At 35.2% G+C, this 57,671-nt stretch carries 40 protein-coding genes (1 of these 40 only partly in view); 17 read left to right on the plus strand and 23 right to left on the minus strand.

What is annotated here, in order from left to right; all coding sequences use genetic code 11:
• Window positions 1–289 precede the first annotated feature (289 nt).
• The 11 genes from glgB (at window position 290) to PSU83_RS07710 (ending at window position 16,752) form a co-directional block, all read left to right on the plus strand.
• Window positions 290–2,194 (plus strand): 1,4-alpha-glucan branching protein GlgB, encoded by a 1,905-nt coding sequence (glgB, locus tag PSU83_RS07660; protein WP_300588521.1) that lies wholly within the window; start codon window positions 290–292, stop codon window positions 2,192–2,194.
• A gap of 152 nt (window positions 2,195–2,346) precedes the next feature.
• Window positions 2,347–4,746, plus strand: coding sequence for a glycoside hydrolase family 31 protein (locus tag PSU83_RS07665; protein ID WP_300588523.1), 2,400 nt, complete (start codon window positions 2,347–2,349; stop codon window positions 4,744–4,746).
• Between the two features lie 37 nt (window positions 4,747–4,783).
• Window positions 4,784–5,596, plus strand: coding sequence for a M48 family metallopeptidase (locus tag PSU83_RS07670; RefSeq protein ID WP_300588525.1), 813 nt, complete (start codon window positions 4,784–4,786; stop codon window positions 5,594–5,596).
• A gap of 84 nt (window positions 5,597–5,680) precedes the next feature.
• The gene (locus tag PSU83_RS07675; RefSeq protein ID WP_300588527.1) at window positions 5,681–7,024 is read left to right on the plus strand and encodes an MFS transporter; all 1,344 of its coding nucleotides are present in this window, start codon (window positions 5,681–5,683) and stop codon (window positions 7,022–7,024) included.
• A gap of 43 nt (window positions 7,025–7,067) precedes the next feature.
• On the plus strand, window positions 7,068–7,991 hold the full coding sequence (locus PSU83_RS07680; RefSeq protein ID WP_300588529.1) for a DUF6252 family protein: 924 nt from the start codon (window positions 7,068–7,070) through the stop codon (window positions 7,989–7,991).
• A gap of 231 nt (window positions 7,992–8,222) precedes the next feature.
• The gene (gene lon, locus PSU83_RS07685; RefSeq protein ID WP_300588531.1) at window positions 8,223–10,673 is read left to right on the plus strand and encodes an endopeptidase La; all 2,451 of its coding nucleotides are present in this window, start codon (window positions 8,223–8,225) and stop codon (window positions 10,671–10,673) included.
• Window positions 10,674–10,803: 130 nt separating this feature from the next.
• Complete coding sequence (gene porQ, locus PSU83_RS07690; RefSeq protein WP_300588534.1) at window positions 10,804–11,835, plus strand: type IX secretion system protein PorQ; 1,032 nt, start codon at window positions 10,804–10,806, stop codon at window positions 11,833–11,835.
• A 10-nt stretch (window positions 11,836–11,845) separates the two neighbouring features.
• Window positions 11,846–12,538: a (d)CMP kinase gene (cmk, locus tag PSU83_RS07695; protein WP_300588536.1), complete on the plus strand. Its 693-nt coding sequence runs from the start codon at window positions 11,846–11,848 to the stop codon at window positions 12,536–12,538.
• A gap of 69 nt (window positions 12,539–12,607) precedes the next feature.
• Window positions 12,608–13,864, plus strand: coding sequence for a nucleoside permease (locus PSU83_RS07700; protein ID WP_300588538.1), 1,257 nt, complete (start codon window positions 12,608–12,610; stop codon window positions 13,862–13,864).
• A 372-nt stretch (window positions 13,865–14,236) separates the two neighbouring features.
• Window positions 14,237–16,012: a 30S ribosomal protein S1 gene (gene rpsA, locus PSU83_RS07705; protein ID WP_300588540.1), complete on the plus strand. Its 1,776-nt coding sequence runs from the start codon at window positions 14,237–14,239 to the stop codon at window positions 16,010–16,012.
• 173 nt (window positions 16,013–16,185) lie between these two features.
• Window positions 16,186–16,752, plus strand: a complete 567-nt coding sequence (locus PSU83_RS07710) for a fasciclin domain-containing protein (protein ID WP_300588542.1) — start codon at window positions 16,186–16,188, stop codon at window positions 16,750–16,752.
• Between the two features lie 109 nt (window positions 16,753–16,861).
• On the opposite strand, the gene PSU83_RS07715 is transcribed toward PSU83_RS07710, so the two are convergent.
• Window positions 16,862–20,176 carry a T9SS type B sorting domain-containing protein gene (locus PSU83_RS07715; protein WP_300588544.1) on the minus strand — a complete coding sequence of 1,105 codons (3,315 nt, stop codon included), beginning with the start codon at window positions 20,174–20,176 and terminating at the stop codon, window positions 16,862–16,864.
• A gap of 98 nt (window positions 20,177–20,274) precedes the next feature.
• Window positions 20,275–22,698: a phenylalanine--tRNA ligase subunit beta gene (pheT, locus tag PSU83_RS07720; protein WP_300588546.1), complete on the minus strand. Its 2,424-nt coding sequence runs from the start codon at window positions 22,696–22,698 to the stop codon at window positions 20,275–20,277.
• A gap of 429 nt (window positions 22,699–23,127) precedes the next feature.
• Here pheT and PSU83_RS07725 point away from each other — a divergent pair, with 429 nt between their 5' ends.
• Entirely contained in the window at window positions 23,128–24,633 is a 1,506-nt protein-coding gene (locus tag PSU83_RS07725; protein WP_300588548.1) for an aldehyde dehydrogenase family protein, read from the plus strand.
• A gap of 100 nt (window positions 24,634–24,733) precedes the next feature.
• Complete coding sequence (locus PSU83_RS07730; RefSeq protein WP_300588550.1) at window positions 24,734–25,108, plus strand: DUF779 domain-containing protein; 375 nt, start codon at window positions 24,734–24,736, stop codon at window positions 25,106–25,108.
• Here PSU83_RS07730 and PSU83_RS07735 read toward each other — a convergent pair whose 3' ends face one another.
• From PSU83_RS07735 to PSU83_RS07760, 6 genes are all read right to left on the minus strand, one after another.
• Window positions 25,109–26,032, minus strand: coding sequence for an AraC family transcriptional regulator (locus tag PSU83_RS07735; RefSeq protein WP_300588552.1), 924 nt, complete (start codon window positions 26,030–26,032; stop codon window positions 25,109–25,111).
• A 79-nt stretch (window positions 26,033–26,111) separates the two neighbouring features.
• A complete protein-coding gene (locus tag PSU83_RS07740) occupies window positions 26,112–26,975 on the minus strand; it encodes a bestrophin family ion channel (protein ID WP_300588554.1) in 864 nt (287 codons plus the stop codon).
• A gap of 563 nt (window positions 26,976–27,538) precedes the next feature.
• A complete protein-coding gene (locus PSU83_RS07745) occupies window positions 27,539–28,345 on the minus strand; it encodes a type 1 glutamine amidotransferase domain-containing protein (protein WP_300588556.1) in 807 nt (268 codons plus the stop codon).
• Window positions 28,346–28,353: 8 nt separating this feature from the next.
• Entirely contained in the window at window positions 28,354–29,514 is a 1,161-nt protein-coding gene (locus PSU83_RS07750; RefSeq protein ID WP_300588558.1) for an iron-containing alcohol dehydrogenase, read from the minus strand.
• A gap of 39 nt (window positions 29,515–29,553) precedes the next feature.
• Complete coding sequence (locus tag PSU83_RS07755) at window positions 29,554–30,186, minus strand: NAD(P)H-dependent oxidoreductase (protein WP_300588560.1); 633 nt, start codon at window positions 30,184–30,186, stop codon at window positions 29,554–29,556.
• Between the two features lie 64 nt (window positions 30,187–30,250).
• The gene (locus PSU83_RS07760; protein WP_300588562.1) at window positions 30,251–30,838 is read right to left on the minus strand and encodes a TetR/AcrR family transcriptional regulator; all 588 of its coding nucleotides are present in this window, start codon (window positions 30,836–30,838) and stop codon (window positions 30,251–30,253) included.
• A 606-nt stretch (window positions 30,839–31,444) separates the two neighbouring features.
• Here PSU83_RS07760 and PSU83_RS07765 point away from each other — a divergent pair.
• Window positions 31,445–31,969 carry a hypothetical protein gene (locus tag PSU83_RS07765; protein WP_300588564.1) on the plus strand — a complete coding sequence of 175 codons (525 nt, stop codon included), beginning with the start codon at window positions 31,445–31,447 and terminating at the stop codon, window positions 31,967–31,969.
• On the opposite strand, the gene PSU83_RS07770 is transcribed toward PSU83_RS07765, so the two are convergent.
• The 5 genes from PSU83_RS07770 to recG all read right to left on the minus strand — a co-directional run bounded on the left by PSU83_RS07770 (window position 31,964) and on the right by recG (window position 40,523).
• Window positions 31,964–33,271: a TolC family protein gene (locus PSU83_RS07770; protein ID WP_300588566.1), complete on the minus strand. Its 1,308-nt coding sequence runs from the start codon at window positions 33,269–33,271 to the stop codon at window positions 31,964–31,966. The two genes, PSU83_RS07765 and PSU83_RS07770, sit on opposite strands and share 6 nt — an antisense overlap.
• A gap of 51 nt (window positions 33,272–33,322) precedes the next feature.
• Entirely contained in the window at window positions 33,323–36,409 is a 3,087-nt protein-coding gene (locus PSU83_RS07775) for an efflux RND transporter permease subunit (RefSeq protein ID WP_300588568.1), read from the minus strand.
• Window positions 36,410–36,498: 89 nt separating this feature from the next.
• Window positions 36,499–37,557: an efflux RND transporter periplasmic adaptor subunit gene (locus tag PSU83_RS07780; RefSeq protein WP_300588570.1), complete on the minus strand. Its 1,059-nt coding sequence runs from the start codon at window positions 37,555–37,557 to the stop codon at window positions 36,499–36,501.
• Window positions 37,558–37,665: 108 nt separating this feature from the next.
• On the minus strand, window positions 37,666–38,349 hold the full coding sequence (locus PSU83_RS07785) for a T9SS type A sorting domain-containing protein (protein WP_300588572.1): 684 nt from the start codon (window positions 38,347–38,349) through the stop codon (window positions 37,666–37,668).
• A 65-nt stretch (window positions 38,350–38,414) separates the two neighbouring features.
• Window positions 38,415–40,523, minus strand: coding sequence for an ATP-dependent DNA helicase RecG (recG, locus tag PSU83_RS07790; protein WP_300588573.1), 2,109 nt, complete (start codon window positions 40,521–40,523; stop codon window positions 38,415–38,417).
• A 139-nt stretch (window positions 40,524–40,662) separates the two neighbouring features.
• Between recG and PSU83_RS07795 the strand changes: the two genes are divergently transcribed.
• Together PSU83_RS07795 and PSU83_RS07800 are read left to right on the plus strand one after the other, a co-directional pair.
• Window positions 40,663–42,729 (plus strand): M1 family metallopeptidase, encoded by a 2,067-nt coding sequence (locus PSU83_RS07795; protein WP_300588575.1) that lies wholly within the window; start codon window positions 40,663–40,665, stop codon window positions 42,727–42,729.
• Window positions 42,726–43,628, plus strand: coding sequence for a patatin-like phospholipase family protein (locus tag PSU83_RS07800; protein WP_300588577.1), 903 nt, complete (start codon window positions 42,726–42,728; stop codon window positions 43,626–43,628). Before PSU83_RS07795 ends, PSU83_RS07800 begins: the two co-directional genes overlap by 4 nt.
• Before the next feature lie 2 nt (window positions 43,629–43,630).
• Here the strand turns inward: PSU83_RS07800 and PSU83_RS07805 are convergent, their stop codons facing one another.
• Together PSU83_RS07805 and PSU83_RS07810 are read right to left on the minus strand one after the other, a co-directional pair.
• Complete coding sequence (locus PSU83_RS07805; protein ID WP_300588579.1) at window positions 43,631–44,704, minus strand: alanine/ornithine racemase family PLP-dependent enzyme; 1,074 nt, start codon at window positions 44,702–44,704, stop codon at window positions 43,631–43,633.
• Between the two features lie 27 nt (window positions 44,705–44,731).
• Window positions 44,732–45,166, minus strand: a complete 435-nt coding sequence (locus PSU83_RS07810) for a GNAT family N-acetyltransferase (protein WP_300588582.1) — start codon at window positions 45,164–45,166, stop codon at window positions 44,732–44,734.
• Window positions 45,167–45,533: 367 nt separating this feature from the next.
• On the opposite strand from PSU83_RS07810, the gene PSU83_RS07815 reads away from it, so the two are divergent.
• Entirely contained in the window at window positions 45,534–47,069 is a 1,536-nt protein-coding gene (locus tag PSU83_RS07815; RefSeq protein WP_300588584.1) for a YifB family Mg chelatase-like AAA ATPase, read from the plus strand.
• Here PSU83_RS07815 and PSU83_RS07820 read toward each other — a convergent pair whose 3' ends face one another.
• The 8 genes from PSU83_RS07820 to PSU83_RS07855 form a co-directional block, all read right to left on the minus strand.
• The gene (locus PSU83_RS07820) at window positions 47,070–47,405 is read right to left on the minus strand and encodes an SET domain-containing protein-lysine N-methyltransferase (RefSeq protein WP_300588586.1); all 336 of its coding nucleotides are present in this window, start codon (window positions 47,403–47,405) and stop codon (window positions 47,070–47,072) included.
• A gap of 140 nt (window positions 47,406–47,545) precedes the next feature.
• The gene (locus tag PSU83_RS07825) at window positions 47,546–48,901 is read right to left on the minus strand and encodes a hydroxymethylglutaryl-CoA synthase (protein ID WP_300588588.1); all 1,356 of its coding nucleotides are present in this window, start codon (window positions 48,899–48,901) and stop codon (window positions 47,546–47,548) included.
• Window positions 48,902–49,057: 156 nt separating this feature from the next.
• A complete protein-coding gene (locus PSU83_RS07830; protein ID WP_300588590.1) occupies window positions 49,058–49,915 on the minus strand; it encodes a neutral zinc metallopeptidase in 858 nt (285 codons plus the stop codon).
• A gap of 10 nt (window positions 49,916–49,925) precedes the next feature.
• Window positions 49,926–53,882: a PAS domain S-box protein gene (locus PSU83_RS07835; RefSeq protein WP_300588592.1), complete on the minus strand. Its 3,957-nt coding sequence runs from the start codon at window positions 53,880–53,882 to the stop codon at window positions 49,926–49,928.
• A gap of 109 nt (window positions 53,883–53,991) precedes the next feature.
• The gene (locus tag PSU83_RS07840) at window positions 53,992–55,320 is read right to left on the minus strand and encodes an aldehyde dehydrogenase (RefSeq protein ID WP_300588594.1); all 1,329 of its coding nucleotides are present in this window, start codon (window positions 55,318–55,320) and stop codon (window positions 53,992–53,994) included.
• A 61-nt stretch (window positions 55,321–55,381) separates the two neighbouring features.
• Window positions 55,382–56,722, minus strand: coding sequence for a hypothetical protein (locus PSU83_RS07845; RefSeq protein WP_300588596.1), 1,341 nt, complete (start codon window positions 56,720–56,722; stop codon window positions 55,382–55,384).
• 51 nt (window positions 56,723–56,773) lie between these two features.
• Window positions 56,774–57,466, minus strand: a complete 693-nt coding sequence (locus tag PSU83_RS07850) for an RNA pseudouridine synthase (RefSeq protein ID WP_300588598.1) — start codon at window positions 57,464–57,466, stop codon at window positions 56,774–56,776.
• Between the two features lie 9 nt (window positions 57,467–57,475).
• Window positions 57,476–57,671 carry the 3' portion of a four helix bundle protein gene (locus tag PSU83_RS07855; protein WP_300588600.1) on the minus strand. The gene runs 158 nt beyond the window's last position, so only the last 196 of its 354 coding nucleotides appear in the window; the start codon falls outside the window, past its right edge; the stop codon is at window positions 57,476–57,478.

Below are 57,671 nucleotides of genomic sequence, written 5' to 3' on the forward strand. Positions count from 1 at the left end.
TGCGCTCAGGGTGACAACAGAGATATTGGATAAAGTCCTTCGACTTTAGTTTATGCTGAGCGTAGCCGAAGTACTCAGGATGACAGAAAGTAGAAGTTAAAAATTTTAATTTTACAAAAGACAAAACCCAATTAGCCCCGATTGAAGTGGCACGCAGTAGAACGGAAAGCGGGAAAATGGATACCAAAGGAGCGGGAACGATTCGCTTCGAGAAAATAATAAAAATTAATTTGAGCCCTTCGACTGCGCTCAGGGTGACAAAAAAATAAAACTCAATAACAAAACAACAATGAACCAAGTACAAACATATTCGCTTTTTACTGATTTTGATATTGATTTATTCAAGGCAGGAAAGCATTTTAGATTATACGAAAAAATGGGTGCGCACCTAATGGAAGTCAACGGTATCAAAGGCGTTTACTTTGCGGTTTGGGCTCCGTCGGCACGTTCGGTTTCGGTGGTTGGTGATTTTAACTATTGGATTCAGGGCGAGCATCAGTTGAATGTGCGTTGGGATGCTTCAGGTATTTGGGAAGGATTTATTCCAGGTGTTGAAAAGGGCACGACGTATAAATACAAAATCCAATCGAATAATGGCGGCATCATTACGGAGAAAGCCGATCCGTTTGCTTTATACTGCGAACATCCGCCACAAACCGCTTCGGTGATTTGGGATTTGGATTATAAATGGAAAGACAAAAAATGGATGGATACCCGAAAAGAGAAGAATGGTTTAGACAAACCCTATTCGGTGTATGAAGTGCATTTGGGTTCGTGGAAACGAAATGCGGAAGGTAAGTTTTTGACGTATCTTGAACTTGCGGTAGATTTGGTAAACTATGTAAAAGAAACGGGTTTTACGCACGTCGAATTTATGCCAATAATGGAATATCCGTACGATCCTTCTTGGGGTTATCAGTTGGTGGGTTATTTTGCACCCACATCACGATTTGGAAAACCACAGGATTTTATGGTTCTGGTAGATGCCTTGCATCAAGCTGGAATTGGAGTAATTTTGGATTGGGTTCCGTCGCATTTTCCCGATGATGCGCATGGTTTAGGATTTTTTGACGGTTCGAATTTATACGAGCATCCCGACAGACGAAAAGGATATCATCCCGATTGGAAGAGTTTGGTGTTCAATTATGGAAGAAATGAAGTGCGCTCGTTCTTGATTAGTAATGCGATTTTTTGGTTGAAAAATTACCATGCTGATGGATTAAGAGTTGACGCGGTTGCATCGATGTTATACTTGGATTATTCAAGAAAAGACGGTGAATGGGAACCCAACATTTATGGTGGAAGAGAAAACTTAGATACGATTAGTTTCCTAAAAGATTTTAACGAAGCGGTTTATCTAGATTTTCCGGATACGCAGACCATAGCTGAAGAAAGTACGAGTTTTCCAATGGTTTCGCGACCTACATTTATTGGTGGTTTAGGCTTTGGGATGAAATGGATGATGGGTTGGATGCACGATACATTGCAGTATTTCAAAAAAGAAAGTGTGTATAGAAAGTTTCATCAAAATGATTTGACGTTCTCGATGACGTATGCGTTCACAGAGAATTTTATGTTGCCCTTATCGCACGACGAAGTGGTATATGGTAAACAATCCATTTTGGGCAGAATGACTGGTGACGAATGGCAGAAATTTGCGAATCTGAGGTTGTTGTACGGCTATATGTTTACGCATCCGGGAACGAATTTATTGTTTATGGGTTCTGAATTTGGACAAAGTGCCGAATGGAATTTTGAAGGAAGTTTGGATTGGCATTTGTTGCAATTTGGGTATCACGACGGCATCAAAAAATGCATCACCGATTTGAACGCCTTGTATAAAAATAATCCGGCTTTGTACGAAAAGCAATTCAGCGCTGAAGGGTTTGAATGGATTAATTATTCGGATAGTGAAAATGCGGTTCTGAGTTACATCCGTAAAGGAAATAATGAGAAAGAAAGTTTGATTATAGTATGCAACTTCACACCAGTCGTGCGAGATAATTACAGAATTGGTCTTCCGACAAAAGGCAAACTAACTCAAATATTCAATTCCGACAGTACAGAATATGGTGGAAGCGGCGTAGTAATGACCAAACCCATAAAAATTGACAAAGAACCTTGGAACGGCAGGGAGTTTTCGGCTTCGTTAGTTTTGCCGCCGTTGGGAGTTTCAGTTTATAAAATTTCTTAAAATCAATTCTAAACCTGTCAAATTTCTAAAATCTGACAGGTTTAGTTTTTTATCACCAATCGCAAACGTTATAGTTAAAAACTCCTCGAATAAGTTGTCAAGTTTTGATTTCATCTTTGTAAATTTGGCCCCATTGACACTAAAAAAGCACTATGATTACCAATCAAGAACTTGAATTTAAAGGCGATCAATTCCCTTCCCAAATAGTTAGTTATAATCAGGATGTGGACAGCATCTATTTCAATACTGATAATAATGTAATTCTGAAAATTACCATACTTCGCGATAGTTTAATTCGTTTTCGATACACTACCAAAGGGTATTTTAGTAACGATTTTTCATATGCTATTGATAAAACGCAATCGCACGGTTACAACCAACTAGAAGTTGTGGAAGAGTCGCATTATTATTTGATAAAAACCAGCAAAGTTTTTTGTAAAATACAGAAGAAAGATCTAAAAGTATCGATTCATGATATTGATGGTTTTACGATTTTAGAAGATGAAATCGGCTTTCATTGGGAAGAACATTATGAATTTGGTGGAAATATTGTAAAGATGAGTAAAGCGTCAAAAGACGGCGAAAGTTTTTACGGAATGGGAGACAAGCCCACACATTTGAACCTGAAAGGAAAGCGTATTGAAAATTGGGCAACCGATCAATATGCTTTTAATAAAGATCAGGAACCTTTGTACAAAGTCGTGCCTTTTTATATCGGATTGCACAATCACAAGTCTTACGGGATTTTCTTTGACAATACTTTTAGAACTTTTTTTGATTTCTGTCATGAAAAAAGAAATGTAACTAGTTTTTGGGCCGAAGGTGGCGAAATGAATTATTACTTCATTTACGGTCCCAAAATGGCAGATGTAGTTACCACATATACGCATTTAACTGGGAAACCTGAATTACCACCAATGTGGACTTTAGGGTATCACCAATGTAAATGGAGTTATTATCCTGAGAGTAAGGTAAAAGAAGTTACTAAGAAATTTCGGGAACTTAAAATCCCGTGTGATGCCATTTATTTGGACATTGATTATATGGAAGGTTTTCGCTGTTTTACTTGGAGTAAAGAATATTTTCCTGACCCAAAACGAATGGTTGCCGAATTAGCTAAAGACGGATTCAAAACCGTAGTTATCATCGATCCGGGAATCAAAATCGACAAGGATTATTGGGTGTATCAGGAAGCTTTGAAAAATGATTACTTCTGTAAACGTGCCGATGGTCCTTATATGAAGGGGAAAGTTTGGCCTGGCGAATGTAATTTCCCAGATTATACGAATCCTGAAGTTAGAGAATGGTGGGCGGGATTGTTTAAAGAATTGATTTCGGATATTGGAGTAAAAGGGGTGTGGAATGATATGAACGAACCCGCTGTCATGGATGTTCCGGGGAAAACTTTTCCATATGATGTTCGTCACGATTACGATGGAAATCCTTGCAGTCACCGAAAAGCGCATAATATATACGGAACACAAATGGCGAGAGCAACCTATGAAGGAGTGAAACGTTTTGTATATCCAAAAAGACCATTTATAATTACGCGTTCGGCATATTCTGGCGCGCAACGGTATACTTCGTCTTGGACTGGAGATAATGTGGCGAGTTGGGAACATTTATGGATTGCTAATATTCAAATGCAACGCATGTCAATGTCGGGAATGGGATTCACGGGTTCAGATATTGGTGGATTTGCGGAGCAGCCTTCTGGCGAATTGTATGCTAGATGGATACAGTTGGGCGTTTTTCATCCTTTTTGTAGAACGCATTCTTCTGGAGATCACGGCGAACAAGAACCTTGGTCTTTTGGAGAAGAGGTAATTGATATCACTCGAAAATTTGTTGAATTGCGCTACCAATTATTGCCGTATTTATATACGATGTTCTGGCAATATGTGAATGAAGGTACGCCAATGTTGAAACCTTTGGTATATTTCGATCAGGATGACATGCACACGCATTATAGAACGGACGAATTTATTTTTGGGAATCAGATTTTGGTTTGCCCAATATTAGAGCCGAATGCTTTAGGAAGAAGAATGTACATCCCGAAAGGAAATTGGTACAACTTCTGGACTAATGAATTGGTTATTGGCGAAAAGGAACTTTGGGTAAAAACTGATTTTGATCAAATTCCGATTTTCATTAAAGCAGGAGCGATTATTCCAAAATACCCAGTGCAGCAATACGTTGGGGAATTACAATTTGACGAACTGACTTTGGATGTTTATTACAAATTAGGAAAAGAAAAATCCGTTGTTTATGAAGATGCCGAAGATGGTTACGATTATAACAAAGGTAGATTTTCATTGCGAACATTTTCATTAAACGGAAAAGAAAAAGAGCTTATCATTCAACAACATAAAGAAGGAAGTTTTGAAACGGGGTATTCCAATTTTAACATCAACTTGAAAGCATTGCCTTTTAAAGTGCAGAGAATTGAGGTTGATAACGAAATAATCGCGTTAAATTCTGTTCAATTTAACATTGATAACACATTGAGATTATATAAAGATTTCACGGTATTACATATTTTTGGAGCGTAAAAAACGCATAAATTTGTGGTTATTAAAACTAAACATTATGAAAAAATATTTCACAGGCCTTTTTATTGTTGCGACAGTATTGTCTTGTTCTACTAATCCATTCACTGGAAAAAATACTTTGGCCTTAGTTCCAAACAGTGAAATCCTTCCCTCTGCGTTTGCGCAATATGGAACATTTTTAAAAGATAATAAAGTAATAACAGGAACTGCAGATGCCAATAAAGTGGTAAATGTTGGTACAAAAATTAAAGTTGCTGCCGAAAAGTGGTTGAATGCAAACGGGTACCAAGGGTATTTGAAAGATTATGCATGGGAATATAAATTAGTTGAAAGCAAAGAAGTGAATGCTTGGTGCATGCCAGGTGGGAAAATCGTTGTTTACTCCGGAATTCTTCCAATAACTAAAGACGATGCAGGTTTGGCTACTGTTTTAGGACATGAAGTTTCTCATGCATTAGCAAATCACGGTCAACAAAGAATGAGCGCAGGATTGTTACAACAAGCTGGAGCAGGAATAACCCAAGCAGCTGTTGGAAATTCAAGTGCTATGACTCAACAAATAGCCATGACAGCTTATGGAGCAACAACACAATTTGGTGGGATGTTACCTTTTAGCAGAAGTCACGAAAGTGAAGCGGATCAGATCGGACTAACATTAATGGCAATCGCAGGTTATAATCCGGATCAAGCCGTACTTTTTTGGTCAAGAATGTCGGCTGCTTCTGGAGGAAATGCACCACCAGAATTTATGAGCACGCACCCTTCTGATGCCACAAGAATTGCTAATCTTAAAAAATTAGTACCCATTGCAAAAGCGGAAGCTGCTAAATTTGGCGTAACGTTTAAATAATATGTAAATTCCAAAAAAAGATTATATTTGAATCCTGTCTTGTTAAATAAACGAGACAGGATTTTTTATTTTAAAATTATTTCTATGCCAGTACTTCCTAAGGGACATCCAAAATTACTTAACGCCTGGGCTTTTTATGATTGGGCAAATTCGGTTTATAGCTTAGTTATAGCTTCCGCAGTTTTTCCGATTTATTACGAAATGATTTTCAAGGAAAGCGGTCGTAATTATGTTACTATTTTTGGAATGCAATGCAAAGACACTGCTATGATTAGTTTCGTCACCGCATTTGCATTTTTGATAGTTGCGATTTTTTCACCGTTTCTTTCTGGAATAGCGGATTACATTGGGAACAAAAAAGCCTTTATGCGTTTCTTTTGTTATATGGGAGGAATTTCATGCATCACTTTGTATTGGTTTGATATCGATAATTTATTTTGGAGTTATACGTCTTATTTCTTTGGATTAATCGGATTTTGGTCGAGTTTGGTATTTTACAATTCCTATTTACCGGATATCGCTTTTCCGGAGCAACAAGATAGAGTAAGCGCCAAAGGGTTCTCGATGGGTTATATTGGAAGCACCATTCTGCTTATTTTCAATTTAGCAATGGTCATGTTTCCTGATTTTTTCGGAATCGAAACGGCTAAAGAAGCTATGAAAATATCGTTCTTAACAGTGGGAATTTGGTGGATAGCTTTTAGTCATGTTACTTATTATTTCTTGCCAAAGGGGAATAAAAACGATGTAAAATTGACTAGTGATTTTATCTTCAAAGGATTTAATGAGCTAAAAAAAGTTTGGGGACAATTACAACAGAATTTACCTTTGAAACGCTATTTGTACAGCTATTTTGTTTTTATTATGGCCGTTCAAACGGTAATGCTAATTGCTACTTATTTTGGCGCAACCGAAATAAATTGGAAAGATGCTGATGATCCCGCACTAATGGGTATTGATAAAATTTTTCAGGTGAAGCAAACGGGATTGATCATTTGCATCTTATTAATACAATTAGTGGCTGTAATTGGAGCCGTAGTAACCGCAAGAGCTTCAGCAAAATTCGGAAATATAAATACGTTGATTTTTCTAAATGCTTTTTGGGCCATTCTGTGTGGATTCGCTTTTTTTGTTGAAACGCCGAATGAATTTTATGCCACAGCAGGTTTTGTCGGTTTGGTGATGGGGGGAATTCAGTCGTTAGCGCGTTCCACATATTCTAAATTATTACCCGAAACAGAAGACACGGCTTCGTTCTTTAGTTTTTACGACGTAACCGAAAAAGTAGGAATTGTAATTGGAATGACAATTTATGGAACTATTGACCAAATTACCGGCAGTATGCGTAATGCGATACTCTTTTTAGGTGCTTTTTTCATAATCGGATTGCTTCTTTTATTAAGAGTTCCAAAAAAAGCATTGTCATAACTTTAAAAAAAATTATATTTGGCTTTATTTATTAAAAACGACTATGAAAAATATAAAATTTTTAGCTGGGCTATTTTTACTGATTACTGCTTTTATTTCTTGTGATGTTGAGCCAATTGATAGCGCTATCGATTTGGGAGATTTTGAAAACCCAACGAGTGGACCAGCTGTTTTTAAAGCAGATTTTAGCGGTACTACATGGACAGCAACTACTGCACAAGCTAATATCACAACAGCTGGTATTCAATTAACTGGATCTAAAGCAAATGGGGAAAAATTTGCTTTTGCGCTCGAGTCAAATACCGTCGGAACATATCCTGCTAACGCGAATTTCTTAACGTTTACTCCCGCAGGTTCTAGTTTTGGATATTGGTCAATAAATGTTACTAATGCTGCTGAAAATACAGGTTCAATAACTATTTCTAGCATTAATACGGTAGCCAAAACAATTTCTGGAACCTTTAACTTTAAAGGATATTGGTCAGACAGCGCTACTACTGCAATTATCCCTGTTCAATTTACAAATGGAGTTTTTACCAATATTCCTTATGTGTCAGATAGTACACCGCCAGTTGGTGACGATACGTTTTTTGCAAAAGTTGATGGAGTTGAGTTTGTTGAAAACCAAATAGATGTTGCGCTAATTCAAGATGCCACGCCTCAACCTATTCCAGATCAAATCAGCATTGTTGGATCAAAAACAAATGATGATACTGTGGGAATCAATGTAAATCGTACTTTAGGTGTAGGAACTTACGCTATTACAGGCGTATTATCAGATACAGACGTTGTTCGTGGTAGTATAGTTATAAATGACGTGTTGTATAATGCCGAATCGGGATCAATCACTATCGTTTCTAAAACCGCAACAAGAATATCGGGAACGTTTACTATGGGAGTCAAAAACTTCACTACTTCTGCAACAAAAGCAGTTACTGAAGGAACTTTTAATGTAGAGTTACCATAATTAAATTTAAATTTTTAATTACAAATCCGTCTCTCGAATTTCGTATGGCGGATTTTTTTTGTGGCATAGTACTTGACTATTTACGCTATATATCGATAGTATACATTTATTTATCGATTTTAACCAAAATCAAATGCTGGGTATCGATTTTAATGTAAATCCTAAAAAAGATGTCCTACATTTGTAAAGCATCAAACAATTTCTAATGTCATTTTGACCTAATAAAATACCATGTCAAACCGCAATATTATTTCCTTTGACAATTTGTCACTACAAGAATTCGATACTGAAACCGATTTAATTCCTCTTTTAACACCCGAAGATGAGGAAGAAATGAACAAAGAACAACTTCCAGATTCATTACCAATTTTACCATTGCGAAATACCGTTTTGTTTCCTGGCGTTGTGATCCCAATTTCAGCTGGAAGAGATAAATCAATCAAGCTTATTAACGATGCTAATGCTGGAAATAAAATCATTGGTGTTGTTGCTCAAAAAAATGAAGAAGATGAAGATCCAACCAAGAATGATATTTATTCTGTTGGAACGGTAGCCCAAATTCTTCGCGTTTTAAAAATGCCTGATGGAAATATTACTGTTATTCTTCAAGGAAAAAAACGATTTAAAATCGATGAAGTTACTTCTGAATTACCGTATTTAAGTGCAACAATAAAAGAAGTTGAAGAAAAAAGACCAAGAAAGAATGATAGCGAATTCAATGCCATCACCGATTCAGTTCGAGAATTAGCCATTGAAATTATAAAAGAAAGTCCAAACATTCCAACCGAAGCCACTTTTGCGATTAAGAATATTGAAAGTCAATCGTTCCTTATCAATTTTGTTTCTTCTAATATGAACCTTACAGTTAAGGAAAAACAAGATTTGTTGGCGATAAATATTTTGAAAGATAGAGCGCTGGAAACCTTGCGCTACATGAATGTGGAGCTTCAAAAACTGGAACTTAAAAATGACATTCAATCTAAAGTTCGTTTTGACCTTGATCAACAACAACGCGAATATTTTCTGCACCAGCAAATGAAAACGATCCAAGAGGAATTGGGTGGCGTGTCAAATGAGCAGGAAATTGAGGAAATGCGTCAAAAAGCAAAAACCAAAATTTGGGATGAAAAAACGGCCAAGCATTTTGATAAAGAACTAGCCAAAATGCAACGTATGAATCCGCAAGCACCAGACTTTGGCATACAAAGAAACTATTTAGAATTGTTTTTAGAATTGCCATGGAACCATTATTCAAAAGATAATTTCGATTTAAAAAGAGCGCAGAAAATCATTGACCGTGACCATTTTGGTCTAGAAGATGTAAAGAAAAGAATCATCGAACATTTAGCGGTTTTAAAATTGCGAAATGATATGAAATCACCAATAATTTGCTTGACGGGACCTCCTGGAGTAGGTAAAACATCTATTGGAAAATCTATCGCAGAAGCGTTAGGAAGAGAATATGTTCGTATTTCCTTGGGCGGATTACGAGATGAAGCAGAAATTCGGGGGCACAGAAAAACCTATATTGGTGCTATGCCCGGAAGAATTATCCAAAGCTTAAAAAAAGCAGGAACTTCCAATCCGGTTTTTGTTTTGGATGAAATAGATAAATTATCAACAAGTAACCAAGGCGATCCGTCTTCTGCTTTGCTTGAAGTTTTAGATCCCGAACAAAACAATGAATTTTATGATAATTTCCTTGAAATGGGATATGATTTATCAAAAGTGATGTTCATTGCAACTTCTAATAATATGGCAACCATTCAACCTGCGTTGAAAGACAGAATGGAAGTAATTAAAATGACAGGTTATACGATTGAAGAGAAAACGGAGATTGCCCGCAAGCATTTGTTTCCGAAACAATTGAAAGAACACGGACTGAAACCGAAAGATTTAACCATCGGTAGAAAACAATTAGAAAAAATTGTTGAAGGCTATACGCGCGAGTCTGGAGTTCGAAGTTTGGAGCAAAAATTAGCTCAAGTAATCCGAAATGCTGCAAAATCGGTAGCGATGGAAGAAGAATATAATTTGAAAGTTACCGATGAAGATATTGAGCGAATTCTTGGTGCGCCAAAATTAGCTCGCGATAAATCAGAAAGTAATGATGTTGCAGGTGTAGTTACTGGTTTGGCTTGGACTTCTGTTGGTGGCGATATATTATTCATCGAATCTCTGATTTCTGCAGGAAAAGGAAACTTAACACTGACTGGAAATTTAGGAACAGTAATGAAAGAATCGGCGACAATTGCTTTGGAATACATCAAATCAAACGCGGAGCTTTTTGGATTGGCTCCAGAGATGATGTCAAAATACAACATTCACTTGCACGTTCCAGAGGGCGCAACGCCTAAAGATGGACCAAGTGCAGGAATCGCGATGCTGACTTCACTAGTATCACTTCTTACCCAAAGAAAAATCAAGAAAAGTTTAGCCATGACAGGTGAAATCACACTTCGTGGAAAAGTGCTACCTGTTGGTGGAATCAAAGAAAAAATCCTTGCGGCGAAAAGAGCTAATATCAAAGAGATTATTCTGTGCCAAGAAAATAAAAGCGATATTGAAGAAATTAAGCCCGAATATATTCAGGGTTTGACCTTTCATTATGTAAAGGAAATGAGCGAAGTCATTGGTTTTGCGCTTACAAATGAAAAAGTAAAAAACGCTAAGATTCTTTAAGATCGATTTAAAAATAAAGGAAAGGCATGAGTAAAATAACGCTTATGCCTTTTTCTTTGCACTTTTTTCATCCGATATAAAATAATACCTTCGCATTTCCGTTATAGTATATTGCATAAGCCATTTTTTAATGTTTAAAAAAGTAATTTGTATTGGATTTTTTCTGTCTAGTTTGATCGGTTTTGGTCAAATTGGTGGAAAATCAATATACCAGTTTTTAAACTTAGTCACTTCGCCACGGCAGGCTGCTTTGGGTGGAAAAGTAATTACGTTTTATGATAACGATGTCAACCAAGCCCATTTTAATCCGGCGAATATTAATGCCGATATGGATAATAAACTTTCACTAAATTACGGAAGTTTATTTGGAGAAGTAACTTATGGTACAGCATCTTACGCCTATACATATGATCGACATGTTCAAACATTTTTTGGCGGAGTCAACTATGTAAATTACGGAAAATTTGATGGTTATGATGAAAATGGAGTGGCAACATCAGGTTTTACAGGAAGTGAAATTGCACTAACTTTTGGTTATGCGTATAATATTCCTTTTTCTGATTTTTATGTTGGTGCTAATGCAAAATTGATTTCATCTACCTTAGAAAGTTACAATTCCTTTGGAGCCGCTGTTGATATTGGCGGAATGTTTATCGACACACGCAACGATGTGAATTGGGCAATTTCAATAAGAAATGTAGGATTCCAAATCACACCTTATGCGGAAACAAGAGAAAAATTGCCTTTAGAAGTTTTAGTTGGGGTTTCTCAATTAATGGAAAATGTTCCGATTCGTTGGCATTTAACGTTGGAAAACATGCAGCAATGGCAATTGGCATTTTCCAATCCGAATAGGGCACAAGGCGGCTTGGACGGAAGTTCAACTCCTGAAAAACCTTCTGTTTTTGGAAATGCGCTCCGACATGTCATCGTTGGTATAGAATTGTTTCCTGAAAAATCATTCAATTTGAGACTAGGCTATAATTTTAGAAGAGCGGAAGAATTGCGTATTTTGGAACAACGAAATTTCTCTGGACTTTCAGTTGGTTTCGGACTAAAAATGAACAATTTAAAATTCAATTATTCGTATTCTCGATATACACTTGCGGCCAATACAAGTCTTTTTGGCTTAACAATTGACTTTGCTAATAACCGATATTAAACACTTTACTTTGAAAAAAATTACCATTGCCATCGACGGATTTTCCTCCACGGGAAAAAGTACTTTAGCCAAACAATTAGCCAAACACTTGGGTTGCGTTTATGTTGACACCGGTGCGATGTATCGAGCGATTACTTTTTTTGCAATGCAAAATGGGTACATCAGTAAAGATTTTTTCGATAAGCAAACCCTCATCAATGCTTTGCCTTTTATAAAATTGACTTTCGAATTTAATGCTGCTTTAGGTTTTGCCGAAATGTATTTGAATGATGTGAATGTGGAGAAGGAAATCCGGACTCTAGATGTTTCAAACTATGTAAGCTTTGTTGCCGAAGTTTCTGAAGTTCGAGCTAAATTGGTTGAACAACAACAAGAAATGGGCAAAGAGAAAGGAATTGTGATGGATGGACGCGATATTGGGACCGTAGTTTTTCCGAAAGCGGAATTGAAAGTATTCATGACGGCGAGCTCGGAAACACGTGCTCAAAGACGATTTGACGAATTGCAATCAAAAGGCGAAGATGTTTCTCTGGAAGCTGTTTTAAAGAATGTCGTAGATCGTGACTATATTGATACGCACCGTGAAGATTCTCCTTTGGTGCAAGCCGATGACGCAATTGAGATTGATAATTCTTACCTTACTCGTGACGAACAATTCAATGCTGTTTTAGAAATGGTGGCTGACGTTACGAAATCGTTATAAATTTTTGTTTATCTCAATTATAATAGTAGATTTACGGGCTATTTTTTTACAACCACAAACTACTATTATATGAGTATAAAGAACAGATTAATTACCATGAATTTTTTCCAGTTCTTTGTCTGGGGAGCATGGCTTATTACGATTGCAAACTTCTGGTTCGGAACAAAGCAATGGGATGGAACGCAATTTGGATTGGTTTTTGGAACGATGGGAATTGCTTCTTTATTCATGCCTACTTTAACCGGAATTATTGCTGATAGATGGATAAATGCTGAAAAGTTATATGGAGTTCTTCATATTTTATATGCTTTAGTTTTGTTCTATTTGCCACAAGTAGAAACTCCAACGTATTTTATTTACGTAATGCTTTTGGCAATGTGTTTCTATATGCCGACAATCGCTTTGTCAAATTCTATTTCTTACACTGCTTTAAAGAACAGTAAAGATGCCGATGTTGTTAAAGATTTTCCACCCATTCGTGTTTGGGGAACCATTGGTTTTATTGCGGCTATGTGGCTTACTAATCTTTCGGGAAATAAAGCCACGGCCTATCAGTTTTATATAGCTGGAATTGCAGCAATTTTGCTTGGATTGTATTCTTTTACGTTGCCAAAATGTAAACCACAACACGTAAAAGGGGAAAAGTCTTCTTTTGTGGAATCTTTAGGATTGGAAGCTTTCAGATTATTTGGTACATATAAAATGGCCTTGTTCTTTATATTCTCCATGTTTTTGGGTGGAGCCTTACAGTTGACAAATGCTTATGGCGATGTCTATCTTTCTGAATTTGCCAAAGTTCCAGAATATGCTGATTCGTTTGTAGTGAAATATTCTACCATTATCATGTCAATTTCTCAGATATCTGAAACCTTATTTATTTTAGCTATTCCATTTTTCTTAAAACGATTTGGTATTAAACAAGTAATGTTGATCTCCATGTTGGCTTGGGTTTTACGTTTTGGATTATTCGCTTACGGAAATCCTACTGATGGATTATGGATGATTGTAATGTCTTGTGTTGTATACGGAATGGCATTTGATTTCTTTAATATTTCAGGTTCCTTATTTGTTGAAACGAATACGGATTCTAAAATTCGTTCTAGTGCGCAAGGTTTGTTTATGATGATGACGAATGGTTTTGGAGCTATTTTAGGAAGTTATACTTCGGGTTGGGCGATTGAAAAGTTTTTCACGCACGATAAAGTAAGAGATTGGCATACCATTTGGCTTTCTTTTGCGGCGTATGCTCTGGTAATTGCCATTGCTTTTGCTATTATGTTCAAACACAAACACAATCCGAAAGATGTTGCTAGTGTAACGCATTAAAAATTACTACTATTTATATAAAGACCTTTCACTACTAAAATCTTGGTATTGAAAGGTTTTTTATTTCAATACACTTCCAGTCTAGCCCCGATAGCAGTGGCATCCCGAATTTTCGGGATAGAACGGATAGCGGGAATTGCATAGCCTGAAACTGCCCAAAACTTTCGCTTCAAATAAAAAATAATTTTCTTGTTTTATACCCTCTATTTTCTTTTGTTAAATGTTTTGTAGTTAAGAAATTATGTGTAATTTTGCAGACCTTTTGGCGAAGAAGAGTTTCCTTTAGGTATCAACTATTTAAATCTAACACTGTTGTGTTTTTAATCGCATTACGAAACTCGAGAAGCATAGCATACAAATTATTTTACCAGCATGGCTGTATTAAACAAAGAACAAGAAGCGTTTTTAAATGATTTTAACTGGCACAACTATTCAGAAGGAATTGACGCAGTAGACCAAAAAAACTTGGAAGAGTTTGAAAACATGGTTACTAAAACGTTCATTTCAACGGATCAAGAAGAAGTTGTTGAAGGTGTAGTAGTAAGAATTACGGACAGAGACGCCATTGTTGACATTAACGCGAAATCAGAAGGTGTAATTTCATTGAATGAATTCCGTTACAATCCATCGTTAAAAGTGGGTGACAAAGTAGAAGTATTAATTGACATCCGTGAGGACAAAACAGGTCAATTGGTATTATCTCACAGAAAAGCAAGAACTATCAAATCATGGGATAGAGTTATTTCTGCTAACGAAACAGGTGAAATTGTTACTGGTTTTGTTAAATGTAGAACTAAAGGAGGTATGATTGTAGATGTTTTCGGAATTGAAGCATTCTTACCAGGTTCACAAATTGATGTGAAACCAATCCGTGACTATGATGTATATGTGAACAAAATGATGGAATTCAAGGTTGTGAAAATCAACCACGAATTCAAAAACGTTGTTGTATCTCACAAAGCGCTTATTGAAGCCGATATTGAAGTTCAGAAAAAAGAAATTATTGGTCAATTAGAAAAAGGACAAGTATTAGAAGGTGTTGTTAAAAACATTACTTCTTATGGTGTGTTTATTGACTTAGGTGGTGTTGATGGATTAATCCACATTACTGACCTTTCTTGGTCAAGAATCAATCACCCAAGTGAAGTTCTTGAATTAGACCAAAAATTAAACGTTGTAATCCTTGATTTCGATGACGAAAAAACAAGAATTCAATTAGGATTGAAACAATTGAATGCTCACCCATGGGACGCTTTAAGTGCTGACTTGAAAGTTGGAGATAAAGTAAAAGGTAAAGTGGTTGTAATTGCTGATTACGGTGCATTTATCGAAGTTGCTGAAGGTGTTGAAGGTTTAATCCACGTTTCTGAAATGTCATGGTCTACGCACTTGCGTTCGGCTCAAGATTTCGTAAAAGTGGGTGATGTTGTTGAGGCTGTTATCTTGACTCTTGATAGAGATGATAGAAAAATGTCTTTAGGTATCAAACAATTGTCTCAAGATCCTTGGACAGATATTACGTCGAAATATCCTATCGGTTCTAAACACACAGGAATCGTTAGAAACTTTACTAACTTCGGTATATTCGTTGAGTTAGAAGAAGGAATTGACGGTTTAGTTTATATCTCTGACCTTTCTTGGACTAAAAAAATCAAACACCCATCTGAATTTGTAAACGTAGGAGACAAATTAGATGTAGTAGTATTAGAATTGGATGTTGACGGACGTAAATTATCTTTAGGTCACAAACAAACAACAGATAACCCTTGGGACAAACATGAAGATTCTTACGCTGTTGGAACTATCCACAACGGAACGATTTCTGAAATTGTTGACAAAGGAGCTACTGTAGATTTCGGAGATGATGTTGTTGCGTTTATTCCAACACGTCACTTAGAAAAAGAAGATGGTAAAAAATTGAAAAAAGGAGAAGCAGCTGACTTTAAAGTTATTGAATTCAACAAAGAATTCAAAAGAGTTGTAGCATCTCACACAGCTATCTTTAGAGAAGAAGAAGAGAAAAATGTTAAGTCTGTTGCAGAAGCAGTAAGCTCTAACAATAATGCTCCCGCTTCAACTTTAGGAGATAATAATGATATCCTTGCTGGATTAAAAGCAAAAATGGAAAAAACAGAGAAGAAAAAATAATTTTCTAATTTGTTAATCAGTAAAAGTCCCGAGCAATCGGGACTTTTTTTTGTGCTTGATTTTTGCTGAGTTGGGTAAATTAAAATGTTAAATTTTCCCAAAAAAGAACTTATTGAAAAACCATAATCGTTTTCATAGCGTAAATGACCCAATAACTTTTAAATTATACCGTTATGAAAACTAGAAAATTTTTATCAACTGCATTCCTAGCATTGACAATCTTCGCAACTACATTTACATTTGCACAAAAAGAAAAAACCGTTATGGTTGGTGGCGCGGCCATGTATCCGTCAAAAAACATTATTGAGAACGCGGTAAACTCAAAAGATCATACCACATTGGTTGCTGCGGTAAAAGCTGCAGGATTGGTTGAAACTTTACAAGGAAAAGGGCCATTCACCGTGTTTGCTCCAACAAATGCTGCTTTTGATAAATTACCAAAAGGAACAGTTGAAACTTTATTGAAACCAGAAAACAAAAAAATGCTACAAACCATCTTGACTTACCATGTTCTAGCAGGAAAAATGAATGCTTCTGATATTGCAGTTGCAATTAAAAAAGGTGGTGGTAAAGCTACTTTGAAAACGGTTAGCGGAGGAACACTAACAGCTTGGATGAAAGGTTCAGCAGTTTACTTGACAGATGAAAACGGTAAAAGTGCTAAAGTTACTATTGCTGATGTTAACCAATCAAACGGTATTATTCACGTGATTGACGCAGTAGTTACTCCAAAAGCATAATTTATATACTTGTACTTCGAAACTATTTAGTGTAAAATTGAAAAGTCTCCCATTTAGGTTAGGAAGACTTTTTTGTTTTTTAGTTTAAAACGCTACTTGCTATATTCTTCTATCTCTTCAGCGCAAAATGCCCTCTGTATTCCTTTCCATCTTTTCGTGTAACGACATACCAGTAATCGTTTGAAGGCAGTACTGCACCATTGTATTTTCCATCCCATGAAGTAGTGTTATTCAATGTTTTTAACAACTTACCATAGCGATCAAAGATTATTACTTTTAATCCCGGTTCAAGATTAGAAAATTTAATGGCCCAATTGTCATTATAACCATCACCATTTGGTGTGAAGAATTTTGGTGCATCTAATAAATATACCTCTTGTGTAGTAATTCCGCAGCCATTTATATCACGCACATATACCGTATAAATACCGCTGTTTAATCCGTTAAATATATTACTTGTTTGATAACTTATTCCATCAATAGAAAATTCATAGTTACCAAAACCATTTATATTAACTGTTATTGTATTGTTGTTATCACTCCAGTCATGTATTTCAATATCATTAATGGTTGCGGCATTTGAAGCAACAACAATAAAGTTTTTTGTTGCCGAACAACTTATACTTCCATAATTTTCAGTAACCATTACCGAATAATCTCCATCTTGTGAAACAGTAATGGTTTGTGAAACAGCGCCAGTAGACCATAGGTAACTATCAAATCCAAAACCTGCATCGATAGTCACCTGACTTCTTTCACAAAGCGCAATAGTATCAGGAATCGTTATAACAGGTTTTTTTATCAAAGTCAAATCTAATTTTACAATTTTATTGCAGCCATCTGTTGAAGTGATTCTGATATAGATAGTATGCAGTCCAGTTGTAAGATTATAATTTGAAGTGGATGTAATCTGATTAGTATTGCTTTGATTGGTAGCTCCTAATAGTGAAGTATAATATTCAAATGTAAAATTTGTAGCATTTGATATTAAATTGGAATTTAAGTTCGTTAGGTCAATCAATTCCGAACCATCATTCAAATCATCACAAAATGTTTCGGTATAATCATTTGCATTTAACGAATTTATTAATGTAACAGTAACAGATAAACGACCAACACTTTCACAATTAGAAAGGGTTTGAGTAGTATAATAAATTGCTCCATTTGCCAATGGTGTTGTGACTGGAATTGGACTTGTAGCCGAGATACTGCTGTACCAACTCAAATTACTACCTGTACTATCAATGTCATTGACTGTAGGATTTTGACTCGAACAAAAAATTTGCATTGCATTTCCGATTGGAGTTGCTGTGTTTTGGATATTTATTAAAACAACCGCCCGTAAACTCTCGCAAGTAGAAACGGTTTGTGAAGCATAATAGTTTGTTCCGTTTGCTAAAACTGTTGTTGAAGGAAGTAAGTTACCGGCAGTTGCCGCATCATACCATTTTATATTTAAACCACTTATGGCGACAGAACTCAATGTGGCATTTTGTTGAACGCAAAAAGTTTGTGGAGACGTTAATGTTGGTGCAGCAACCGAATTGACAGTTGTGGCAATAGAAGCTCTGTTGCTTTCGCAACCATTACTTGTTTGTGTGAGATAATAGGTGGTGTTGTTCTGTAAAACAGTATTTATTGGCAAACTACTAGTGTCAGTAAGCGAAGCATACCATTTTATATTTTGCCCAGTTGCAACCAAATTTGAGATTGTTGCATTATCGCTTTCGCAAAATACCTGATTGGCACTACTCGGAGCAATTGGCGCCGAATTAATGGTTACCGCCACATTCAATCGCTGCGTACTAGACGGGCAAGTGCCATTTTGCCTTGAGGCGTAATAGTTTTGTCCGCTAACTAATGGTGTGGTGCCCATCAGTTGAGTTGTAGAAGTTGCGGAACTGTACCATTTTATCGAATTTGAATTTGGTAGCAAATTACTTACCGTTGGATTTTGTGAAGAACAAAAAGACTGAATAGCACTTCCTACGGGCGTTGTTATATCACAAGGACCAAGTTTTAATGTAAAGCGTGAACCAAACTGATTGTTAGTGGTTACCGGAAAAGTACCTGACGATGGATCAAAATCGGCTGTAGAGTGGAAATTACCGACATAGTACTGATTATCATTTTTGATTTTAAAATCGGTAAAATAAAAATTAATGCAGTTACCGTTATAATCCCCAAGTTTGAAAGCGTTGTCGAAGTTTCTGCTTGGGTCAAGTTTGATATAAAAAGCATCTCGTCCACTGCCGCCACAATTGTAATTAATGATAAAGCTGTTACTTGACGGATCGGCATCAAACGCATTAATAAATTCACCTACTATGTAAGTATTATTATTGGTGTCAAATTCAATTTTGCTGAAAATGAAATAAGGATATCCATTCAAAGCAGGAAACCTTTTTACGTCTAAGAAATCTCCGTTGCTTGTTAGCCAAAGGACATATCTTCCCGGAGGAGTATTTGATACGGCAGGTCCAGGATCTACATCTATTGGAATTCCACTAGAAACATTTCCGCCGCCGCCGCCAATGATGATATTACCCACATTATCTATATTGAAGGTTTCAGGATATTGGTTTTGCAGAAATTTTTGCCAGATGATAGTGCCGTCAATTGTACTGAGCTTAAACACATTATAGCCACTGATGCCAGTGCTTGGATAGTCACCATTGGAAACCGTTAGTACAGGATTTTGGGTTATATCGATCTTAACCCTTTCATGATTTATGTTCAAAAAACCGACATTAAATTTTTTTCCAAAAACAATAGTTCCGAAATTATTTATCTTTAGTAAAAAAGAATCACCACCCATATTGAAATTCAATTGCGGATTTACCGCATCAATTTTTAAACGACTTTTGTAGGAACCACTAATAAATATAGTATTTTGATTGTCTAGAGCCAAAGACGAAGAGGAAAATACGTCATACTGATTTGGATTGTCTAGGTTAGTCATCTTTTTAGTCATTAAGATGTTTCCCTGAGGATCAATCTTAAAAATTGTAATGAACTTTTGCATAAAAGTGGTGTACTCATAAATATCTGCTAAAAGATAAATATTGCCGTCTGTACCTATTTCGATATCGACAGCTCTGTCCATAGTTCCAAATATGCTTCCGAACGTTTTTCCCCATAAAAAATTACCGTTGGTATCCAGTTTGGTTAGAAACAAACTTGTTTGATTTGTAGTTTGGGTATTGTCTATGATCTGGGTTCCACTGGTTGGGTCAATGTCAAAAAGTGTTTCATAGATCATTCCGAAAGTATAGCTGTTCTCATTGCTATCTACGTCAATCGAACTGGCATTATCACCGCTAAAGTAACTTCCTTCAAATGTTCTTTCCCATTGAAAATCCTGCGAAAACAAATTGATTTGCGAAAAGAATAACAGAAGAATGAAAGTATAGTTTTTTTTCATAGAAAATACTCAGTTGCCAATTTTGACAGATCAAAATTAATTATAAATTTGTCTAAACTTTTCGGTTCTTTCTATTATCGGGGCTTTATATAATTGTTTTATTGTCTCAAACTCGCACCAACTTCAGTTTCTAAATGCTTCTGAATCTTATGCATTATTTTGTCAATCTGTTCGTCGGTTAAGGTTTTTGTATTGTCCTGCAAAGTGAAACTCACAGCATACGATTTTTTACCTTCCGGAAGATTTTTACCTTCATAAACATCAAATAAATTAATGTCTTTTAGTAATGATTTTTCAGTCTGGCGTGCAATATTGTATATAGAATCAAAAGCAATAGTATTATCAACCAAAAGCGCTAAATCTCTGCGAACTTCAGGATATTTCGGAATATCTACAAACTTGATTTTGTTGTTGATTAATTTCAGAATCATATTCCAATTGAAATCGGCAAATACTACTTCTTGCTTGATATCAAATTGTTTTAAAATGGATTTCTTTACGGTTCCAAATTCGACCAAAACGTCATTTCCTGAAGCAATGGCAATTCCTTCTGCAAAAACGTCTGATGTAGCGGGTTTATTTTGAAGTTTACAAAGTCCTAAACGACTTAAAATCGAATTTACATAGCCTTTTAACAAAAAGAAATCAGAAGGTTTTCCAGTATTTGTCCAGCTTTCTGCAGTTCTATTTCCAGAAACGAACAACGTTAAATGCTTTGGTTCATCATAACCCGAAAGTAATTTATGGTATGTTTTTCCGAATTCGAATAATTTCAAATCTCCATTTCTTCTATTGATGTTATACGAAACGGCTTCTAATCCCGAGAATAGCATCGATTGACGCATGGCTGCTAAATCGGTACTTAACGGATTTAGTATCATTACATTTTGCTCTTCTTTCAATACTTCCGACAACTTAACATAATCGGCAGTCGTCAATGAGTTCGCCATCATTTCATGGAAGCCTAAAGAATTCAATTGTGTAGCAACAATATTTTGTACTTTATAATCTTCAGTTCGTGCCGAATTGGCCACGGTAGCGTTTAATTTTTTGGTAAAATTGATATTGTTGTATCCATAGACACGAAGGATTTCCTCAACAACATCCACTTCGCGTTGCACATCTACTCGATACGATGGAATGATTAATCCCAAACCAGCATCAGATACGCTGTTCACTTTGATATCTAATGAAGCCAATATTTTCTTGATGGTTTCTTTCGGTAATTCTTGTCCAATTAATTTAGACGTTTTATCAAAATGCAAAAACACTGGAAAATCTTCTATTTTCTTTGGATAAAGATCAACAATGTCAGATGTGATTTCGCCACCAGCTACTTCTTTAATTAATAAAGCCGCACGTTTCAATGCAAATTCGGTAATGTTTGGATCAATTCCTCTTTCAAAACGGAACGAAGCATCCGTATTTAAACTATGTCTTTTCGCTGATTTTCTAATGCTAATCGGATTAAAATAAGCACTTTCTAAAAATATAGAATTGGTAGTGTCTGTTACAGCCGAATTTTTCCCACCAAAAACACCCGCCAAACAAAGCGGTCCTTTTTCATCACAAATCATTAAATCTTCTTCGCTTAAGGTACGTTCAACATCATCAAGTGTTGTGAATTTTGTGCCGGCAGCGACTGTTTTTACAGTGATTTTCCCGTTAATTTTTGAAGCATCAAAAGCGTGTAACGGCTGTCCTAAATCGTGCAGAATATAATTGGTAACGTCAACAATATTATTTTTTGGAGTAAGACCAATGGCTTTCAAACGGTTTTGCAACCAAGCCGGAGATTCTTTCACAGAAATACCAGAAATAGTCACACCACAATAGCGGGGCGCCAATTTACTATCTTTCACATCCACATCAATCTTAAATGTTCTTTTATCAATTCGGAACGTGGAAACTGATGGCGTGATCAATTCTATATTGCTATTTTTTTGCAACATATGAGCACGCAAATCACGCGCAACTCCATAATGTGACATGGCATCTGCACGGTTGGGTGTCAATCCAATTTCGAAAATTTCGTCGTTTTCTACATTAAAAACTTTGGCTGCGGGCGTTCCTGCTTTTAGTTTGTCGTCCAAAATCATGATTCCGTCGTGGCTTGTTCCTAGACCTAATTCGTCTTCGGCACAAATCATTCCGTGGCTTTCCTGTCCGCGGATTTTTCCTTTTTTAATTTCAAATTCAATACCGTCTTTGTCAAACAATTTGGTTCCGATAGTCGCTACAGGCACTTTTAATCCTTTAGCCACATTGCTCGCACCACAAACAATCTGAACCGGAATTCCATCACCAAGATCAACTGTAGTAATACTCAATCGGTCCGCGTCAGGATGCTTTTCGCAAGTCAAAACATGACCCACAACTATGCCTTCCAAACCGCCTTTTACCGATTGATATTTTTCAACTACTTCTACTTCCAAACCTAAATCGGTTAAGATAGCTGCCGTTTCTTCTGATTTTAAATCTATTTTAATGAATTGTTTTAACCAATTGTATGAAATCTTCATATATACCTACTATTTTAACGACTGCAAATATAATCAATGCTACTGGCAGAAGGAAGGATTTATTGTGTTTTTTATATGAGTTTCGGTATGTTTTTGTATCAGTAGCGGAACTATTATATAATTTAAGATATTATCCTCCCGCTATCCGCGCTACACGATAGCCAGCTCCTATCGGGGCTACAGAGAACGTTATTCTTTATCTTTATGTCTAAAAAAAAAGAATACCCGGAAGCCTAGCATTTATTCGTCATCCTCAAATTTTAAAAAATGGTTCATTTGTTATTTTTTACCCAATAATTTAACAATTCCATAAATATCTCAAGTCAAAGTTGAGAATATGAAAATTTAGTGCTATCAGTTGACCGATTTATGCTATCCGAATGCTATTGGTAAGACTACATTTGAAAGAACAAATATAAATAAACGAGTATGAGCAATGTAGCCCAAAGACCTGATTTTAAGGCAAAGTATGATAATTATATTAACGGAAAGTTTGTAGCGCCGGTTAACGGAAACTATTTCGATGTGTTTTCTCCAATTGACGGAAAAGTATTTACGCAGGCAGCACATTCATCCAAAGAAGATTTGGAACTCGCTGTTGACGCAGCGCATAAAGCATTTGAAACATGGGGAAAAACTTCGGTAACTGAACGCAGTATTTTATTAAACAAAATTGCTCAGGTTCTGGAAGACAATCTAGCCTATTTGGCAGCGGTTGAAGCAGTTGACAATGGTAAGCCAATCCGTGAAACTACTTATGCAGATATGCCGCTGGCAATAGACCATTTCAGATATTTTGCAGGCGTAATTCGTGCTGAAGAAAGTTCAATTGCCGAACTTGATGCCAATACAGTTTCTATAGCTTTAAGTGAACCTTTGGGCGTTATAGCACAAATTATTCCGTGGAATTTCCCGATACTAATGGCAGTATGGAAACTGGCTCCTGCATTGGCAGCAGGAAATACGGTGGTACTGAAACCAGCTGAAAGTACACCAATTTCAATTATGGTAATGATGGAACTTATTGGCGACTTACTGCCTCCGGGTGTTATTAACATTGTTAACGGATTTGGTGCCGAACTAGGAAGAGCATTAGTAACCAACAAGAAAGTTTCTAAAGCGGCCTTTACGGGTTCAACTACAACGGGACGTCTGGTAATGCAGTACGCTACGGAAAATATAATTCCGGTAACGCTGGAACTTGGCGGAAAATCTCCAAATATTTTCATGAAATCTGTAGCAGACGCCGATGATGATTTCTTTGATAAAGCCATTGAAGGAGCGGTTATGTTTGCATTGAATCAAGGAGAAATTTGTACCTGCCCGTCCAGACTGTTAGTGCATGAAGATATTTATGATAAGTTTATCGCTAAAGTTATTGAACGTACTGAAGCTATTGTAGCCGGAAATCCATTAGATATGGCAACCATGATTGGGGCACAAGCTTCACTGGTACAGAAAGAAAAAATTATGGCATACATCAAATTAGGTAAAGAGGAAGGTGCTGAAGTATTAACAGGTGGTGACGAAAATGTTTTCGATGGCGATCACGTAGGCGGATATTATATCAAACCAACTATTTTCAAAGGGAATAATAAGATGAGGATTTTTCAGGAAGAGATATTCGGACCGGTACTGGCCGTTACCACTTTCAAAACTACAGAAGAAGCTATCGCTATTGCCAATGATACCATTTACGGATTAGGTGCCGGATTGTGGACCAGAGATGCACACGAAATTTATCAGGTTCCAAGAGCGATTCAGGCCGGAAGGGTTTGGGTAAATCAATACCATTCTTATCCTGCGGGTGCTCCGTTCGGAGGATACAAACAATCGGGAATAGGTCGTGAAAATCATAAAATGATGTTAGGCCATTACCGCCAGACTAAAAATATGCTGATTTCTTACGATAAAAAGAAACTGGGTTTTTTCTAGTAGTAATAGTAATTAATTGTTGGGTGAGAAAGGCATTGGTTGTAAACCGTGCCTTTTTTTAAATATATAGTGCATTATAATTTATTAATAACAGAAAATCATGACAAAGCGATTAGCTGCTACACAACAGGCAATTGACCTCATTCATATATTAAAGGAGAAGCACGGCGATCTGATGTTTTATCAGGCTGGCGGATGCTGTGAAGGAACGCAGCCACAGTGTTTTGAGAAAGGCGGATATTATCAGCGGATGGGTGACGTTTGTATCGGAACTATTGAAGATACTGAATTTTGGGTAGATAAAGACTTGTTTGAATACTGGAAACACGCGCACTTTACATTAAAGGTTATCGATGCTTTTGGCGTCGGCGGATTTTCATTGGAAACACCATTAAAGAAAACCTTTCAAATAGAATACCGGATTTTTACGGACGAAGAAGAAAAGGATTTGGAACCTGTCAAATATATAGAATAATCAGTTTATGTGAAGCAACTGATACTGCTTTGGTGTAATACCTTCATATTTTTTAAACAATCTTGTAAAATAATTAGCATCTTCAAATCCCGACAGATAACATACTTCATTAATTTGAATGGCTGGGTTTCTGAGTAGTTTTTTGGCGCATTTAATTTTCTCACTTAAAACGAATTCTATAGGGCTCATGCCTAATTCCCTTTTAAAAAAACGGTAAAATGAAGTTGTACTCATACACGCTTTATCGCTTAAATTTTTAAGATTTATATTCTCTTTCAGATTTTGTCGGATGTATTCCACAACTTCCGTAATCGGATTGCTGGGATTATTGAGAATGTTATCATCTATTGATTTTATGGTCTGCGTCTGAATAATTCTGATGAGTAATTCCTGCAGCGTAAGATCGGCTAGAGCGTCTTTTGTAATCGAAGTGCTCATACATTCTTTAATCAGTTTATTGATGGTCGCAGCGAGATCTACATTGTTGTAAAAAAAATAATTCTGATAATTCAGCTGCCAGTACATATCGGTTCCTTCTTTCGGATAGCGTTCATTCAAAAAATTCAGCGTATCCGTAATTTTATACTGGTCGATTGCCAATGCCAGGCATTGTGTTGGATTGTGTTTAGTAGCTTCCGGGAAATCAATCTTCATTTCTACATTGGACGGAATTACAACCGTTTCACCAGGAAGATAATCAAATCCGGGTTCATCAAAAAGGTGCATCACTTTTTTACCACGAAGCATGCTGGTTACAACCAGATCATTAAACTTCAGCGGAACCAACTGCGATTCCTGATACGTCTCAAAAAGATTCAGTTCGCAATTATTCAAAGAATAGACCGTTCTGTTTTCTACTAAGGTTTTTAGTGATTTTTCAGTAGATAATTGCGGTTTGGCAAGCAGCGTTCTTTGTGGGTTCATAGCAGAAATTATAAAGAATTAAATTTATGAAAAAAAACCACAAATCATCCACAAACATATAATATAATTTACAAAAAAACTAAAGCAGTTCCTCAACATGTTTCTTAATGTTCTCTGCAATTTTGTGTGTCGGTAAATCATTCTCATCGCCACCAAACGGATCTTCAATTTCTTCGGCAATTAATTCTAAACTCGCCAGCACATAAAAGATAAAAACCACTACCGGTGCAGTGTAATATCCCAAACTAAAAGAATAGCCAAACGGCAAAGTCATCACATAAAAGAAAATAAACTTTTTGATAAAAGCGCTGTAAGAGTAGGGAATAGGAGTGTTTTTGATTCGTTCACACGCACCACAAATATCAGTAAACGATAGAAGTTCGGCATTCAGGATTATCAATTGGTCTCCTGTGATTTTCTTCTCGTTGTAAAGGTGATTAATTTTAGCAAACATCTTTTTGGCAACCTGATTGGGTTTGTGCTTGTGATGATCAATTTCTAAATCGACATCGTCAAATAACTGTTTGCTCGTATCTGAATCGTTTAAATGTTTGTCTAAGATGCACGCATAATTTGGAATCATTTGTCTAAAAAACTTCTTATCGACATCATCCTGCAGAATAGCTGAAAGTTTCAATGCCAAATTTCTGCTGTTATTAACCAAAGCGCCCCATAATTTACGACCTTCCCACCAACGGTCATAAGCAGTATTGGTTCTGAAAACCAACAATAATGAAATCACGAAACCCAACATTCCGTGCATTATGGTAATATTTTTTAAGTAACTCTTCTCGCCAATTTTCCAAATCTCGACTTCGGCAAAGCCAATAAGTGCCGAATAAAGTCCAATAGCAAGCATTATAGGAAATAAAGTTCTGAAAGTATCCGCTTTATGAAAACGGAATATAAAAGTGAACCAGTCTTTAGTGTTGTAGGAAACCATTTTGAATTGTTAGATTGGGTCAAAAATACAAAAAGATGTTTATCAATTCAATTGAGAACCATAGACGACATGGTAATTTTACCACGCTCTCCATTCTTCTCTTATATCAAAATCTTTATCAAGTTAAAAACCTGTGCTTTTTGATCTAATAAAAACTAAGTTTCATTGTGTTGGTTTTTTTAAAAAATTACTGAGAACCTTCTGATTCTTCCAGTCAGATGCGAAGTTCGGAACGAATTATTTTCTGTTAAAGATAAAAATTATTTCGAAACGTGAGCTTACCATTAAACTCGCAATTGGGAGAAACAACTGGTACCTGAGGTTGCTACGACTAAATGTTCGAGTCCACCTTTCAATGCAGGATTCTGTCAACTTCAATTTCATTTTTTGAAATGATTGTTTAAAAGATAATATCTTCACGAGATTAGTGACTAATAGTTATTACAAGCACTAATTAGTATTGCTTTCCAAGCCTTTTTTTAACGAACTCATTGCGAGTAGTTAGTTGTAACCAAAAAAAGGTTGCCGAATATAGGCAACCTTTTTCATAAATATAATTTAAATTATTTCAAGCTTTCTAATAATTTATTGGCTACCAATTGAGATGATGCTGGATTTTGACCAGTAATTAAATTCCCGTCTTGGATAGCATATGCTGCCCAATCTTCTTTTTTAGAATAGATTCCACCATTATCATTCAGCATATTTTCAACTAAAAATGGAACTACGTTTGTTAGTTGCACAGCAGCTTCTTCAGTGTTTGTAAATCCAGTAACTTTTTTACCCTTAACTAATGGGTTTCCGTTTGCAGCTTTTACATTTTTTAATGCAGCTGGTGCGTGACAAACAAAAGCAATTGGTTTATCTTGAGCATTAAATTTTTCGATTAAGGCTATAGAGATTTTATCATTTGCTAAATCCCATAAAGGGCCATGACCACCAGGATAAAAAACGGCATCAAAATCATCAGGATTTATATTTGCTAATACGATGGTATTCGCAATTCTATCTTTAGCTTCTGTATCATTATTAAAGCGTTTTGTTGCATCTGTTGCAGCATCTGGAGAATCACTACTAGGATCAATTGGTGCAGCACCACCTTTAGGCGTCGCAATAGTGATTTTTGCTCCTTTGTCTAATAAGGTGTAATATGGATTTGCAAACTCTTCAACCCAAAATCCTGTTTTTTTTCCTGTATCACCTAATTTATCATGGGATGTAAGTACAAATAATATATTCATTTTTTTTTCTTTTTTAAATTCTATTTTTTCTTCTGAAACATTTTCAGAATTTGTTTTTGTTTTGAACTCTTTACAACTTGAAACGGTCAAGATGGTAAGCGTAAGTACTATAAACTTAACTGTTTTCATACTTTAAATTAATAGGACATTTTTACGATTTGTTCCACTTTATCTGGAGATAACGATTGATGTTCACCTATACCTAACCAACCACGATCTGTAAAACGTTTTGAAATTTCTTCTGCTGTTCCTTCGAATTCAGTAGTATAATCTGATAATTTTGTTTTGATTCCTAACGATTTGAAAAATTCTGTTGTTTTGTTAATTCCAATCAATGCTTTTTCTTCTAAAGTTCCATCAGTTACTTTCCATACACGTTCAGCATATTGTGCTAATTTTTCTTTTTTGTCTTCAAAATTTACTTTGTAATGACTTTCTGTTATTATAGCCAAAGTTCTTGCGTGATCGATACCATATAAAGCAGTTAATTCATGTCCCATCATATGAATTGCCCAATCACTTGGTACACCTTGCTGAATCAAACCGTTTAAAGCCATAGTACAGCTCCACATAAAATTTGAAGCTGCTTTATAATCAAACTCATCCTTCATCATGATTGGTGCGATTTCAGTCAAAGTTTGCAAAATGCTTTCCGCAAAACGGTCTTGTAGTTTAGCGTCAACCGAATAGGTCATATATTGTTCTAAAACGTGGGTAAAGGAATCGGCTAAACCATTTGCTATTTGATGTTTAGGAATTGATTTTATGACTTCAGGATCTAGGATTGAGAATTGAGGAAAAAGTCCAGGTCCACCCATTGCGAATTTTTCTTTCGTTTCTGCTCTTGTAATTACAGCACCTGAATTCATTTCAGAACCAGTAGCAGGTAAGGTTAAAACTGTTCCAAAAGGCATTCCTTTTTCAGTTCTAATTTTTTTTGATAAAATATCCCAAGGCGTTGCTCCTTCAAATAACGATGCAGCCGATAAGAATTTTGTACCATCAATTACAGAACCACCACCAACAGCTAACAAGAATGTCACTTTTTCTTCTTTAATAATATGCAAAGCTTCTAGTAATACTTCGTATTCTGGATTGGCTGGAATTCCACCAAATTCAATCACATCTATAGTAGATAAAGCTGTTTTCACTTGTTCATAAATACCATTCTTTTTAATACTTCCACCACCATAAAGCAGTAATACTTTGGCGTCTTTAGGTATTTCATTGCTAATGTTTTCTATTTGACCTTTGCCAAATAAAATTTTTGTTGGATTTTTATATTGAAAATTATTCATATTGTATATTTTTTAATTGTACTACTTATTGTTGCTTCTTTATTCTATTACGGTTACTAAGTCTTCCGTACTTTTTCTAACCTTTACAAGATTAACTAACCAATCGTTGTCTGTATCTCTGTAACCAACTGGCAACATAACTACACTGCGCAGTCCTTTTGCTCTCAAGTCTAAAATTTCGTCTAATTTATCCGCGTCAAATCCTTCTAATGGAGTGGCATCTACTCCTTCAAAAGCAGCAGCAGAAATAGCTTGCGAAAATGCGATATAAGCTTGTTTTGCAGCGTGATTAAAGTTTACTTCAACATCTTGTTGTGGATACATTTTTAGTAATTTTTGTCGGTAGTTTTCCCAACCTTCATTTTTAAATCCGCGAATCTCATTTGTTAGATCAAACATATAGTTAATTCGATCTTCTGTGTAGGTATCCCAAGCAGCAAAAACAAGCAGATGCGAGCAGTCTGTAATTACAGATTGGTTCCAAGCTATTGGTCTAATTTGTTCTTTGATTTTTTGATTCTTAACCACAATTATTTCAAAAGGTTGTAATCCACTTGATGTTGGAGCTAAACGAGCAGCTTCAATAATATTGTCAATTTTGTCTTGTGATACTTTTTTTCCATTCATTGCTTTTGCAGCATATCTCCATTTTAATTTTTCTAATAATTCCATATCTTTCTTTTAATTTTTATTTGCTAATTTCTTTATGTTGTTTGAAGTTATTATGACTTCGGTATTATTTTTTACTAACTTTTATACTATTCCAAGCTGCTTGATACGCTTCTTCTAAATGTGTTTGATCTAATATAAAAGCACCACTTTTTTGTGACATCATTAAAAAAGACAAAGGGTTTATGGTATATGCGTATAATAAATAGTCAGATAATGGTTTAATAACTCCTTCTTTTTTACCGCGTTCCCAAAGCTCGAGTAGGGGCTCTAAATGTTTAATACCTTCTTGTCTACTAGATTCATCAATCATTGGAGTATTATCACATTGTGCTAAAAACAGTGCATTTTCACAATTGGTAAGTTTAAAATCGGCAATGCGTTTCCAAATAATTTCAAAACCAGTTTCCACAGACATTTCGGTATTATAAGTTGCAAAAGCAAATTTTGTATAGGTTGCTTTTACTTCTATATAGGTTTTGTTTACTAAATCTTGTTTGTTTTCAAAATACAAATAAATAGTAGCAGGCGAAACATTTGCCATTTTTGCAATTTGGCTCATAGGAGTTGCATGAAAACCATTGTTGTTAACCAATTCTATAGTTGCCTTTATAAGTGCATTTCTTTTATCGATACTTTTTTGAAGTTTAGCCATTTGCTCTCTTTTTACAGTGCAAAGATATATAAAAATGAATGTTCATTCTTTTTTATTAACAAAGATTTATTGATTGTTATATTGATGAAAAAGATTTTGGAGTAAAAAGTAGTACCGATCAGATATTTAAAATGCTATTATGATAGTGATGATTTACTTTGTCGGTCAGTTATCGCTCGGGTGCCGTCAGTACCCACAACGAATTCATAAAAAGCTAATAATATAACTTTCAAATAATTGTCTGAAACAATATAGTTTTGCACGTGTGTCTACAGAAAATAGGAGCGAGGCATTGTGGGTAATGTCTGTTAGCGTTAGTGTTATTTTCCGTTCATTTTTCCTTTACTTTTGGCTACCTTATAAACACTCAATACAAAGTCAGCACAGTTTTTTGTTCTACTTTCGAACGGTTTCTCTTTCAAACATACTTTTTACTGTCGTCGTAAACCAGTTGAATTTTTCAAAACTAATTTTTGTTCTTAATTCAATTACAGCTACTATTTTGGCAGAGTTTTTGTTTTTGAAGAATTGGTCGCACAAAGTGAGGTCGCAAAATTAAATGCGACCAGTAGTTTTGCGACTGGTAACCGTTTAAAATTAAATTCAATGATAAAACATAAATTTTACCCAGAAACTTTCGGGCTTACCCAATTCGAAATTGCGTCGCTTTTAAACGTCAGCCGCAGCCATTGGTCGCATTTTGTAAGGAACGTTAAAAATTTGTCGTCAAAATCAAATTTGCTTTTAAGTGAAATGACACTCTTTATGCTTTCGGACGAAGCCAAAGCTGTTGAAAATTTGCCGAGCACTGAGATAGGTGAGAGGAGAGCCAAAGATGTATTCCATAAAAAGCAGGATGAAATCGAATTCCAGCTAGAAGTAATCTCAAAAAAAATAAACAAAGAAAAGGAATTAAAGGAAAGGTTTTTAAAAGCGGTACAAACGACTGAATTTTTGAGTAAAACGGCTGTAAGAGAAACTAAAGCGCCACACAAACTGTTACATTCAATAGCTGAATTAGCAGAAATGAATTTGCAAGATGTAGTATTCCGTTTAAATTGCCTTCAGGATAACAAACAACTTCTTCAGGTGCAATACGACTGGCTTAAAAATAATGAAGAGAAGTTATAAACTCAAATTTCCAGCCAATTCTTTCAATGCAATTTCAGATAATTTTGCTTGAAACTGCGCATTACTGTTACGTACTTTAGCATTAATGTAATTCAATTGTGCCGTTCTGAATTCGATAGTAGGAACAGTTCCGATTCGAAATTTTTCTAAGGTAATATCGAGATTTTGTTTGGCAATCGCTTCATTTCTTTGCTCTAGTTTTGTCAGCTCTAAATTGGTTAAATAGGTTTGGAATGACGTCAGTAAAGTCGTTTGTAACTGCTGATTTTGTTGGGCAATAGCGATAGTAGTATTATCAACTAAAAGTTTAGCCACTTTCTCATTTCGCCTTTGGTTAAAGCCGTCAAAAAGATTTAACGTTGCTGTAAATCCGTAGTTTAAGCCTTTACCTGACGATTGGGCTATGAAACCTAAACTCGATTCACTTTCAGTAAAATTATACGCAGAGTTCAACCGCACCACTGGATATCGGTCGCTTTTTATTTGCTTCAATTGCAATTCGGCAATGCGTTTGTTCAGAACCTGTGCTTCTAATTGTGGGTTTTGTTTCTCGGCTAGCGTAGTCAATTCGGCTAAAAGTAATTTCTCATCAACCGTAATGGTTTCGATCACTTTAAAGTCGGTTTTAGCATCACGGGCCAAAATCTGATTCAGTAAAGTTTTGGTGTTCGCATACAATTCTTTTTGTCGCAAGTACATTGTTGTATCGGTGTTCAAATCGACCTGCGCATTTAAAACTTCAAGTTTTGACGCCTTTCCAATAGTGTATCGGTTTTGTGCCAATTGTACTCGTTGATTTGAAATCACAATTGTGGTATCCATTGCGGAAAGCTGTTGCTGCTGTTGCACCAAATCGTAATACGTTGAAGTGACATCACTAATTTTAGTTATAATGGTAAGTTTTAATTCGGCTTCCCCTAATTTCTGTAAAACTTTCAACTGATCGTATCTAGCGAACATTCTGAGTCCGTCAAAAACCGTCCAGTCTAAACCTACGCCGTAAGTTAAACTATTATTTTTCGCATTGTCAAGAGTAGCAGTAGTTCCGTCAGACCGGGTTTGAGTTGTATTTTGGATGCTATTATTGTCAATTACATTAGCGGCAACTTTCGGCAACATTCCAGAATTACCAATAGTAGCATTCGTTTTATCGATAGACAAATCATTTTTAGAGATTCTGATTTCATAGTTGTTTTCCAAAGCAATTTTCACAGCATCTTCTAGCGAAAGTACTTCTTGTGAGAACATTTTTGGAACAAATGCAAATAAAAGAATGGTGATATAGATGGATTTCATTTTCATATTTATGCTGAATAAACTTGTTCTGAATTCATTTCAGAATTTCAGTACTAATTATTTTTCTAAGGCTTCAATGTTGTCAAATTCAGGTCGGTGTTTTTTTGCTTTGGACCACATCAAGTAAAATGCTGGAATTACAAATAAGGTAAGAACTAGAGAGAAAATAGTTCCGCCTACAATAACAACTCCCATTCCAATTCTACTGGTTGAAGCGGCACCCAACGACATTGCAATAGGTAACGCACCTAATGCTATCGCCAAACTTGTCATCAAAATTGGACGCAAACGCGCTTCAGAAGCCTGAATAATCGCATCATATTTTGCGACACCTTGTTCTCGAAGTTGGTTGGCAAATTCGACAATCAAGATTCCGTTTTTGGTGACCAATCCGATGAGCATTACGGTTCCAATTTGGCTAAAGATATTCCAAGTTTGACCAAATAACCAAAGTGAGAATAGGGCGCCTGCTACCGCCATCGGAACAGTCAAAATGATAATAAGTGGATCGATAAAACTTTCGAACTGAGCCGATAAAATCAAGTAAATTAGTAAAAGTGCCAATCCAAAAGCGAAGGCAGTATTTGAACTACTCTCAACAAAGTCACGTGATTCTCCACCTAAATCGGTAGTAAAGGAATCGTCTAATATTTTTTCTTTTACCGCATTCATGGCGTCAATTCCGTCAACCATACTCTTTCCAGGAGCCAAACCAGCAGAAACGGTTGCTGATAAATACCTGTTGTTGTGGAATAACTGTGGTGGATTACTTTGTTCTTCCACTTTCACCACATTATCTAATTGAATTAATTCGCCTTTTTTATTTTTCACAAACATCGAAGTCAAATCTAAGGGTGCCGCTCGATCTTTTTTGTCAAATTGTCCAATAACTTGGTATTGTTTTCCGTTTTGCATATAATAACCAAAACGTTGTCCACTCAATGATAATTGCAAGGTTTGTGCGATATCCAAAATAGAAATGCCTAAACTTTCAGCTTTTTCACGATCAATGGATACATTAATTTCGGGCTTATTGAACTTTAGATTCACATCCACATTCGAGAACACATCACTTTTTCCAGCTTCTTCCATGAATAATGGAATTTTTTCACGCAGCTTTTCGAAATTTGGAGCCTGAATAATATACTGAATAGGCAAACCACCACGACGGTTTACAGCAATGGTCGGCTGTTCGGAAACGGTAACTTTGGCTTGCGTGTATTTTTTAGTCCATTTATTTAACTTTTCTACAATTTCTTTTTGTGATTGTTCTCGATCACCAACATCTGTCAAAGCCAAACGAACTCTTCCTGTATTCACTGATGAGGATAAAAATCCAGGTGCTGTAATGACTAAAGCAATTTTTTTCTCAGGAATACTATCATTAATTAATTGGTATAAATCTTCCATAAAACGATCGGTATAGTCATACGACGAACCTTCCGGAGCCGTTATACCCATAGTGACTAAACTTCTATCATCATAAGGAGCCGTTTCTTTCGGAATGATACTGAAAAACAAAATAATTAATCCAATACAAAAAATTACAATCGGGATACTAAGCCATTTCTTTTTCATGAATTTCTCCAAAGAATTAGCGTAGCCTTTATTCAATCCTACAAAATAAGGTTCAGTAAAGGTGTAGAATTTTGTTCTTTTTTGTTCTCCACCTTTCATCAAATACGCATTCAACATAGGTGTTAAAGTCAATGATACAAAAGCTGAAATTAACACGGCGGCACCAATGACGACGCCGAATTCTCGAAACAAACGTCCCACGAAACCTTCAAGGAAAATGATGGGTAAAAATACGGCTGCCAATGTAATCGAAATCGAAATTACGGCAAAGAAAATCTCGTTAGACCCTTTAATCGCTGCTTCAATTGGCGACATGCCTTCTTCTACTTTTTTGAAGATATTTTCGGTTACTACAATTCCGTCATCCACTACCAATCCTGTGGCAAGAACGATAGCTAGTAGTGTCAATACGTTAACTGAAAACCCACATAAATACATGATAAAAAAGGTAGCAATCAACGAAACCGGAATATCAATTAGTGGTCGGAACGCAATGGCCCAGTTTCTAAAAAACAAAAAGATGATTAGAATTACCAAAATGATTGAGATAGCTAGCGTTTCAGCTACTTCAAATACTGATTTTTTAATAAATATGGTATTGTCTAAGGCTACATTTAGCTTAATGTCTTTGGGTAAATCTTTCTTTAAAATATCGTATTGCTTATAGAAATCACTGGCAATATTTAGATAATTGGTTCCTGGTTGCGGAATCAGCGCCAAAGCAATCATCGATTGACCGTTAGCTTTAAATTGGGTTTCAAGATTTTCTGGACCTAATTCGGCACGACCGATATCACTCAGACGAACAATTTTATCTCCGTCAGCGACAATAATAATGTTATTAAATTCCTTTTCGTTAGAAAGGTTTCCCATCGTTTTTACCGTCAATTCGGTATTATCTCCCGTAATTTTTCCAGAAGGCAATTCGACATTTTGTTTGTCTAATGCAGCCCGAACTTCTGAAACGGTAATCCCATAAGAAGACAATTTTAAGGGATCAATCCAAATTCGCATCGAATATTTTTTTTGACCCCAAATCTGAACACTACTTACGCCCGAAATGGTTTGCAGTCGCTCGGCAATTACATTTTCAGCATAATCACTCAAAGCTAAAACGTTTTTTGAATCACTTTGAACCGTCATCGAAATTATCGCATCAGAATCGGCATCAGCCTTAGAAACTACTGGCGGAGCATCAATATCTTGTGGTAAACTTCGAATAGCTTGTGAAACTTTATCACGAACGTCATTGGCGGCTTCCTCTAAGTTTTTTTCTAATTTAAATTCGATAGTAATATTACTTGAACCTTGATTACTGGAGGAAGTTATGTTTCGGATTCCGTCAATTGAATTGATGGCTTTTTCTAAAGGTTCGGTAATTTGAGATTCGATAATATCAGCGTTTGCCCCAGTATAATTGGTACGAACTGAAATCTGTGCCGGATCAATCGAAGGAAATTCACGTACACCTAAATAGCTGTAACCGATGATTCCAAAAAGAATAATGGTAAGATTGATTACAATCGTAAATACGGGCCGCTTGATGCTTAAAGTGGATAAACTCATTTTAATTTTAGATTTTGGATTTTAGATTTCAGATTTCAGAAAGGATTTAAAAAGGCTTAAATCAACATTCGTTAATCAATAATCTGAACTCATTTTTGCTTTACTTTAATATCAGCATCATTTTTAAGAGACATCACACCCGTAGTTATAAGGCTATCTCCGGAATTTAATCCAGAAGTTATCACAATACTTTTATCCGTTCTTGTTAAAGCCTCAATTTTGACTTCTTTAGCTTTTCCATTTTGAGCAATGTAAACCACTTTTCCGTCTTGCACCGGAACGACAACTTCGGTTGGAATGAGTATTGCATTTTTGATTGTTCCTAAGGATAGTTCGATGGTAGCAAAAGTTCCAGGTAATAATTTCCCGCTAGAATTTTCAGTTAACGCACGGATTTTCATTGTTCTCGTTGCCATTTCAACTGCAGGTTCCAATGCATAAATTTTGGCTTTGAATTTATCCGTTACATTGGGAACAGTAAAAGTAATTTCCGAACCATTGGAAATTTGAGATGCATATTTTTCTGGAATAGAGAATGTGATTTTCAGTTGATTGGTGCTAACTAAATTCGCTATTAATGTGGATGGAGTCACATAAGTTCCTGGTGAAATATTTCTTAATCCGATTTTTCCGGAGAAGGGCGCTCGGATAGAAGTTTTTCCAATTTGGGCCTGAATCAATTGCGTTTGGGCTTTCATGGTTCTAAAATCAGCGCTCGCAATATCATATTCTTCTTGGCTGATGGCTTCTTTTTGTAACAATAATTTGGCTCTTCTTTCGTTTTCGGAGGACAACCCTTCTTTGGTTTTGGCCTGAGCCAGTTGCGCTCTTAATTCGATATCATTCACTTTTAACAAAACTTGTCCTTTGCTCACTTGACTTCCCTCGGTAAATGATATGCTTTCTACAATTCCCGAGACTTCGCTGCGAATTTCAATTTGTTCATTAGCATCAATGGAACCTGAAAGTGCAATAGAATTAGAAAAATCTTGTGGTTCTACTCTAATAACACTAACAGACATTGGCGGTTTTTTACCGTTTTTGTCAGTGCCTTTTTCATTTTCAGATTTGTTTTTAGTGATTCTGTAGACAATCATTCCGCCAATAGCGATCGTAAGAATTGTAATTACAACGTACTTTACTTTCATTTAAATAGATTCAAGGTGTTCTGTGCAAAACTACTTCTAACTTATGAAAGGGTTGGTAAGGTTAGTGTTTATTTAACATTTGTACGTACAAATTTTGCGAAATAAATTTTATTCTACAATGCACTTTAGGGTTTCTGTAGTTTGATTGTAAAACACTTTAACAAAATACAATCCTTTGGACACCCCTTTTAGATTAATAGTGTCGCCAGAAAAATAACGTTCTGAATTAAATACTTTTTTTCCAGAGAAATCAGTAATAGTGATCTGAGCCTGTTGGTCATCTAAGGGTAATTGTAAAGTAAAATTACCGGAATTAGGATTAGGGACAAGACTTGATTTTTTAAATTTATATTCAGTATTCGATAAAAAATAAGTGCGAGGCAGGGTCAAAGGCGTAGGTAGCGTTACCGTATTGGTTTGACTATAAAATGAATTAGTGGAGCATAATTCGGATTGTCCAGAAATACCAAAATAAAAGTTGGAATTAAGTGTGAAATTTTGATCTCCATTGGTATTCAAACCATTTAAAATAATGGTGGTCGTGATAGTACTTGGCATCAGTAATCCGGTATCTTGGTAACACAAACCAATAATGTGATCTGAACCATTGCTAGCAATAGTAAAATTTTCAAAGTGATGAATTTCGCAGCAGGAGGAGTTAATGGTCAACTGCAAATCGGTAGTCCCTTCTATAGGAGCAAAGGTGAAAGAATTAATTCCTGTGGTACAGCCCTGAGCATTTGCCGTTATTGAAATAAAAGCAACGAAAAGTATCAGTATTAATTTTTTCATATAAATCAGTTTTATTATGTCAAATATACAATTAAATTTAATGTAATATTTATCCTTAAGTAGGATTAACTGATGTAATTCCAGATGCTTTTCTTTTTAGAAAGTTCAATAAAAACCGTTCTCAAGCTTTGATGTTCGGGCAATGTCATTGATGGATCTTTCTTCAACAGCTTCAATGCTTCGTTTCTCGCAACTAATAAAATGTCTTTATCTTTTACCAAATCCGCAATCTGAAGATTAAGCACTCCGCTTTGTTGTTTGCCCATAATATCGCCAGGACCGCGTAGCTTCAAATCTACTTCAGCAATTTCGAAACCGTCGTTGGTTTTACACATCGTTTCGAGTCGAATTTTACTATCATTGGACAATTTAAACGAAGTCATCAAAATGCAGTAACTCTGTTCGGCACCACGACCTACACGACCGCGCAATTGATGCAATTGTGACAAACCAAATCGTTCGGCACTTTCAATAATCATTACACTCGCATTCGGAATATTTACGCCAACTTCTATAACCGTTGTAGCGACCATGATATTGGTTTTACCTTCAGCAAAACGTTTCATTTCCGAATCTTTTTCAGCTGGTTTCATTTTTCCATGAAGGATGGAAATGCTATAATCCGGCAACGGAAAATCTCTCGAAATACTCTCGTAACCGTCCATTAAATCCTTATAATCCATGGTTTCGCTTTCCTGAATTAACGGATAAACGATATAAATTTGACGGCCTTTTGCAATTTCATCTTTAATAAATTTCCAGACTTTTAATCGATTACTATCATAACGATGCACCGTCTGAATAGGTTTTCGTCCTGGCGGTAATTCGTCAATTACGGAAATATCCAAATCACCATATAAACTCATTGCCAAAGTTCGCGGAATAGGAGTGGCGGTCATTACCAAAACGTGTGGCGGAATATCATTTTTCTTCCATAATTTAGAACGTTGTTCTACGCCAAAACGATGTTGCTCGTCGATAATTGCCAAGCCCAAATTTTGAAACTTTACTTTGTCTTCGAGCAAAGCATGTGTGCCAATAAGAATATGTAAACTTCCGTTTTCGAGTTCTTCATGAATGATTTTTCGTTGTGCAGTTTTCGTTGAGCCTGTTAGTATTTTAATGTTGATATTTAGATTAGTAGCCAATTCGGTTAAGCCGTTAAAATGTTGGTTAGCGAGAATTTCCGTTGGCGCCATCAAGCAACTTTGAAACCCATTATCCAATGCAATTAGCATCGCCATCAAAGCAACAATTGTTTTTCCCGAACCGACATCGCCTTGCAGCAAACGATTCATTTGGGCATTGGTTCCCATATCGTTTCTAATCTCTTTGAGTACTTTTTTTTGCGCATTGGTGAGTTCAAACGGCAAATGATTCTGGAAAAAATTATTAAAATTATCGCCAACAATGTTAAAAGCATGGCCTTTAATTTTGTGTTTTCGAACCAGATTTTTGGTAATTAATTGCAATTGAATAAAGAACAATTCTTCAAATTTCAATCGGAATTGCGCTTTGGATAATAAGTCTTGACTTTTCGGAAAATGAATGTTGAATAAGGCCGCATTTTTCGGAATAAGTTTCAGTTCGTCTAAAAGATAAAGCGGTAACGTTTCTGCAAATTTAGCTTGTGTTTCGACAAACAACTGCATCATCATTTTATTAATAACGCGATTCGAAATGCCACGATTCACCAAGGTTTCTGTTGATGGATAAACGGGTTGCATGGCCGAACGCAGACTTTTTTCGTGTTCCGTAAACAACTCCATTTCAGGATGCGACATACTTATTGTGTGCCCAAAAACGGCTGTTTTTCCGAAAATTACATACGGAATATTGATTTTCAAACTCTCGCGAATCCATTTGTGTCCCTGAAACCAAACGAGTTCTATTTCGCCAGTTTCATCCACGAAAGTGGCAACCAAGCGCTTTTTGGCTTTGCCGAATTCAACCGTTTTTATATTGATTATCTTACCAATAATCTGCACTTCACTTTCGGTTTTTTGGAGTTCGTTTACCTTATAATAATGTGTTCGATCAATGTAGCGATTCGGAAAAAAATTGATTAAATCTTCATACCGATGAATACCCAATTCCTTGCGCAGCAATTCACCACGCTGTGGTCCAACGCCTTTTAAGTACTCAATGGATGTTTGTAGAAGAGTGTTAGACATATAAATTTCAATATCAATTGCAATTTAAATAGGCAATGAATTCTAATAGAGCGAAGATAGTTTTTTAATCTAAATTTTTAAAAACTCTGTGTATCTTTGTTTATCTCTGAGTAACTCTGAGTAACTCTGTGAAATCATTATGCGATATTATCTTTTATTTTTTATTACCTATATTTCTCTTGCTCAACAAACTGCAAAAGTTGATTTTATTAAAGTTACCGGAATGGTTGCTCCCGATGCATCATTAAAAAAAGTTATAGGGGCTGTTACTTATCATTTTAATGTATTGAAACCGATTGATACCATTAGAATAGAGGCCATAAACATGAATTTTGACAATGTAAAAATCAATAACAAAGAAGTTAAATTTAAAAACAACACCAAGGAATTACTGCTTTTTGAAGGTTTTAAAAAAGGAGTTAATTGGGTAAGTTTTACTTATAAGGCCTATCCAAAACAAACTATGTATTTTAATGGAGTAGGGGACAATCAACAAATTTGGACACAAGGCCAAGGAAAATATACCAGTCATTGGTTTCCGAGTTTTGATGATGTAAATGAAAAAGTAATTTTTAATCTTCAAATCATAGCGCCTAAAGAATTTGTAGCTCTTTCCAATGGCATTTTAAAAGAAAAACGTGCTATTGACAACGATTTAAATTTTTGGAATTATAAAATGGAAAACCCAATGTCATCTTATTTGCTGGCCATTGCGATTGGTAATTTTGTAAATAAAACGGTGGCAAGCAAATCACATGTTCCGATTCAACTGTTTATTCAGCCGCGAGATACAGCCAAATTTGAACCAACATACCGCTATTCAGCGGAAATGTTTGATTATTTAGAGAAAGAAATAGGCGTAAAGTATCCGTGGAAAATCTACAAGCAAATTCCGATTGAAGATTTTTTATATGGCGGAATGGAAAACACTAGTTGCACTCTTTTTGCGCAAAATTATGTTGTGGATGAAATTGGCTTTAACGATAAGAATTATGTTTATGTGAACGCTCATGAATTGGCACACCAATGGTTCGGCGATTTGGTTACCGAAAAATCAGGTACACATCACTGGCTTCAGGAAGGTTTTGCTACTTATTATGGTTTGCTGGCGGAGCGGAAAGTTTTTGGCGATGATTATTTCTATCATAAGTTATATCGAAATTCATTGCAGCTCAGAAATGCTGCCCTTACGGATACTATTCCGGTTCTAAATGAAAAAGCTAGTTCGTTATCTTTTTACGAAAAAGGAGCATGGGCTTTGCATGTAATCAGAGAAACAATTGGTGCTAAAGCCTTTCAGAAAGCGGTCAAATCGTATCTAAAAAAGTATCAATTTCAGAATGTGGAAACCGATCAGTTTTTAGCTGAAATTAAAAAAGTTGCACCAAAATTTGATATTTTAGATTTCAAAAAACGGTGGTTGGAGGATTATCATTTTCAAACGGACGAAGCGAATGCCCTGTTGCGAAAAAATAGATTTCTGCAAACACTCTTTGAAACACAACAACTACGTAAAAAATCGTTTGCAGAAAATAAGGAAAAATATAAAGAAATACTTGAATCTGCTGTTTTTTATCCGGTAAAATCGGAGGTTATTTTCCAAATGAAAGACGTTCCGTTTGCCGATAAAAAAGAGTTATTGCTTTTGGCTTTGCAGACTAAAGATGTTAAAGTGCGTCAGTCTGTTGCCGAATTTACAACGGATATTCCTGTAGAATTTAAAGCGAATTACGAAAGCTTATTGGATGACAATTCGTATGATACCAAAGAAATTGTCTTTATGAATCTGTGGAAAAACTTTCCTACTGAAAAAAATAGTTATCTGGCGAAAGCCAAAAACTGGGTAGGAAGTAATGATAAAAGCTTACGAATTTTATATCTGACATTTTCAATAGAAAATGAAAGTTTGGATTCACCTATTTATTACAAAGAATTGGTAGAGTACACTTCGCCTAAATACGAAACTTCAATACGCCAAAACGCTATTGTTAATGCCTTGATGATTCAAGCGAAAGACGAAACAGTTTTAAAAAACGTAGTTAATGCAACGACGCATTACAAATGGCAGTTCAGTAAATTTGGACGTGAAAAAATTCGGGAATTGTTGCGAAAAGAAGGCTATAGAATGTTGTTTGAGAATTTAACACCAACCGTTTCTGAAATTGAAAAAGTACAATTACAAAAGCTTTTAAACGAAAAATTATGAGAGCATTAGTGATTTCAGGTGGCGGAAGTAAAGGAGCTTTTGGTGGCGGTGTTGCACAATATTTACTTCAGGAACGACAGCACAAGTACGATATTTTGATTGGGACTTCCACAGGAAGTTTGTTGATTCCGCACTTAGCTTTAGGAAACGTTAATAAAATTCACGATATCTACACGAATGTGGATATGAGTAAAATTTTTAATATTAATCCGTTTGTGGTTAAGCATAAAAATGACGTTGATGTGGTTACAATCAATCATTTTAATGTGTTGTTACAGTTTTTGAAGGGTAAACGTACTTTTGGCGAAAGCAGCAAATTGCACAGTTATATTAAAGAAAATTTCACTCAAGAAGAATTCAATCAACTCAAAGTTTCTTTTTGTGATGTTATTGTAACGGTCACTAATCTTTCCAAAAATGAAGCCGAATATAAATCTATAAAAGATTTTAATTATGAAGAATTTTGCGAATGGATCTGGATTTCCTGCAACTATATTCCCTTTATGAGTCTGGTTTCCAAAAATAATTGTGTTTATGGTGATGGCGGATTTTCTAGTTTGGTTCCGATTAGGGAAGCCATTAACCGCGGTGCAACGGAAGTAGACGTTGTTATTTTGGAAACGGAAGTTCAAGTTACGCCACGAAACGTCGGCAAGAATCCGTTTTCACTGATGATTGATTTATTTCAGATCCTTTTAAATCAGGTTGAAAAACACGATATTACAATTGGTAAACTTGCAGCCAAGAATAAAAATGTAAAACTCAATTTGTATCACACACCAACTACGTTAACCAATAATGCGTTAATTTTCAACAAAGAAAAAATGAAATTATGGTGGCATCAAGGGTATGATTACGCCAAAAACAAGAGTGATTTGATGAGCGATAACTTGCAGTAAGATTATGCTATTTTTTTCTCAATATAGTACGAGTTTAAAAGATAAAGTGCGCCCATATATTGCAATTTAAACGCTACTATATCTCCTATTTTATATGTTTCTTTAGAATTTGAAATATCAATAACCATCATGTCTGAGCTTGCATCAACAATCGTAATATTTGGGTTGCAGCTTTCTAAATATTGAGGTTGCATATCCAACAAACCGATATCTAAAATAGCACGTAAAGAGGTATGACTTAAATCGGTATTTTCATTGATTTCATATGTATTTCCAGCAACATTTTCACCAAGTTCACCAATTGGATTGTTTGGTTTTTCAGTTATTTCAATAATTTCCGAATACAATTTGAACACATCATTGTGCATTCCTTTAATTGTTTTTCCAGAAAATAAGTCTTTTCCAAAAAATAGTGCTTCACCAATTCTAAAATGATTAACCGCCATTGGATGTGCATTTTTAAGCATCAATGGTACGGCAACAGAAGTTCCGCCTGAAACCCAAGGGATTTGCACATTGAATTTGGCTTCAATCAACTGTTTGTATAAACTCAATTGAATTAATTTATCTTGTGTTGGCATTACGCCGCTTAAACAATTTAAATTCGTTCCAATTCCTCTAATTTCGACATTTGGCAAATTAAAAACCTGTTCATAAAAAGGCAATAATTCTTCACCCAAAACGCCTTCGCGCAAATCGCCCATTTCAATCATAATAATTATTCCATGCGTTTTATTTTGTTTTTTTGCTTCAGCCGAAAGTAGTTGAATGGTATAGATTTCGGTATTAAAACTGACATCTGCATACTGAATTATAGATTCTATATTTCGTTTGGATGGTGGTTTTATGTAAACAGTTTGAATATCTGGGTTTAAGTTTTTGATTTTTTTCAAATTACTAACTCTCGAATCATGCATTTCGGTAACGCCTAGTTCCATTACTTCTTTCAAATAAATAGTATTTCCGCAAAGCAGTTTGGTAACAACTCCCCAATGAATGTCACGTTTTTTAAAAAGTGTATCAAGAAAAGTATAATTTTCTTGCAATTTTTTTTGATATAATTTTATGAATGCCATGCTGTGATTTTTTTTGGATTGAGCAAATTATTTTGTTAAACGCATTTCTAAATATTTATTGGTAAAGCCTAACTTTTCATATAAACCTTTAGCTGGATTATCTGGTTCAACATGCAATGCAATAGCACCTTCGGCGGTAGCAATAGCTTTCTGCATTAACTTTTTTCCATAACCTTTTCCTCGTTGACTGTTATCAACAGCAATATAAACCAAAATGTTTTCTGGAATAAAACCGCTCATTCCAGTATTGTTCAAGATCACCGTACCAACAATTTTTGAGTTGTCTAAACCAACAATTACAGTTCCGCCTTTACTTGGGTTAATAGCGTAATCGATGCATTTTAAAATGTCTTCTGTTGTGTCCCCATATTGTTCTAAATGAGTAAATAAGAAATTGGCAATAATTTGAGGTGTATAGATCTTGTGTGCTCCGGTTTCGGGGGTAATGATTTTAAATTCCATTTTTATTAGTATTTTAAACGAGTAAATAATCGACAGATATTGATTATTGATGTTTTTTAGATTAATCGTCTGAACTGAAATTCTTTCAAAAGACAAGATGCACTAAGTGCAAAATATGAAGACAAGGATGATTGAAATAATCAAAGAAAAGTCCAAAATTTGACCTTTTAGTTCTCCATAAATAGAATGCAAAGATAGGGAAATTAAAACTAAGAGGTTTTTATAGTAAATAATGAAGTAATAATTAGGGCCGATTTTAAAGGTAATGAATGTTCAAAACGATTAATAGTTACTACTTAAAAATGTACACTTTTTGCCTACTTTAAGTTCAGAGCTTTCTATTATTTTTATAGCGTAAATAATATAAATGTTAGTAAAAGTTTTTGGAAGCGCCGTATTTGGAGTGGAAGCAACGACCGTAACTGTGGAAGTCAACATTGATAAGGGAATTGGCTATCATTTAGTTGGTTTGCCCGATAACGCAATCAAAGAAAGTAGTTACCGAATTGCAGCTGCGTTAAAGAATAATGGCTACAATTTACCCGGAAAAAAAATCACAATCAACATGGCTCCGGCCGATTTACGCAAAGAAGGTTCGGCTTATGATTTAACTTTGGCTATCGGAATTCTAGCTGCTTCGAATCAAATAAAATCAGATGAAGTTGGTAAGTATTTAATCATGGGAGAAATGTCGCTTGACGGCGGTTTACAACCCATAAAAGGCGCATTGTCTATAGCAATTAAAGCAAAAGAAGAAGGTTTTAAAGGTTTTTTTCTTCCGATACAAAACGTAAAAGAAGCCGCGATAGTTTCCGGCTTGGATGTTTATGGCGTAGAAAATGTAACTCAAATTATTGATTTTTTTGAAGGAAATGGAGCATTAGAACCTACAATAATTGATACACGCGAAGAGTTTTATAAAACGCTAGATTTTCCAGAGTTTGATTTTTCCGATGTCAAAGGGCAGGAGTCTATTAAACGTTGCATGGAAATTGCGGCTGCTGGTGGACATAATATTATTTTAATTGGTCCGCCAGGTTCAGGAAAGACGATGCTTGCGAAGCGTTTGCCTAGTATTTTGCCACCAATGACGTTACACGAAGCATTGGAAACTACGAAAATTCATAGCGTTGCCGGAAAAGTTAAAGATACGGGTTTAATGAACCAACGACCTTTTAGAAGTCCGCATCATACAGCAAGTAGCGTCTCTCTTGTTGGTGGCGGAAGTTATCCACAGCCTGGAGAAATATCATTAGCGCACAATGGCGTTTTGTTTTTGGATGAATTACCCGAATTTAAAAGAGAAGTTCTTGAAGTGATGCGACAACCTTTGGAAGATAGAGAAGTGACGATTTCGAGAGCGAAGTTTACCATTACGTATCCATCTTCGTTTATGCTTGTTGCCAGTATGAATCCGAGTCCGAGTGGCTATTTTAATGATCCCGATGCTCCAGTCAGCTCGTCACCAGCTGAAATGCAGCGGTATTTGAGTAAAATTTCGGGACCCTTATTAGATCGAATCGACATTCATATTGAAGTTACGCCAGTGCCGTTTGATAAACTTACCGAAACTCGAAAAGGCGAGAGTAGCGTTGAAATTCGAAAACGTGTAACGGAAGCGAGGGAAATCCAATCCGCTCGTTTCGCTGAGTTTGATAACATTCATTATAATGCGCAAATGAGTTCAAAGCAGATTCGAGAATATTGTCCGTTAGATGAAACTTCGTTGCAACTCTTGAAAACTGCAATGGAAAGGCTCAATCTATCGGCAAGAGCCTTTGACAGAATTCTGAAAGTCTCAAGAACTATAGCGGATTTAGAACCTTGCGACGTTGTAAATTCCAATCATATTGCAGAAGCCATACAATATCGAAGTTTAGATCGAGACGGTTGGCTGGGGTGATTACCCATGCTTTTTCCAATAGCGTTTTCCATAACTGCAAAATATTTCAGCGCCAGATTTGATGTTTCTTGTCGCAATCAGACAAACATTATTCTCATCATCCAACCCAATTTCTGAATTATTTTTAAAATTAAAATTTTGAAACCCTTCTGCATCATTTGCATATTTTGCAAAACATTGGGTATTCATAGAATCCATAATTGTTCCGTCAGTCATGTTAATGAAATAGAGGTCCAGATTATTTTCAATTCGAATATCAGCTTCTGTTTCAGATAAAATCTCACCTTTAAAAATTGAAATAACTTCATTTTTATAGATTTTTATGGCTGTAAACAAACCTTTACCAGCATTTGATAACTGAGAAGTTTCGATATATAAATAATCTGATTCCGGGGCTTCAATTGTAAGTGGAGAGTTTTGCAGTTTTAAAGTTTTAAATGTGATGTACGAATGTAATTAAAACTATCTAGAATAAACTATTCCACAAACTTATAATATCTGGCGCCAGTTAAAACCGGATTTTCCTTTTCGATGCTGTCTAAATAGAATTCGCTTTTTGGAGCAATTATCGATTGTTTGGTTTCTTTTTTATGAAGTTTTTCATAAGTAGCAAAATCTATTGGTGTACATTTTTCAAGTGTTTCGAATAGTTTTACTTTTGCGATAGCATCTTTCCAATTTTCTGAAACTTCTGCTTCAAAGACTTTTGCTTTGGATCCGCTTCCGTAAGCAATGAATCCCATTTTTTTGTTTGTCAAATCTGATTTTTGTTGGAAATGATGACACAAAGTTGAGAGTAATCCCAAGAAAATTGAACCTGTATAAATATTTCCAATTTGTCCGGAAGCAATTTCTGAAGGGAGAATTTTTTCGTTTACCAACGCTAAATATTCTGGACTTTTGGCTAAAGCTTTGATTTTGTCTTTCAAAGTTTCTCCAAGTTGCAATTCTACTAATTTTGGATTTTCTTTGGCGAAAATTTCAATAAAAGTACGTCGTCCCTGAAAACAATAGGGAAGATGCATTAGTATGCTTTCCCAATTTTCATAAATATTTCCCGATTGATGGCTTTCTGATTTGTAATGTTCGTAAGCTTCAGTAATTCGGTTAATGTAACATTGATTGGAATACTGTCCGTCAAAAACCGGTTGCTCTTTATAAATTGCAATTTCATTTTCCAGGATGCCATTCCATTCGGGATTGTCGGCTAGTTTTAATGCTTCTGCCTTGGAGAAATATCTTCTGGGTTTAAAAAAATCAAATACACCTTGTGTGGAAACACCAACTGCATTTGCAAAACTCAAAATGCTGGGATTTGATGTAATCAGCATCGCAATCGAACCGGCACCTTGCGTATATTCTCCGGTCGAATTTAAATCGTATTTCGCATTATCGGATGCAATGACGATCGCTTTTTTAGATGGATTCAAACGAATATAATCGAGACAATTCTGTAATGCATCAATGGCACCAATACAGGCAAAAGTCAAATCGACGACATCGCAATTTCTGAAACTTGCTTCACCAAAAATGCTTTCTAAATTGGATACAACATAGGAAGCAACAGGCTTGGAGCTATCAACACCACTTTCGGTTCCGACATAGATTTTATGAATTTCTTCTGGATTCAGATTTTCCTGCTGAATCAGTTTTAAAGCCGCATTTGAAGCCATCGTAACGACATCCTGATGCACATCCGGAAAGCTCATTTTGTGCAAACCCAAACCTTTGATAAGTTTTTCGGGTTCAATATTTCGGTTTTCGGCTAATGTGGTTATGGGTAAAAAAAGTTGTGGAATATCAAATGCGATACTGTCGATGCCTACGTTCATTTTGTTATTTTTTGCACTACAAAATTAAAAAAGCCAACTTCAAAATGTGTTGAAATTGGCTTTATAATTAGTGTGTTGAACACGATTTACGATTATATCAATAATATCTCAAATAATTTTATGAAATGGTATTTTAAAGTTTAAATACTGATGATTCTAATTCAATAATGCCGAAAAAGTATCTCCTTGTTTGATGTCGCCCGAATTATATCCTTTTTTAAACCAGTACATTCTTTGTTCGGATGATCCGTGCGTGAATGATTCCTGATTCACTTGACCGTTCATTCTAGTCTGAATAGCATCATCTCCAACTGCATTAGCGGCGCTTAAAGCTTCTTCAATATCACCATCTTGAAGTAAATTCTTGTTGTAATGTGCCCATACACCCGCATAAAAATCGGCTTGTAATTCGACACCTACTGATAATTTATTGGCTTCAGCTTCGCTTTTTCCTTGTTGCAGTTGACGAACTTTCGCTGAAGTTCCCATCAAGGTTTGAATGTGATGCCCCATCTCATGAGCAATTACATACGCAATAGCAAAATCTCCGCCTTCAGCTCCAAAACGTGTTTTCAGTTCTTCAAAAAACCGTAAATCCATGTATATCTTTTGATCACTCGGACAGTAAAACGGGCCAGAAGCAGATGTTGCGTTACCGCATTCTGTTTCTACACCATCATCAAAAAGTACCATTCCAGGATTTTCAAAATTCATGTTGTTCTCTTCAAAAATGGTCGCCCAAGTTTTGGTATTGTAAACAAAACAGGATTCTGAAAAAGCGCCCAATTCTTTTTCTTCGGCTGATAATTCCCTAGTTTGAGTTCCTTCAGTTTGGGTCTGCGTTCCTTGTGTTTGCTCTATGATATTACCGATACTCTGTCCGGTTTCGCCACCAAACATGTTGAGTAATAAAACAATAATTCCAATTGCACCTCCGCCAAGGAGTGCTTTTTTTCCGCCTGACATTCCTCTTCGATCTTCAAACGAATCGCTATTTTGTCTATCCCATTTCATATAATACAGTTTAGTTTTTAGTTATCCATTGACTTATGATTTTAATCAAAAGTTCTTTATCTATAGGCTTCGGAATATAATCATTCATCCCGTATTCAATACATTTTTCTCTCTCACCAACGATTGTTCCGGCAGTTAGTGCAATGATGGGAATAGTATCCGCATGCGGAATCTTTCTGATTGCAACAGTCGCATCGTAACCATTCATTACTGGCATTTGAATGTCCATCAAAATCAAATCTGGGAATTGATCTTTTGTTTTTTCTAGAACTTCTTGTCCATTTTCCAATTCCATAATGTTGGCATTTGGAATGATTTGTTTCACTAAAGTTTTGGCCAATAGCATGTTTATCTTATTGTCTTCCACTATAAAGATAAGCTTTTCATCATTGGTAACTATGCAATTTGAAGGGTTGTTTTTTATAACTTCGTCATGTAGTTTAATCGTTATTGGCTGGTTTGAATAAGTAACTTCGAGTACAAAACTAAACTCACTTCCTATGCCAAATTCACTTTCAAGTTCTAAGCGACTCTTCATTAAACCCAGCAATTGATTTGATATTGAAAGCCCTAAACCTGTTCCTCCAAATTTTTTAGTTGTCGAATTATCTTCTTGTGCAAACGCTTCAAATATTCGCTTCTGATTTGTGTTTTTAATTCCAATTCCAGTGTCTTTTACTAAAAATTTCAGTTTTATTTTTTTATCATCTAGGGTTTCAAAAACGGAAACCTTCAAATCAATAGAACCTTTCTCTGTAAATTTAACAGCATTACTTAACAGATTCACAAGAACTTGCTTTAATCTTATATAGTCAACTTCAATATATTTAGGGACTTCTTTATCAATAATTAAATTTACTTGCAGATTCTTTAAATTAGCTTCATATTTAATTAAGTCAAATACCTGATTCGTGATTTCGCTGAGATTTATTTTTTCTATATTAAGTTCAAGTTTACCTGATTCAATTTTTGAAAAATCGAGAATATTATTGATAACTTCCATTAAGGAATTCGCAGATTGATTGATTGTATTCATGTATTTTTTCTGAATAGCTTCCAAATTTGAGTTCATCAAGAGTTCGGTAAAACCAATAATTCCATTCAATGGAGTTCTAATTTCATGACTCATATTTGCTAAAAATTCCGATTTGGCTTTATTCGCAGCTTCCGCATAATTTTTAGCTTTGATTGCTTCTTCAGCTTCAATTCTTTGCGTAATGTCAATAAAGATTCCAACTATAAATTCAATCGTATTCTCTTTAATAATTGGTTCTCCAAACTCTTCAACCCATTTAAAATGGCCGTCTTTAGTTATGATTCGGTAAATCAAATGAAGTTTTTGTTTGTTTTTAAAGAGATCGTGTGCTTTATTTAAAACGATGTTTAAATCGTCTTGATGAACCAAATCGATGTAAAAGAGTTTGTTTTGAAGGAAGTCTTCTTTTGGAAATCCGGTCAGTTTTTCAATTTGATCGTTTAAATATATTTTAGACCATTTATTATCATATTTTGAGAGGTGAACCGTTCCAGGAATATTGTTAGCTAGAAGTTTAAATTTTTCCTCGCTTTGCTGAATTATACTTTCGTTTAGATTTCGTTCTATAGCATACGAGATATTATTTGTTAAGATTTGTAATGTAGTAATTTCGTCGCTTGTCCATTCTCGTTCATTTTTGGTCATGTTAAATGCAAATAAACCATATAGATTTCCTTTGACAAAAATTGGGAGTATTAAGATTGATTTGGTGCCTAGTTTCTCAAAAAAGTCCTTCGTAACCTCATTTTTGATTTTTCTGATCGTCATAAAATAAGGAATTTTATTTTCCATATTTTCCATAACGTCAGCAATTGTAGTGTAAGGAATATTTAGTATCGATGAATTTAATGCGGTTAACGATTTTGTTTCACCTAACCATCTGTATTTTTGAATGATTGATTTGTTTTCTGCATCGTTCTTAAAAAATAATAATTTATCAACTTGAGTTACATTACCAATAGTTTCTAAAATACCCTGAAAAATGTCATCTGTATTTTTAGACAATAGAAACTTTTGAGTATTTTGATTGATAACGGTTAATATTTCCGTTTTGTAGGATAGTTTTTTGTCGGACTCTAACAACAATTGTGATTCAATGGCAATAGCTATTAAATCGCCAATAGAACGCGAAAAGTTAATATCTTCATTGTCCCATTCTATTGCGATTTCTATTTTCTCAAAGCATAAAATTCCAATCACCTCTCCATTAATAAATATCGGCGTATCCAGAAGTGATTTGATGTCATTTTTAGGAAAATAGTCATAACAAAGTTCTTGTGTAGCGGCGTTCTCATAAACGTTTGAGGCAACTATTTGAGCACCAGTTTCTAGATTTTTGAAATAACTGGGATAACTTTCTCGGTCAATAACAAAGTTCTTTTCAAATCTGTCGCTTTGTAAATAATAGATACTTTCGCATCTAATTGCTTCTTTTTGGAAGGTCCAGTAGCTGACTCTGTCAATCGAACAATTTTTACTAGCTATTTTGAGAATATTTTTTAGAATTCCACTAAAAGTATCGGTATTGGAATAACTTTGTGAAGTTAATGTCTTTAATGTTTCGTTGTGGACTCTGACTTTTTTACTTCGGTTATAATGTTCAATTTCTAGACTTTTAACCAAGGTTATATCTCTTGCAATTGCTGAAAAACCAACAACTTCAAAATTTTCGTTTCTTTTTAAGGTCACTTTTTGAGACACCCAGATAATATCACCATCTTTCTTGATAAGCGGAAAAACTAAGTCATTATACTGGTTAGTGTCGGTTGGAATTTCTTTATAAAAATCGACAACATAATCCACATGATCTTTACGGATGTATTTAAAGAAATGTTTGCCCAAAGCCTCCTCTTTTGAATAACCAAGAGTCTTTTCCGTAAATTGGTTGACATAGGTAAGGATAGCACCCAAATCAACTTCGTAAATTAAATCTGCAGCAGATTCAATAAGGCTTCTGTACTGATTTTGTATGGTAATCTGCTCGGTTACATCTTGACCAATACCGATAAAAATATCTTCGGAGTATTTTTTATCTCTCCATTGTATAAATTTATATTCTCCGCTCTTACACTTTAATTTTCTAATATACGTTCTCTCATCTTCATAATTGTCGTGGTATGCTTCTCCGATAAATTCTGAATCCTCCGTCAAAATCCAAAATCTACTGCCTAGAACTTCTTTCGATTCATACCCTAAAATAAATTCGATTGAATCGCTACAAAATGTTATTTCTCCTTTTTTATTACTCGTTAAAATAATAGAAGCACCATTGTTTATTACAATATTTGAAAAATTAAATTTGCTATTGTTTTCAATATAAGTTAAATAATTTCCAACATGAAAAATAATAATTGATATGAAAGTACTAACCAAAATGATAAAATTATCTTTTTCGATCGCATCAAATTGAAATGCAACAATTAAAATACCAAAAACTAATAAGGTAAAAAGCCAATAATGAATTATCTTTTGAGAGATAAAATAGGAAATGAAAAAACTGAGAATAAAAGTTACATAACAGGCAAATTCATAAGGTTTTAAAAAAACAGTATAGCAAATAAAACTGAAATATACTGCAAAGAAAATAACAAATAAGGCGTAAATATTTTTTGAAACAAACGAAATCTTAGGGTATAAAAAATAGACTATCAGTAAGATAGCACCTGTTGAATAATTAAACGCCACGTAATTAGTAGCGCGGACATCAAATAGGTATAATATGGTTTCGAAAAGAGGAATTGTAAATCCAAAAAACAGAAAGAAAAGTTTGTAACGCTCATCGCTTACTGTAAACTCGGAATGTTTACCACTGAATTTTAATTGTTTTTTAATTGTTTTATTTACGACAAAATAAAGAATAATAAAACAAATAATTATGCATCCAATTGCACTATAATTATTCAAGGTTAATAAGCTAAATAAGATATTCAATGGGAAGGTATTATTTAAAATAAGATTTAAGGGAACACTGCTTAATTATATGATTACCACAAATATAAAAATACTGTTTGCATTTTTTACATTTGTATTCAATATTTTATTACATCCATTTTAATATTTTTTTTATTAAAGTTAATTTCTCTTTGTATGGTGCATAGCGCAAAGGAATATCAAGCCAAGTTGCTCTTTTTACTATGGCTTTTTGATGCGAAAAAGTATCAAAACTACGTTTGCCATGATACGCGCCAATTCCGCTGTTGCCCACGCCTCCAAAAGGTAATCTACTATTGGCAAAATGTATTACGGTATCATTGATACAGCCGCCTCCGAACGAATAATTCTGAATTATTTTTTTTGCAAATGATTTATTCTCAGTGAATACAAATAAAGACAGTGGTTTGTTATAGTTCAAAATAATATGTTGTAAATCGACTGCGTCTGTATATGATAGAATTGGTAGAATTGGTCCAAAAATTTCATCTTTCATGACCAAACTATCTAGTTTGGATTCGTCGAGCAAAGTTGGAGCAATGTAGCACTCTTTACTATTGGTTTGTCCGCCTACAAGTATCGTTTCATTGTCTAACATGGCGGAAAGTCTTTTCCAATTTTTTTCATTGATAATTCTAGGAAAATCAGCAGAACTTTCTGGATTCTCACCATAAGCATTGGTGATTTCTATTTTTAATAATTCGATAAAAGCTGCTTTTATTTTATTGGAAACCAATAAATAATCGGGTGCGATACAAGTTTGGCCGGCATTCAGAAATTTACCCCAAACGATTCTTTTGGCGGCTACTTTAAGATTAGCAGTTTCATCAATAATACATGGGTTTTTACCGCCAAGCTCTAAGGTTACGGGTGTTAGATTTTCTGCAGCGGCTTTGGCAACTATTTTTCCAATGGCAACACTTCCCGTAAAGAAGATGTAATCCCAGCGTTCGGCTAGTAATTTTTCAGCTACAGTATGGTCGCCTTCCACACATTCAACATGTTTTTTCTCAAACGATTCCTTTATTATTTTAGCAATAATTTTTGAGGTATTCGGTGTAAGTTCAGAAGGTTTTACTACAACCTGATTTCCTGCTGCAACAGCTGCGATTAAAGGGGCAAAAGCCAATTGATACGGATAATTCCATGGGGCAATAATGAGTACTCTTCCGTAAGGCTCTTTGTAGATATAATCCGTTGAAGGAAAATTTAAAAGAGAAGGCAAGACCCTAGTTGGTTTTGCCCATTTGTCTATACTGTTAATTGTTGAATTAAGTTCAGATACAATATAATTGGTTTCTGTTGCTATTGCTTCAAATTCCGACTTTTTGAAATCATCGTAAAGCGCTGTAATGATTTCTTGTTCATACGACTGAACGCAATTCAATAACTTTATTAAAGATTGCTTTCTATATGAGACATCGCTTTTAAAAATCATAACTAGGCTAAATTGGTTCAGCAAGTTACATTTTTAACATCTAAAATTCAAATTTATTATTTTACAAAAATGCAATACGGTATCCTGTATAAAAATCTGCTGATTTGCCATCTGCCAAAGAAGTAATAATAGAACTTGAACCTAGATAGAATCCAGCTAATCTAAAACCAAAGCCCACATTAGTTCCTGAAATGTCATCATTTGAAATTGGAATATAAGCTTCAAAAAAGCCTAAGTTTACTCTTGGTGTTATGCTTAAAATATTAGGAACAGTGATCTGCGCATTTCCATCATCATCGTTTAATTTTCTTTGCATATACGCCGTTACATAAAACTTTGGAACAATTTTAAAATCCGCGTAAGCAGTAAGTGACGTTGGCAATTTCACCTTAAATTTTCTTTCTGAAGGCAATTCCGTTAAGTAACCTTGATCTCTTAAAATTTGTTCCACTTCGCTAAGGTTATCTACATTTTGAAATACACCTAAGTCTAATCCTTGCGGATTTTGCAGATTGGGTTGGATGTTCAACGTATAATTTGAAGAAGCATTATTGTTATCTTTATAAGTCATGCTTCCGATATTTCTTACTGATAATCCAAAGTTAAGTTTATATCCGCTTTCATTTTTTAACCGATAATTAAAACCAACATCACCTGAAAAACCGTTTAAACCCCCAAAAATAGAGTTGCTGTAATCACTAAAGTTAGAAAAACTTTCAGCCAAATTTCCTGAATAAGCTACATTCAAAGTTGCGGGAGAATTTGTGGTAAGGTAAGCTCCAGTTGCGTTTTGAGTGATTGTTCCGTTAAGATTGCTAAGTCCAAAATTTGAATAGGAGCCAGGGAACAAAAGTTTTAAAGTGGTACCCACACTAATCTGATGTTTTTCGGTTTGATAAATAATTCGAGACGCTGATAACCCCACCTCTCCGTACGAAGTTCCGCTTAATCGTTGATTATTTGGATTGTTTAAGAGTGTCGTGTTTAAAATTAAATTATTGTTGGTGATCGCATTCCCAATTGTTGGATCAATATCAACCATGTCAAATTTTGCGTGTGCGGCTGTCGTTATGCCAAAGCCCCATTTCTTCCACTTAGTAGCAAAACTTGGTCCGATTATGGTTCCGTCAAAACGCGCATTTACTGGTTCATTTCCTGAAAATAGTAATTCTTCAAGATTGTCTGAACCCAAATCACTAATTCCAATTTTATTATTGGACGCATTTAAACTTATTCCAACAAGATTAATTTCAAACTTTTTAGAAAGATTGGAAAATTCAGCAGGGTTAATGATACCATTTAAAATCCCCACACGATTTGAAGTACTGATTCCAGAGAATTGGTCCTGTGCAAAAGCAGTAACACCAAGTAGTAAACCTACAGATAAAATGATTTTGTTCATAGAAGCTATTTTTTATTAGGTTGTAAAGAAGTAAAAATACAATTTTTATTATTAAATAGAATTCCAAATAGCATCTTTTGGCGTCGATGCAGCGATTGCAATGCTTTCTTTGGAAACAGGATGAATAAAAACTAATTTTCTGGCATGCAAATGAATTCCACCATCAGGATTACTGCGGTCAAATCCGTATTTTAAATCACCTTTTATCGGACAGCCAATTGCTGTCAACTGCGCCCTGATTTGATGATGCCTTCCAGTATGCAGATTGATTTCGAGCACAAAATAATTGTCTAGCTTTTTTATGATTTTATAATCTAAACTGGCTTTTTTGCTTTCTGGAACTTCGTTTGTGTGTGCCTTAGAAGTATTATTCTTTTCGTTTCTTTTCAGAAAATGTATCAAATTATCTTCGTCTTTTGGCGGTTTGTTTTTTACAACTGCCCAATAGGTTTTCTGGGTTTCTCTATTGCTGAACATTTCGTTCAAACGAGTTAACGCTTTAGATGTTCTGGCAAAAACTACGATTCCGCTTGTAGGTCTGTCCAATCTATGAACTACGCCTAGAAAAACTTCACCAGGTTTATTGTATTTATCTTTGATGTATTCTTTTACAACCTCAGATAACGGTTTGTCACCCGTTTTATCGCCCTGAACAATATCACCAACACGCTTGTTGACCACAACGATGTGATTGTCTTCGTGAAGAATTTGGAGGTTGTCTTTATTTGAGACTATCTTAGACATTTTAGATTGTTAGATTTTTAGATTAGAAAGGAATCGGGAAATCATTTTAATAATTTCATTCAATTCGATAATTGATTTCTCTAATTCATCATTTTTGATAAAACCCAAATCTAATGCAATTAAAAGTTGCGTTTCTATTTCGTAAGCAGAACCAACTGCAATTTCTAAAAATCTTGCGAAATCTTTATTTGAATTTCTTGAAGAA

This window comes from Flavobacterium sp. (assembly GCF_029945805.1).
In the GTDB taxonomy this organism is placed as follows: domain Bacteria; phylum Bacteroidota; class Bacteroidia; order Flavobacteriales; family Flavobacteriaceae; genus Flavobacterium.

Coding starts and splice junctions, on each gene's coding strand:
- PSU83_RS07765 (WP_300588564.1), top strand. CDS start 31,445: ATGATAAAACATAAATTTTACCCAGAAACTTTCGGGCTTACCCAATTC.
- glgB (WP_300588521.1), top strand. CDS start 290: ATGAACCAAGTACAAACATATTCGCTTTTTACTGATTTTGATATTGAT.
- PSU83_RS07810 (WP_300588582.1), bottom strand. CDS start 45,166: ATGGAATTTAAAATCATTACCCCCGAAACCGGAGCACACAAGATCTAT.
- PSU83_RS07760 (WP_300588562.1), bottom strand. CDS start 30,838: ATGGCTAAACTTCAAAAAAGTATCGATAAAAGAAATGCACTTATAAAG.
- PSU83_RS07730 (WP_300588550.1), top strand. CDS start 24,734: ATGACAAAGCGATTAGCTGCTACACAACAGGCAATTGACCTCATTCAT.
- PSU83_RS07755 (WP_300588560.1), bottom strand. CDS start 30,186: ATGGAATTATTAGAAAAATTAAAATGGAGATATGCTGCAAAAGCAATG.
- PSU83_RS07700 (WP_300588538.1), top strand. CDS start 12,608: ATGAGTATAAAGAACAGATTAATTACCATGAATTTTTTCCAGTTCTTT.
- PSU83_RS07815 (WP_300588584.1), top strand. CDS start 45,534: ATGTTAGTAAAAGTTTTTGGAAGCGCCGTATTTGGAGTGGAAGCAACG.
- PSU83_RS07770 (WP_300588566.1), bottom strand. CDS start 33,271: ATGAAAATGAAATCCATCTATATCACCATTCTTTTATTTGCATTTGTT.
- PSU83_RS07665 (WP_300588523.1), top strand. CDS start 2,347: ATGATTACCAATCAAGAACTTGAATTTAAAGGCGATCAATTCCCTTCC.
- PSU83_RS07830 (WP_300588590.1), bottom strand. CDS start 49,915: ATGAAATGGGATAGACAAAATAGCGATTCGTTTGAAGATCGAAGAGGA.
- PSU83_RS07715 (WP_300588544.1), bottom strand. CDS start 20,176: ATGAAAAAAAACTATACTTTCATTCTTCTGTTATTCTTTTCGCAAATC.
- PSU83_RS07845 (WP_300588596.1), bottom strand. CDS start 56,722: ATGAACAAAATCATTTTATCTGTAGGTTTACTACTTGGTGTTACTGCT.
- PSU83_RS07675 (WP_300588527.1), top strand. CDS start 5,681: ATGCCAGTACTTCCTAAGGGACATCCAAAATTACTTAACGCCTGGGCT.
- PSU83_RS07775 (WP_300588568.1), bottom strand. CDS start 36,409: ATGAGTTTATCCACTTTAAGCATCAAGCGGCCCGTATTTACGATTGTA.
- PSU83_RS07750 (WP_300588558.1), bottom strand. CDS start 29,514: ATGAATAATTTTCAATATAAAAATCCAACAAAAATTTTATTTGGCAAA.
- pheT (WP_300588546.1), bottom strand. CDS start 22,698: ATGAAGATTTCATACAATTGGTTAAAACAATTCATTAAAATAGATTTA.
- recG (WP_300588573.1), bottom strand. CDS start 40,523: ATGTCTAACACTCTTCTACAAACATCCATTGAGTACTTAAAAGGCGTT.
- PSU83_RS07780 (WP_300588570.1), bottom strand. CDS start 37,557: ATGAAAGTAAAGTACGTTGTAATTACAATTCTTACGATCGCTATTGGC.
- PSU83_RS07840 (WP_300588594.1), bottom strand. CDS start 55,320: ATGATTTTTAAAAGCGATGTCTCATATAGAAAGCAATCTTTAATAAAG.
- PSU83_RS07725 (WP_300588548.1), top strand. CDS start 23,128: ATGAGCAATGTAGCCCAAAGACCTGATTTTAAGGCAAAGTATGATAAT.
- PSU83_RS07795 (WP_300588575.1), top strand. CDS start 40,663: ATGCGATATTATCTTTTATTTTTTATTACCTATATTTCTCTTGCTCAA.
- lon (WP_300588531.1), top strand. CDS start 8,223: ATGTCAAACCGCAATATTATTTCCTTTGACAATTTGTCACTACAAGAA.
- PSU83_RS07735 (WP_300588552.1), bottom strand. CDS start 26,032: ATGAACCCACAAAGAACGCTGCTTGCCAAACCGCAATTATCTACTGAA.
- PSU83_RS07680 (WP_300588529.1), top strand. CDS start 7,068: ATGAAAAATATAAAATTTTTAGCTGGGCTATTTTTACTGATTACTGCT.
- PSU83_RS07740 (WP_300588554.1), bottom strand. CDS start 26,975: ATGGTTTCCTACAACACTAAAGACTGGTTCACTTTTATATTCCGTTTT.
- PSU83_RS07785 (WP_300588572.1), bottom strand. CDS start 38,349: ATGAAAAAATTAATACTGATACTTTTCGTTGCTTTTATTTCAATAACG.
- PSU83_RS07670 (WP_300588525.1), top strand. CDS start 4,784: ATGAAAAAATATTTCACAGGCCTTTTTATTGTTGCGACAGTATTGTCT.
- porQ (WP_300588534.1), top strand. CDS start 10,804: ATGTTTAAAAAAGTAATTTGTATTGGATTTTTTCTGTCTAGTTTGATC.
- PSU83_RS07805 (WP_300588579.1), bottom strand. CDS start 44,704: ATGGCATTCATAAAATTATATCAAAAAAAATTGCAAGAAAATTATACT.
- PSU83_RS07800 (WP_300588577.1), top strand. CDS start 42,726: ATGAGAGCATTAGTGATTTCAGGTGGCGGAAGTAAAGGAGCTTTTGGT.
- PSU83_RS07745 (WP_300588556.1), bottom strand. CDS start 28,345: ATGAAAACAGTTAAGTTTATAGTACTTACGCTTACCATCTTGACCGTT.
- PSU83_RS07825 (WP_300588588.1), bottom strand. CDS start 48,901: ATGAACGTAGGCATCGACAGTATCGCATTTGATATTCCACAACTTTTT.
- PSU83_RS07710 (WP_300588542.1), top strand. CDS start 16,186: ATGAAAACTAGAAAATTTTTATCAACTGCATTCCTAGCATTGACAATC.
- rpsA (WP_300588540.1), top strand. CDS start 14,237: ATGGCTGTATTAAACAAAGAACAAGAAGCGTTTTTAAATGATTTTAAC.
- PSU83_RS07850 (WP_300588598.1), bottom strand. CDS start 57,466: ATGTCTAAGATAGTCTCAAATAAAGACAACCTCCAAATTCTTCACGAA.